Here is a 56,371-nt window from a genome sequence, read left to right on the forward strand (position 1 = left end):
TCAACCGTGAAAATAAAACCATCACGCTGGCTGAGCTGCGTGATGATAAAGGCGAGCTGCTGGTTCCTGAGCGCAAGCTGGCCTATGACACGCTGGTGATGGCCCTGGGCAGTACGTCCAATGATTTCAACACCCCAGGCGTAAAAGAGCACTGTATCTTCCTGGATAACCCGCATCAGGCGCGTCGTTTCCATCAGGAGATGCTTAACCTGTTCCTGAAGTACACCAACAACATGGGTGCTAACGGCAAGGTTAACATTGCTATCGTGGGCGGCGGCGCAACGGGCGTTGAATTATCGGCGGAGTTGCACAATGCGGTCAAACAGCTGCACAGCTATGGCTACAAAGGGCTGACTAATGAAGCGCTGAATGTGACGCTGGTGGAAGCAGGTGAACGTATTCTGCCTGCGCTGCCGCCGCGTATTTCCGGCGCGGCGCACAACGAGCTGACCAAACTGGGCGTGCGCGTGCTGACCCAGACCATGGTGACCAGCGCGGATGAGGGTGGACTGCATACCAAAGATGGCGAATACATCCAGGCCGACCTGATGGTCTGGGCTGCGGGGATCAAAGCGCCTGATTTCATGAAAGATATCGGTGGGCTGGAGACAAACCGCATTAACCAACTGGTGACAGAGCCGACGCTGCAAACCACGCGCGATCCGGACATCTTCGCTATCGGCGACTGTGCCTCCTGCGCGCGTCCGGAAGGCGGGTTTGTGCCTCCTCGCGCTCAGGCCGCGCATCAGATGGCAAGCCTCGTGCTGCATAACATCCTGGCGCAGATGAAAGGCAAACCGATGAAAGCCTATGTCTACAAAGACCACGGCTCTCTGGTGTCGCTCTCAAACTTTTCCACCGTGGGCAGCCTGATGGGCAACCTGATGCGCGGCTCCATGATGGTGGAAGGGCGCATCGCCCGCTTCGTGTACATTTCTCTGTACCGTATGCACCAGATTGCGCTGCACGGCTACTTCAAAACCGGCCTGATGATGCTGGTCGGCCGCATCAACCGCGTTATCCGCCCACGCCTGAAGCTGCACTAATTTCTCCCTCCCTCCGGGCTCTCCGGAGGGAATTCTTAGCACATCATGCTGTGCATTTCGCTCCTGACGCTTAAGAGTTCTCTTAAACAGACGCTATCCCAGCTCATCCCCCGGTTTTTTGATCCTTTATCTTATTGGCGAAGCGTTTATTGCGCTGCAAAATTGCTACCAATTGCAACAAAGGAGGAAGTCCCGTGAATAAATCAATGTTGGCGGGTATAGGGATTGGCGTCGCAGCTGCGTTAGGTGTGGCTGCCGTTGCCAGTCTGAACGTACTTGATCGTGGCCCGCAGTATGCGCAGGTGGTTTCCGCTACACCGATCAAAGAGACGGTCAAGACGCCTCGTCAGGAGTGCCGTAATGTTTCTGTCACCCATCGTCGTCCGGTTCAGGATGAAAACCGTATCGCTGGCTCCGTGCTGGGCGCGGTTGCTGGTGGGGTGATTGGTCATCAGTTTGGTGGTGGCCGTGGTAAGGATGTCGCGACGGTAGTTGGTGCGCTGGGTGGCGGTTATGCCGGTAACCAGGTGCAGGGCGCGATGCAGGAAAATGATACCTACACCACAACGCAGCAGCGCTGTAAAACCGTATATGACAAGTCTGAAAAAATGTTGGGCTACGACGTAACCTACAAAATTGGCGATCAGCAGGGCAAAATCCGCATGGATAAAGATCCTGGTACGCAGATCCCTCTCGACAGCAATGGTCAGCTGATACTGAATAACAAAGTGTAAAAAAGATGTTCTCTGAACTTAGCTCCTCATGCGCTCAGGCTGAGGAGCTTTTTTTTGCGTCAGAGTTTAAGAAGTTCAGGCCACAGGCGCAGCGTTATTTGCGTAATCCCCTGCAGTTTTTCCAGCGTCGCGCCTTCACGGGCGCTGATGGACATCCCCTGTAGAATACAGCTCAGATACTGGGCCAGCTCCTGCGGACGGCAATGCGCCGGAATTTCACCGCGCTGCTGGCGTTGAGCCAGAAACGTGCTGAGCGTCTCCTCCTGCATCGCATGGCGCGATTTGACCGTGTTGGCAATCTCTTTCGACGATGCCGCGAGGGTCGCGGAGGTGTTGATCATAAAACAGCCCGCGGGCGTGTCTTTACTGGTAAAGCAGGTTGCGACTGCGCAGAAATAATCCTGCAATGCCTGCTCAACCGTTTTTTCTTCACAGAATAGCTGGGCTTCGTGTTTTGCCGCGAAGCGCGAGATGTATCTGTCCAGAACGGCCCGGAATAAGCCTTCTTTGTTGGTGAACTCTGCGTACAGGGTAGGGGCTTTCGCGCCCGTTGCTTCCACCAGGTCGGAGAGCGACGTGGCTTCATACCCATGCTGCCAGAAGAGCGTCATGGCCTTATCGAGCGCCGCATCCCTGTCGAACACTTTTGGTCGGCCACGGCTTTTCTTTGCGCAACGCGTGACATCGGTTGTCATGTGCCGTTGGTCCTCTGTTGTTTTGTTGAATAGTCATTATAAAAATAAACGTCTGCGACGACCAGCGGTGATTTCTTAAAAATAATTTAATTTTATCTTTATGAAATATAAGGAAAATGAAATTAATTTAACGACCATTATAAAAATGGGTTGACGTGTGACCTGGATCACATCTATCATTTACCTATCGATCGTTAACTAAATAACTAACGACCACTACATCATCTGCCCAAAGGTATAAAATCATGAAAAACGTTAAAACCCTCATCGCTGCCGCCGTTCTGAGTTCACTCTCTTTCGCAAGCTTCGCTGCTGTTGAAGTGCAATCCACTCCAGCAGACCAGCAGAAAGTCGGTACCATCTCTGCCACTGCCGGGACTAACCTCGGCTCTCTGGAAGATCAGCTGGCACAAAAAGCTGACGAAATGGGTGCGAAATCATTCCGCATCACCTCTGTGACCGGTCCTAACACCCTGCACGGTACCGCAGTTATCTACAAATAAGCGTAACGCAACCCTCCGTTATGCCACTGCAAAAAAAAACGCCCTGCTAATGCAGGGCGTTTGTCGTTATTACCGTTTACATTGACTGCTGAGCAACCTCATGATGCCGCGTGACATCGGTTGGCATCCCGGAGCGCGCTTCCATCGCCCGCTCCATCACTGCGCCATCGGTGTTTGCATTCGTTTTAAAGCTCACCATCGAGGCATTCAGATTAATCGGCAGCGTCTGCGGATCGTCATTAATGTTTTTCGATAGCGGCTGGTGGATCTCAACCAGACGGACGCCACCCGGCTCTTCAGACACTTTAATCGGCGTATTGATGATATTCACTTTCGTGCCAGGGGCGATCACGCGGTAGAGCGTTTTGATGTCGTCATCGCGCAGGCGAATGCAGCCGGAGCTGACGCGCATCCCGATCCCAAAATCCGCATTCGTTCCGTGCAGAAGATAAACCCCACCGTAGGCCGCCAGGCGAATGGCATGGTGCCCCATCGGATTATCCGGGCCCGCGGGAACCACGGCAGGGAGATCGATACCCTGTGCCTTATAGCGGGCGCGGATGTTTGCCGTCGGAGTCCAGGTTGGATTAGCGCGCTTGTCGGAGACGGTGGTCACCATGGTCGGCGTGAGCGTATCGCCTCCCAGCTGGCCGATGCCGATAGGGTAGACGGTTACTTCATTTTTCCCCGGCGGGTAATAGTAAAGACGCAGCTCGGCGAGGTTTATCACAATCCCCTGACGCGGCGCGTCCGGCAGGATGGTTTGCAGCGGAATCGTCAGTACGCTGCCCGCCCGGGGCACATAGGGATCTACGCCCGGGTTGGCCTGCAACAGCGCCAGGAACCCGACGTTATATTTTTTAGCAATCGCTTCCAGCGAACCGCCATCGTTTTCAACCACGTGAAAGCGGTTTTCACCTACGACGTTGCTGCCGGCGGGCGGAAGAGGCCAGGTATTGGCGCGAGCAGGGAGCGCGACGGCAACCGTCGCGGCCAGCGCAACCAGAGTTAACCAGCGGGTAAAACGCGAAGAAATCATCATTATCATAATCCATACAAATGATAAGGTTATTGTTTTATAAGGCGTTAATGATAATTATGGCGAATGTATGGTCCGGAAGATCGGGCGAAGTGCAAAGAGTTTGTAAATTGTCCCCCACCAGCCGGGCGCTGGCGGGGGAAACCGTTATGCGATGGCGTTCTCTTCCAATTGACGCATAAAGTTACGCACCCAGTCCATGCGGATTTTACGTTCCGTCAGATCCTGAGTAAATTTCAGACGCGTCGGGCCATCAAGACGGAAATGCTGCGGCTGTTTTTGCAGAAGGCCAATCAGCCACATCGGATCGACGTGGTTCTTCTCGGCAAACTCAATTACGCCGCCTTTCTCGTTGCCTTCAAGCTTACGAATGCCCAGCTTCTGCGCCTGCTGACGCAGGCGGGCAATATCCAGCAGGTTGCGCGCCGCATCGGGCAATATCCCAAAACGGTCAATCAGTTCGACTTTAATCTCTTCCAGCTCGCCTTCGCGTTTCGCGCTGGCAATGCGTTTGTAGAACGACAGACGGGTATTCACGTCAGGAATAAAATCATCCGGCAACAGGGAAGGCATACGCAGTTCCACTTCGGTCTGCTGGCTGGTGAGATCTTCCAGAGACGGTTCACGTCCGGCTTTAAGCGCGTCGACGGCATTTTCCAGCAGCTCCATATACAGAGAGAAACCGATGGTTTCCATGGAGCCGCTCTGGTCTTCACCCAACAACTCACCGGCGCCGCGGATCTCCAGGTCGTGCGTCGCCAGCGCAAAACCAGCACCCAGATCTTCCAGCGAGGCGATAGCTTCCAGACGCTTTTGCGCGTCGGTGGTCATCGCCTTCGGATGCGGCGTCAGCAGCCACGCGTAGGCCTGATGGTGCGAACGCCCGACGCGCCCGCGCAGCTGATGCAGCTGGGCCAGGCCGAAGTGATCCGCGCGTTCGATGATGATGGTGTTCGCCGTCGGAATGTCGATCCCGGTCTCAATGATGGTGGTACATACCAGCACGTTGAAACGCTGATGGTGGAAGTCGTTCATCACCCGCTCCAGCTCGCGCTCGCGCATCTGGCCGTGACCAATGGCGATGCGCGCTTCCGGCACCAGCTCTGCCAGCCTGTCGGCGGCTTTCTGAATGTTTTCAACGTCGTTATACAGGTAATATACCTGGCCGCCGCGCAGCACTTCACGCAGGATCGCCTCGCGAACCACCAGATTGTCGTACTCGCGAACAAAGGTTTTCACCGCCAGACGGCGCGCTGGCGGGGTGGCAATAATCGACAGATCGCGCATGCCGCTCATCGCCATATTCAGGGTGCGCGGGATCGGCGTGGCGGTCAGGGTCAGAATGTCGACGTCGGCGCGCATCGCTTTGATGCGCTCTTTGTGGCGCACCCCAAAGCGGTGCTCTTCATCGACGATCAGCAGCCCCAGATCTTTCCACTTCACGTCGCTTTGCAGCAGCTTGTGGGTGCCGATCAGAATGTCAATTTTGCCTTCGCTTGCCTGTTCCAGGATTTGCGTCTGCTCTTTGGCGCTGCGGAAACGCGACAGCATCTCAATGCGTACCGGCCAGTTGGCGAAGCGGTCGCGGAAGTTGTCGAAGTGCTGCTGGGCGAGGAGGGTAGTCGGCACCAGCACCGCCACCTGCTTGTTGTTTTCCACCGCCAGGAAAGCGGCACGCATTGCTACCTCGGTTTTACCGAAGCCCACGTCGCCGCAGACTAAGCGATCCATCGCCAGCGGCTGGCACATGTCGCTCAGCACGGCATTTATGGCCTGAGCCTGATCCGGCGTAGTTTCAAACGGGAAGCTGTCGCAGAACAGCTGGTACTGCTCTTTATCATGCTTAAACGCATAACCCTCTTTGGCCGCACGCTGGGCGTAAATGTCCAGCAGCTCGGCGGCCACGTCGCGCACTTTTTCCGCCGCCTTCTGCCGCGCGCGTGACCAGGCGTCGCCGCCCAGCTTATGCAGCGGCGCGTTATCTTCCGCGCCACCGGCGTAGCGGCTGATAAGGTGCAGGGACGACACCGGCACGTACAGTTTGGCGTCGTTCGCGTAGGTCAGCATCAGGTATTCACCTTTGATGCCGCCTGCTTCGAGGGTGGTCATTCCCTGATAGCGACCCACACCGTGTTCCAGGTGAACGATCGGCTGACCGGGGTGCAGTTCGGCCAGGTTGCGGATCAGGGTGTCCGGGTTGATGGTGCGACGGCTGTCCTGACGACGGCGCGCCACGCGCTCGCCCAGCAGGTCGCTTTCACAAATCAAGGCCAGGTTATTGAGCGTATCAATAAATCCGTGCTCGGCGGAGCCGATCATCAGGTAACGACCATTTCCGGTCGCTTCGCTCAGGCGATGAATGCGCTTCGGTGCAACTTTGATCCGCCCTAGTAGTTCGCCCAGCGCTTCACGACGACCCTCACTCTCAACGGAGAACACCACTGGCCCGGTGAAGGAATCAAGAAACTTGCGCAGGTTATCGAGCGGGGATTTCTGCTGCGCCTGGACGGCCAGATCGGGCAGCGTCCGGAACGCGAGATTGGTGTTCGCCGCCTTATCGGCAAGCGAATCGGTTTTGAGCTGCATACGCGGCCAGCGTTTTAGCTCGGCGTTGAGCTCGTCGGTACGCAGCCACAGCATTTCCGGCGGCAGCAGCGGACGCATCGGGTCAACGCCCCGGTTTTCAAAGCGGGCGCGCGTTTCGCTTTCAAAGCGGCTGGCGCTGGCGTCGATATCCCCGGTGTTAACAATCAGCGTATTGGCCGGGAAGTAGCTGAACAGCGCCGGCAGCGGTTCGTTAAAGAACAGGGGCTGCCAGTACTCGATCCCCGCCGGAAGGGTGCCTTTGCTGACCTGCTGGTAGATATGTTCGGCATCACGTTTCACGTCGAACCTGTCGCGCCACTGGCTGCGGAACAGTTCGATGGCGGTTTTATCCGTCGGGAACTCATGGGCGGGCAGCAGATTAATGGAGTCCACTTCCTCCAGCGTGCGCTGGGTGTCGGCGTCGAACACGCGCAGGCTGTCGATCTCATCATCGAAGAAATCCAGACGATACGGCTGGTCGCTGCCCATCGGATAGAGATCCAGCAGCGCACCGCGCGTCGCGTATTCGCCGTGTTCCATCACCTGATCGACATGGCGGTAACCGGCTCCGTCAAGCTGCACGCGCAGGGCATCGCGCGACAGGCGCTGGCCTTTTTTCATCACCAGCGCATGGCCGTGCAAATAGCTGTGCGGACAGACGCGCTGCATCAGGGTATTCACCGGCACAATCAGCACGCCGCGCTGCATGGTGGGGAGCTGATACAGCGTCGACAGGCGTGAGGAGATGATCTCCTGGTGCGGAGAGAAACTGTCGTAGGGAAGCGTTTCCCAGTCGGCCAGGCTGAATACCAGACTGTCGGTGAACTGACGAATTTCGTCGTGCAGGCGCAGGGCGTTTTGCATGTCCGGGGCAACCAGCACCACCGGCCCCGGATGGCGCTCGGCAATTTCCGCCACCAGCGTGGCGCAGGCCGCGCCTGTCAGTTCGCCCAGCTGGCGTTGGTCACCTGCTTTTACAGGCAAGGAAAAACGATAGTGTTCAGGCATGGCTATGTCAGGGTCTCTTGGGGATATACCAACAGTATTGGGGCATATCACTGATACGCAATGTCTTTATTATCCTCGATCGTTATGCATAAGCAAATCGTAACCGCACAAGAGGAAAAGTGCCCCCGGATGGGGGCAGGGTAGGTTAGCGGCTGGCGAGCTGTGGCGTAAGCCGTGCGGGAGGGGAGAAGAAAAGGTCGCCAAAGAGGGCGGTCGAGAGCTTACGTGCGCCCAGTCCAACCAGCGTGCAGACGAGCAGGCTGACGAACGGATAGACCAGAATCAGCGTTAACTCCGCCCAGATCGGCCAGTACGCCGCATTCATTTCGCGAATCAGGAGCAGGCTAAACGCCTCAATTAAAATGCGGTGGGTGGTATAAATCGCGATGGTGTTTGAACCGATGACGTTCAGCAGATTATTGGGATGAACGGCATAACGCTGCTCGAAGCTGTAAAAGAGCTTCATGATGACCACGATCGACAGCAGTGAGAGCGGCAGAGGAACATTAGCAAACCACAGCACTACCGACACCGCGCCAGAGGCGATAAGTACCAGCCAGCTGCGGCGTAAATTCATCCCTTTCATCCACGTCATCAACTGCGCGCCGTACCATGCGCCGAGGCTGTAGTAGATCATGTTGCGCACCACGCTGTTCATTCCCCACCACGGTAAAGGCAGGAAGTTAATGGCGATGCTTGCCAGCGCCAGAAGCCCCAGCATCGGCAGTTTCCAGCGGCTCAGCAGTTTACAGAGCGTGAAGTAGACCACTAAGGCGTACAAGTACCACAGGCTGGTGCTGGCCGTGAGCATTCCCAGTACAAACCCTGAAACGGAATCGGCGTAGGCCGCATTGGATGCTGTCGCCAGTTCACGCTCGGGGGCGAGCCAGGCATTCAGATGGGTCAGCGCCTGCCATTGCAGGACGCCCCACAGGGCCAGCACCCAGACAATGCTCCAGATCCGCTTGTCGAGACTGGTGCGCCAGTTCACCTCGTCAATATATCGACGAATCAAATAGCCGGAGATGAAGAAAAACACCGGCATACGGAACGGGGCGAGGTAAAGATTAAAGTAGACCCAGCATTTGGCGAGCAGGCCCGATAACGGATGCTGTAGCCCGTCCAGGTGAGGATAAAAGGTGATCACCGAGTGGTAAATCACCACCAGGCAGATGCACAGACCTTTTATCTGGTTAATCCATAATGCTTTTTGTTTCATTGTGTGTGACGACCTTGTTGCCATAAACGAAAGGTCGATTGTTGTAAAATGAAACCCCGATGTAACGGGTAACAGTCTGTATCAGGACGATTTTCGGAAAAGGTGGAGGCTGTATGGCGGAAGTTCAGTCAGTAGCATGATGATTTATCTGAATTTTTCGGAAAAATGATTACCGAATCTTACGGTTTCAGTCATTTACGCTTAGCGGATTCGCTTATATACTCGTGGGTCTGCTATCAGCAAACAGACGGATTTCATGTATCAACCTGTCGCACTCTTCATAGGCTTACGTTACATGCGTGGGCGCGCCGCGGACCGCTTCGGTCGCTTTGTCTCCTGGCTTTCGACTATTGGCATTACGCTTGGCGTGATGGCTCTGGTGACGGTGCTTTCCGTCATGAACGGCTTCGAGCGCGAGCTGCAAAACAATATCCTGGGGCTGATGCCGCAGGCCGTTCTCTCTTCCACTCAGGGCTCCGTTAACCCGCAACAGCTGCCGGAAAGCGCGGTGAAGTTACAGGGTGTCACGCGCGTTGCGCCCCTCACGACGGGCGATGTGGTGCTGCAAAGCGCCCGCAGCGTGGCGGTCGGGGTGATGCTGGGTATCGATCCGGCGCAAAAAGATCCGCTGACGCCGTTCCTGGTCAACGTAAAACAAACCGACCTGGAAGCGGGTAAATACAACGTCATCCTCGGCGAGCAGCTTGCCGGGCAGCTCGGGGTCAACCGTGGCGATCAACTGCGCGTGATGGTGCCCTCAGCCAGTCAGTTTACGCCGATGGGGCGTCTGCCAAGCCAGCGCCTGTTCAACGTGATTGGCACGTTTGCGGCGAACAGCGAAGTCGATGGTTACCAGATGCTGGTTAACATTCAGGACGCCTCGCGTCTGATGCGCTACCCGGCGGGAAATATCACCGGCTGGCGTCTGTGGCTTGATGCGCCGCTGAAGGTGGATACCCTTAGCCAGCAGACGCTACCGGAAGGAACGAAATGGCAGGACTGGCGCGACCGCAAAGGCGAACTGTTCCAGGCCGTGCGCATGGAGAAAAACATGATGGGGCTGCTGCTGAGCCTGATCGTGGCCGTTGCCGCGTTTAATATCATCACCTCGCTCGGGCTGATGGTGATGGAGAAGCAAGGCGAAGTCGCCATTCTGCAAACCCAGGGGCTGACGCCGCGCCAGATCATGGCTGTATTTATGGTGCAGGGCGCCAGCGCTGGCATCATCGGCGCGCTGCTCGGCGCTGCGCTGGGTGCGCTGCTCGCCAGCCAGCTCAACAATCTCATGCCGATTATCGGCGCGCTGCTTGATGGTGCGGCGCTGCCGGTGGCTATCGAGCCGCTCCAGGTGGTCGGTATTGCGCTGGCCGCGATGGCTATTGCGCTGCTCTCTACGCTTTATCCTTCCTGGCGGGCTGCCGCCACTCAACCCGCTGAGGCTTTACGTTATGAATAAGATCCTGTTGCAGTGCGACAACCTGTCCAAACGCTATCAGGAAGGCACTGTGCAGACCGACGTGTTGCACAATGTGAGTTTTAGCGTGGGCGAAGGCGAGATGATGGCGATTGTCGGCAGCTCCGGCTCCGGCAAAAGTACGCTGCTGCACCTGCTGGGCGGGCTGGACACGCCAACCGAAGGCGATGTGATCTTCTCCGGGCAGCCGCTGAGTAAAATGTCGTCTACGGCGAAAGCCGAGCTGCGTAACCGTGAGCTGGGTTTTATCTATCAGTTCCACCACCTGCTGCCGGACTTTACGGCGCTGGAAAACGTGGCGATGCCGCTGCTGATTGGTAAAAAGAAACCCGCAGAAATCAATGCCCGCGCCAGCGACATGCTAAACGCGGTAGGGCTGGGTCATCGCGGGAATCATCGTCCGTCTGAGCTTTCCGGCGGCGAGCGTCAGCGTGTGGCCATCGCCCGTGCGCTGGTCAACAACCCGCGCCTGGTGCTGGCGGATGAGCCGACAGGTAACCTCGATGCGCGTAACGCAGACAGCATTTTCCAGCTTCTCGGCGAACTGAACGCCGCGCAGGGAACCGCGTTTCTGGTGGTCACGCACGATTTGCAGCTGGCTAAGCGGATGGGCCGTCAGCTGGAAATGCGCGACGGTCGTCTGAATGCAGAACTGACGCTGATGGGAGCGGAGTAATGGCTTCACCGTTATCGTTACTCATTGGGTTACGCTTTAGCCGCGGTCGTCGCCGGAGCGGGATGGTTTCCCTTATCTCCGTGATCTCCACCATCGGTATCGCCCTGGGCGTGGCGGTTCTAATCGTGGGCTTAAGCGCCATGAATGGCTTTGAGCGCGAACTGAATAACCGCATTCTGGCCGTTGTACCCCACGGTGAAATCGAGCCGGTTAACCAGCCGTGGTCCAACTGGCGTGATGCCCTGAACAAAGTGGAAAAGGTACCCGGCATTGCGGCGGCTGCACCTTACATCAACTTTACCGGGCTGGTAGAGAGCGGGGTAAACCTGCGCGCCATTCAGGTGAAAGGGGTGAATCCACGTCAGGAGGAGCGTCTGAGCGCGCTGCCTCGCTATGTGCAAAATGGTGCATGGGCAAACTTTAAGGCTGGCGAACAGCAGATCATCATGGGCAAAGGCGTTGCCGATGCACTGAAGGTGAAGCAGGGCGACTGGGTCTCGATCATGATCCCGAACGCCAGCGCTGATCACAAATTGCAGCAGCCTAAGCGCGTGCGTCTGCACGTCACCGGTATTTTGCAGCTGAGCGGCCAGCTCGATCACAGCTTCGCGATGGTGCCGCTGGAAGATGCGCGCCAGTATCTGGATATGAGCGACAGCGTGACGGGCATTGCCATTAAGGTTAACGACGTTTTCAACGCCAATACACTGGTGCGTGACGCTGGCAGTGTGACCAATAACTATGTCTACATCAAAAGCTGGATCGGCACTTACGGGTATATGTACCGTGATATCCAGATGATCCGCGCGATTATGTATCTGGCGATGGTGCTGGTGATTGGCGTGGCGTGCTTTAATATCGTCTCTACGCTGGTCATGGCCGTTAAGGACAAGAGCGGCGACATTGCCGTGCTGCGTACCTTAGGGGCGAAAGACGGTCTTATTCGCGCCATCTTCGTCTGGTACGGTTTGCTGGCGGGGCTGTTTGGTAGCCTCTGCGGCGTGGTCATCGGCGTGGTGGTGTCTCTTCAGCTGACGCCGATTATCAACGGGATTGAGGCGCTTATCGGCCATCAATTCCTGTCAGGCGATATCTATTTTATTGACTTCCTGCCGTCTGAACTGCACTGGCTGGACGTCATTTATGTGCTGGTTACAGCACTTTTACTGAGTCTGCTGGCAAGCTGGTATCCGGCGCGTCGCGCAAGCCGAATTGATCCGGCGAGGGTATTAAGTGGCCAGTAATTTCGTCATGGTTTAGCGGTCTTTTGGCCGCTGAATCAAACAGAGGAATGCATCATGTATTACGGATTTGATATTGGCGGCACCAAGATTGCGCTCGGCGTGTTCGATAAAGACCTTAAGCTACAATGGGAAACCCGCGTGCCTACGCCGCGCGATAGCTACGATGAATTTTTAACCGCCATTGCCGCGCTGGTGGCGCAGGCGGATGAACGCTTTGGCGTCAAAGGCAGCGTCGGCATTGGTATACCGGGTATGCCCGAAACCGACGACGGCACGCTGTATGCCGCCAACGTTCCTGCTGCAAGCGGCAAACCCCTGCGTGCCGATCTTTCTGCTCTCCTTGAGCGCGACGTGCGCTTAGACAACGATGCCAACTGTTTTGCTCTCTCAGAGGCCTGGGACGACGAGTTTCGTCGCTATCCGTTGGTGATGGGGCTGATCCTCGGAACGGGCGTCGGTGGCGGGATTGTCATTAACGGCAAGCCCATTACAGGGCGCAGCTACATTACCGGAGAATTTGGTCATATCCGTCTGCCGGTGGATGCGCTGGACGTCGTTGGTCGTGATTTCCCGCTTACCCGCTGCGGCTGTGGTCAGCACGGCTGCATAGAGAGTTACCTTTCAGGGCGCGGGTTTGCATGGCTTTATGAACACTTCTATCATCAGAAACTTGAGGCCCCTCAAATCATTACGCTGTGGGAGCAGGGAGACGCGCAGGCGCGTGAGCACGTTGAGCGCTATCTTGATTTGCTGGCGGTGTGTCTGGGGAATATCCTGACCATCGTCGACCCGGATCTGCTGGTGATCGGGGGAGGGCTGTCAAATTTCACTGCGATTACGGAACAGCTGTCCGGGCGTTTGCCCCGACATTTATTGCCGGTCGCCCGCGTGCCGCGCATTGAGCGTGCGCGACACGGGGACGCAGGAGGCATGCGCGGAGCCGCATTCCTTCATCTCACCGATTAGTTTACGAGGTTACTATGCTGTCGCGTCGCCAGGGTCGACTCAGCCGTTTTCGCAAAAATAAACGCCGCTTACGTGAACGCCTGCGTCAGCGGATCTTTTTCAGAGACAGGATGATGCCAGAAGCGATGGATAAACCCAGAGTGGTGGTGTTGACCGGGGCGGGGATCTCCGCCGAATCCGGTATTCAGACCTTCCGCGCGGCGGACGGGCTGTGGGAAGAACACCGAGTAGAAGATGTGGCGACGCCGGAAGGTTTCGCCCGCGATCCGGCGCTGGTTCAGGCGTTTTACAACGCCCGTCGTCGCCAGCTTCAGCAGCCGGAGATTGCGCCAAACGCGGCGCACCTGGCGCTGGCAAAGCTGGAGGAGGCGCTGGGGGATCGTTTTCTGCTGGTGACGCAAAACATCGACAATCTTCACGAAAGAGCCGGAAACCACAACATCATTCACATGCACGGCGAACTGCTCAAGGTGCGGTGCGCATGGAGTGGGCAGGTGCTGGAGTGGAAAGAGGACGTGCTGGACGAAGACCGCTGCCACTGCTGTCAGTTCCCTTCGCGTCTGCGTCCCCATGTGGTCTGGTTTGGCGAAATGCCGCTGGGAATGGATGTGATCTACAGCGCCCTGGCCATGGCGGACGTCTTTATCGCCATTGGTACCTCAGGACATGTCTATCCGGCAGCGGGGTTTGTTCACGAAGCACGACTGCAAGGTGCCCATACGGTGGAGCTTAATCTTGAGCCAAGCCAGGTCGGGAGTGAGTTTGAAGAGAAGCATTACGGTCTGGCCAGCGAGGTGGTGCCTGCCTTTGTGGATAAACTCCTGAAGGGGCTGTAAGGGTAACGGGCGACCTTGCGTCGCCCGTTGTGCATTAACGGCCTGCTTTTAGCTTCTGATAATACTCTTCATACAGGCGGCTCGCGTCACCGACGTCGTTCTGCCATTCCCCTTTGCTGATGGTTTCAGCGTCCGGATAAAGCGATTTATCATTCGCCACTTCAGGACTTAACAGCTTCCGCGCGGCCAGGTTTGGTGTCGGGTAACCAATAGTTTCCGCCACCTGTTTTGCCACATCCGGGCGCAGCAGGAAGTTAATCAGCTTCAGGGCGCCATCGACGTTTTTCGCATTAGCCGGGATCGCGAGGCTGTCCATCCAGAAGATGCCGCCCTCTTTCGGCCAGACCACCTCCAGCGGCGTACCGGCCTGACGCGCCACAAACGCAGAGCCGTTCCAGACCATCCCCAGATTCACTTCACCTTCCATATACGGGTTAGCCGGGTTATCCGAGTTGAACGCCGCCACGTTTGGCATCAGCTTTTTCAGTTCGTTATACGCCGCTTCGATCTCTTTCGGATCGGTGGTGTTGCCGGAGTAGCCGAGTTTACGCAGCGCAATCTGGAACACTTCGCGCGCATCATCGGTTAACAGCAGGCTGCTTTTGTATTCCGGCTTCCACAGGTCAGCCCAGGATGAAACCGTTTTTGGATCAACGGCATCCCTGTTGACGCCAATTGCCGTCGCGCCCCAGATGTACGGAATGGAATAATCGTTGTTCGGGTCGAATGGCTTGTTTAGCATCTCAGGATCGAGGTTTGAAAAATTGGTTAGCTTCGTTTTATCGATCTTCTGGATCATGCCTTCTTTGCGCATCTTGTCGACGAAATAGGTCGACGGCACCACCAGGTCATACGCGCCATCTTTATAGGTTTTGAGCTTGGCGTACATGGTTTCATTCGACTCGTAGGTCGAATAGATCACCTTGATGCCCGTCTCTTTGGTGAACTGCTCCAGCAGGCCCGGCGGCACATACTCGGTCCAGTTGTAGAAATAGAGCGTTTTGCTGTCATCAGCATGCGCGGCACCCATTCCGAGCACCAGTGCCGCAGCGGCAAGCATTTTTTTCATTTCTGTGTCCCCTGAGATTTTGTTTTATCACGAGCAATAACCTGGCTGGCAATCACCAGAACCAGCGATAACACCAACAGAATAGTCGCCAGCGCGTTCACTTCGGGTGAAACACCGACTTTCACCATTGAGTAGATCTTCAACGGCAGAATTTCGTAGCTCGGCCCGGTGACGAAGGAGGACACGACCACGTCGTCCATCGACAGGGTAAAGCTGAGCAGCCATCCGGCTGCCACGGCAGGCATCGCCAGCGGCAGGATGATTTTGCGAAGAATGGTCATCTCGCTGGCTCCCAGATCCTTCGCCGCTTCCAGCATGCGTACGTCGAACCCTTTCAGTCGCGCGTAGACGGTTACCACCACAAACGGCAGGCAGAAGGTGATATGCGAAAACAGCAGCGACCAGAAACCGAGCTGGACGCCCAGCAGCATAAACAGCACCAGCAGTGAAATGGCCATCACGATGTCCGGGGACATCATCACCACAAACAGCATACCGCTGACGAACGGCTTACCGCGAAAACGGTAGCGGTACAGCGCCACGGCGGTCAGCGAGCCAATCAGCGTCGCGAAGGTGGCAGAGAATACCGCCATCGTCAGCGAGTGCTGAGCGGCCTGTAGCAGGCTGTCATTGTTCATCAGCAGGCCATACCATTTGGTGGTAAACCCTTGCCAGTTGATCCCGAAGCGTGAACTGTTAAAGGAGTTCACGATCAAAATGATTATCGGAATATAAAGATACGCATAAATGGCGGTCATAAAACCGCCGCGAAGCAGTCGACCGATCATTCCAGCTCCACCTTCTTATTCAGCAGGCGTGAGGCACGCCAGTAAACCAGCAGCATCAGCCCCATTACCACCGTCAGCGTAATGCTGGTGGCCGAGCCGAACGGCCAGTCGCGGATGTTCAGGAACTGGCTCTTGATCACGTTGCCGATCAGCAGGTTTTTCGCCCCGCCCATCAGGTCCGACACGTAGAACAGGCCCATCGCAGGCAGCATGACCAGCAGACATCCGGCAATAATGCCCGGCATGGTCAGCGGGATAATGATGCGGATAAAGGTTTGCAGCTTGCTGGCCCCTAGGTCTCTCGCGGCTTCCAGAAGTGGTTTATCAAGCTTTTCAATACTTGAGTAAAGCGGCATCACCATAAACGGCAGCAGGATATAGACCAGGCCGACGATCACCGCGCTCGGGGTGAACATAATGCGGATCGGCGTATCAATAACCCCAAGCCACAGCAGAAACTCGTTCAGATAACCTTTGGTGCTGAGGAAGATTTTCAGCCCGTAGATGCGGATTAACGAGTTGGTCCAGAATGGCACAATCAGTAAAAACAGCAGCAGCGGACGCACTTTTTGCGGCAGGCGAGCCAGGAACCACGCGAACGGATACCCCAGCACCAGACAGGCAACGGTGGCAATCAGCGCCATATTGAGCGAGTGCAGCAGCACGTCAAAGTAGAGCGGATCGAGCAGGCGTGCGTAGTTGTCCAGCGTAAAGACCATCGCGACGAAGTTCGCGTCGTCGCGGGTCAGGAAGCTGGTTACGATGATCATCAGGTTGGGAAGAAAGACAAACAACACAAGCCAACCGACGATCGTGGCAATCACCACATTCTGGAACTTACTTGTGTTCTTCATCAGCCAGTACAACCTCCCAGCTTTCTACCCAGTTGATGACCATCTTCTGATCCAGCGAGTGGTCGAAGTCCGGATCGTCCTCGTTGAAGAACTCACTAACCATCACCATTTTGCCGTTTTCCAGTTCCACAACGGATTCGAGGGTCATCCCTTTGTAGTTGCGTTCGCGAACGTAACCGATCAGACCTTCGGCGTCAGCCGTGTCGTGGATCTCATCGACGCGAAGATCTTCCGGGCGCAGCAGAACGTTGAGCCTTTGTCCCTTTTCCACGGCAAAGTTCACCGTGATGTTGCATTCGCGGCCTTCCACGTTGGCGAGCACGCGCTGCTCGTCCAGACGCTCAATCACCGTGGCGTTGAAAATATTGATTTCGCCAATGAAGCTGGCGACGAACAGGTTTTTCGGCTCCTCGTAAATTTCACGCGGCGTGCCGTCCTGCTCAATCTTGCCCTCACGCATCACCACGATACGGTCTGACATAGTCAGGGCTTCTTCCTGATCGTGAGTGACAAACACGAACGTGATGCCGAGCTTACGCTGAAGCGCTTTCAGCTCGTTCTGCATCTGCTTGCGCAGCTTGTAGTCCAGCGCGGAGAGGGATTCATCCAGCAGGAGCAGGCGTGGTTTGTTGACCACGGCGCGGGCAATAGCCACACGCTGCTGCTGACCACCAGAAAGTTGATGCGGCTTGCGCTGGGCGAATGCCTCCAGCTGCACCATGCGCAGGGCTTCGGTAACGCGCGGCGGGATCTCGCTGGCGGGTGTTTTTTGCATCCGCAGGCCAAACGCCACGTTCTCAAACACGGTCATGTGCGGGAACAGGGCATAGCTCTGAAAGACGGTATTGACGTGGCGATCTTCGGCAGGGACCTGGGTAATGTCCTGGTTCTCAAGATGGATATGGCCGTTATCGACGCTTTCCAGCCCGGCAATAAGGCGCAGGACGGTGGTTTTGCCGCAGCCGGAGGGGCCAAGCAGCGTGAGAAACTCACCGTCATTGATGGTCAGATTAAGATCGGAAATGACATCTTTGCCATCGAAACTTTTACGAATTCGTTCCAGTTGCACCAGCGGTGAAAGGGAACGGGGTTGTGTATTCAATTTTCGCGCTGTCCCATATAGACGCCTCAGGCAGCAGACTGAAGCGGGGTTTGTGTGTAACCACCTTGGTGACTCGTAATGAGGGCGGACATTCTACGGCAAACCCATTGAATCGCCAATCCTTCTCACTTATTCATAAGCTACATTTATTAACGCAGAACGATATAAACGTAAAAAGTTCTCGTTTGCGGGATAAAAGTGACCTGACGCAATATTTGCGTTTTGCTGCTTAATGATAATGTTGTCACAAAAAGTGAGGGTGACTGCATGGATAAACTACTTGAGCGTTTCTTACATTACGTTTCGCTGGATACCCAATCTAAGCCGGGGGTCCGACAGGTGCCAAGCACCGAAGGCCAGTGGAAGCTGCTAAATCTGCTGAAAGAGCAGCTGGAGGCCATGGGGCTGGTTGATGTCACGCTCAGTGAAAAAGGGACCGTGATGGGAACGCTGCCGGCCAACGTTGAGGGAGATATCCCGGCGATTGGCTTTATTTCTCATGTCGATACCTCACCTGATTTTAGCGGTAAACACGTTAATCCGCAGATTGTTGAAAACTACCGCGGCGGAGATATTGCGCTGGGCATTGGCGACGAAGTGCTGTCGCCGGTGATGTTCCCGGTACTGCATCAGCTGCTGGGGCAGACGTTAATCACCACCGACGGCAAAACCTTGCTGGGGGCCGATGACAAAGCGGGTATCGCCGAGATCATGACGGCGCTGGCGGTGCTGAAGGGCAAAAATATCCCACATGGCGATATCCGCGTGGCCTTCACGCCGGATGAAGAGGTAGGAAAAGGCGCGAAACATTTTGACGTTGAGGCGTTTAACGCTCAGTGGGCCTACACCGTCGACGGTGGCGGCGTGGGTGAACTTGAGTATGAAAACTTTAACGCGGCATCGGTGACGATCAAAATCGTCGGGAATAACGTGCACCCGGGCTCTGCGAAAGGGGTGATGGTGAATGCGCTGTCGCTGGCTGCGCGTATTCATGCGGAAGTTCCTGCCGAAGAGAGCCCGGAGATGACGGAAGGGTATGAGGGTTTTTATCATCTGACCAGCATCAAGGGGAACGTGGACAGCGCGCAGATGCACTATATCGTCCGCGATTTTGACCGCAAAGCCTTTGAAGCGCGCAAGCGTAAGATGATGGAGATCGCGAAAAAGGTCGGCAAGGGGCTGCACCCGGATTGCTATATTGAGCTCATCATCGAAGACAGCTATTACAATATGCGCGAGAAGGTGATGGAGCATCCGCACATTCTTGATATCGCCCAGCAGGCGATGCGCGATTGTGATATCGAGCCGGTGATGAAACCGATCCGTGGTGGAACCGATGGTTCGCAGCTGTCATTTATGGGCCTGCCGTGCCCGAACCTGTTTACCGGTGGATATAACTACCACGGCAAGCATGAGTTCGTGACGCTGGAAGGGATGGAAAAAGCGGTGCAGGTGATTGTGCGGATAGCAGAGTTAACCGCGAAGCGGTAAGAAAAAGCCCGGTGGCGCTGCGCTTACCGGGCCTACAGTAAAGGCTTTTGTAGGCCGGGTAAGGCGTAGCCGCCACCCGGCACATGAACAGGGAGTTCAAATGTCAAACTACCGCCGCCACTACATCCCCGGTGGGACCTGGTTTTTCACCGTCAATCTGCAAAACCGCCAGAGCGATTTACTTACCCGCCACATCGACAGCCTGCGTTCCGCTACCGCCACGGTTAAGCATGCGAAGCCCTTCACCATTAACGCCTGGGTTATCCTGCCTGAACATATGCACTGTATCTGGACCTTACCGGAAGGGGACAGTGACTTTTCAGCGCGCTGGCGCGACATCAAAAAAATGTTTAGCCGCAACATTGAGATGCGCCACGTCTGGCAGCCGCGTTTCTGGGAACACACTATTCGCAATGAACAGGATTACCGGCGGCATATGGATTACGTCTACATCAATCCGCTGAAGCATGGCTATGTCGGGAAAGTCGTCGACTGGCCCTATTCAACGTTTCATCGGGACGTGCGGGAGGGGTTATATCCGGCAGACTGGGCGGGTGAGATTGAGGATTTTGCGGCGGGGGAGCGGAAGTAAAAAAAGCCCGGTGGCGCATCGCTTACCGGGCCTACGGGAACGGCTTTTGTAGGCCGGGTAAGGCGTAGCCGCCACCCGGCAAACATCATGACTCAGTCCTCAAAAAACCAGTACCCGCTGTTCACCAGCGCGGCCAGCATAGCGAGGAAGGAGGGATCGTCCAGCGCGTCACCAAAGGTATCCGCAGACAGCACCATATGGCTGGCAATCGCTTCCAGTGCCGGACGGTGTGGAGAGTCCAGGCGCTCGCCGTTGACGAATACCTCTTCGCCAATGCGCAATACACGTAATCCGCCCAGACGAACCAGCTTATCGCCCTGCTGGAGGGCATCATAAATTTCATCTGCCTGATACGGCGGCTCTGGCGGTGCGACGTCCAGTTCGTGACGCGACTGGCTGATAAACTCGCCAAACCACGGTCTGAAGTGCTCCGGTTCGTTGATCAGATCCAGCATCATACCGCGCAGCTTATCCAGCTCCTCTGGCAGAATATCGGCCGGGTGCTCACGCGCCAGAACATCCGGATCGCTGTAACGATGGCTGCCCAGCTCGCGCTGTAAAACATAGTCAGCGAATCCGCTGATCATCTCGCGGCCGCTTGGCGCGCGGAAACCAACCGAATAGTTTAGCGAGTTTTCCAGGGAATAACCTTCATGCGGGAAGCCTGGCGGGATATACAGAATGTCGCCTGGCTCCAGCTCTTCATCAATGATCCCTTCAAACGGATCAACCTGAAGCAGATCCGGGTGCGGGCAGTGCTGCTTCATTGGCACTTTTTCGCCCACTCGCCAGCGACGGCGACCGGTACCCTGAATGATAAACACGTCGTACTGATCAAGATGCGGACCCACGCCGCCACCGGGAACAGAGAAGGAGATCATCAGATCGTCCATTCGCCAGTCTGGGAGGGCGCGGAAGGGACGCATCAAGGCTGCGGTGGGTTCGTGCCAGTTGTTGACCGCCTGCACCAGTAAAGACCAGTTGCTTTCGCCCAGGTGATCGTAGCTTTCAAAGGGACCGTGGCTTACCTGCCATTTCCCGTCCTGATGGCTCACCAGACGGCTGTCTACCTCGTTTTCCATCGCCAGACCAGCGAGTTCGTCAGGAGAAATAGGGTCGATAAAATTGCTGATCCCGCGTTTAAGAACGACCGGGCGTTTTTGCCAGTAACGTTCAATAAATTCGGGCCAGTTAAGCGTTAATTGATAATCCATATTTTTGTATTCCGCAGGCTCTTACTGAGACGGATTATAACGGAAGCACCGACCCCTGGCTGCGAGATCCGCGTATTTTTCACATTTCGGGTTAACTATCGTTCAATACGGGCTGTTGGCGGCCAAAAATGACTTCCATACGGGCACCGCCCAGCAGACTTTCGCCGGTTTCAATCTTGCCCTCGTACTGATCGACAATTTCCCGGGCGACGGATAATCCGACACCCTGGCCCGGGCGCAGCGTATCGGCGCGCTGACCGCGATCGAATACCACTTCGCGTTTATTATGGGGAATGCCAGGACCATCATCCTCAACGATAATATGCAGTTCGTTATCCGTTACGCGCGCGGACACCTCGACAAACTCCAGACAATATTTGCAGGCGTTATCGAGCAGATTTCCCATCACTTCCATAAAGTCATTCTTCTCGCCAACAAAGCTTATTTCCGGTGAGATATCCAGACTGATGTTTACCCCTTTACGCTGGTAAACCTTGTTCAGCGCAGAGGTGAGGTTATCCAGCAGCGGGGCTACCGGGTGCAGTTCACGGCTCAATAAGGCGCTTCCGGAACGCATGCTCGCGCGGTGCAGGTAATAACCAATCTGCTGTGAAATACGGCTGATTTGCTCCAGCATTACCGGCTCGGCGTCATCCACGCTCATTTTCGAACTGCGCATTGAACGCAGTGTACTTTGCATCACTGCCAGCGGGGTTTTCAGGCTGTGCGTAAGATCGGTGAGCGTCGTGCGATACTTGTCGTAACGTTCACGTTCGCTTTTCAGCAGGCGGTTGAGGTTGCGCACCAGGCTGGTCAGTTCGCGTGTAGTTTCAGGGTTAAGCTTCTCGCGGTGATGTTCCTCCAGCTCGCGCACCTCTTTGGCAAGGGATTCAATCGGGCGGAGGCTCCACCACGCAGCAACCCACAGGAGAGGGATCACCAGCAGCAGGTTGGCAGCCAGAACGTACACGAACCAGTTCCAGACCATATACGAACGTTTTAGCTCAACCGGTATCGTATCGATCACTACAATGGTCAGCTGCGGCATGTTCAGAGTGGCGGGATACAGGTTGATGGCCACCGAGTGGGTCATCTCCGTGTCGTCATCTTCAGCGCGGATCTCATTGAGCTTGTTCTGTAACGCCCGATCGTCACGCAGCAGGATGCTGGTAGAGTTGAGGTCGGCTTCTATTTCGTGAAAACCATTGGTTTTAAGCCATTCCGGACGGATGCGCTTTTTCAGCCAGGGGACGTCGCGCTGCGCCCACAGCAATTTTCCTTTTTCATCGTAAATGAGTGCCAGCGTTGGGCTCTGCTGGTTCAGGTTTTCCGGCATCTCGACGGTGATTTGGTTGTTCTCCCATTTCGCGAGGGTATAGAACAGATTACTTTCGCCGCGAAGCAGGCGGAAGGTGGTTTTATCGAAGCTTACGCTGTACCCGACCAACGCCACCATTCCGTAAGAGAGGGACAGCACGAGCACGACGGCGGCGGTTGCCAGCAGAAAGCGAACCCGCAGTGAAAGGGGTAAAATGTGGCGCAAAATCCCTTTCATTTAGCGTAATTCGAACAGGTAGCCCTGACCACGCACGGTGGTAATCACGTCGTGCGGGTACTGTGCCTGAATTTTTTTGCGCAGGCGGCCCATCAGCACGTCAATGGTGTGGCTTTCGCGCAGTTCGGCATCCGGATAAAGCTGAAGCATCAGGGAATCTTTGCTCACCACTTTACCGTTGTTACGGATCAGCGTTTCCATGATGGTGTATTCGAATGCGGTCAGCTTGATTACTTCATCATTTATTGAAAATTCGCGGCGGGAGAGATCCACCTGGAACGGCGGCAGAGAGATCACCTGTGACGCCAGCCCGCTGTTGCGGCGCAGCAGCGCCTGCATACGCGCGGCGACTTCTTCAATATGGAAGGGTTTGGTCACGTAGTCATCTGCGCCTGCGCTCAACACTTCAACCTTGTCCTGCCAGCCTTCGCGAGCAGTCAGCACCAGTACCGGCAGGGAAACGTCATGGCTACGCCAGCGGCGGATAAGAGATAATCCGTCTTCATCCGGCAGCCCTAAATCGACAATGGCGATGTCCGGCAGGTGTTCATTGAGATAATAATCGGCCTCTTTTGCGTCTTCAGCATCGTCCACCTGATGACCCATCTCCTGAAGTTGAACTTTCAGGTGATGACGTAGCAATGCGTTATCCTCAACAACCAGTACGCGCATCATCATTTCTCCCTTTATAAATGGTATGAATAGTTTAACGCTGATTATCCAGGTTGACACCAGCGTTATGAAATTAAATGATTTTTTTCATGCTTCCGAAGACAGGTGGCATTACGCCAGGCATCTGATTATTAAGTATGTTGACCTGATCCTGTTTCATATCGCCCACCCACCTCACATAAGCCTTATACGCCCCCAGAAGGCGCGGGTAATATAAACTGACTTGTTTTCGCACGCTTTCGCAATCCGGATAAAACATCCATCCGTTTATGAACGGTTGAAGGCGAGTCGCTTTTTTGACAGAACGGGCACGCCAGTTTTGTAAAGATTGCCCTTTTTTTTGTAAGGATGTTCTCACTATGGCTGTCTTTGTCTACGCTTATTTTATGGTGCGAAATTAGATTTGCATAAGATGTGCCAGAAAATCAGCATTTTTACACAACAAAACAGCAATATAGCGAGTAAAGAGGATTCTATGGAATGGAAGGTTGTTGAGACTATTGCGAGCCCGGAAAGTGGAACCATCTTTTGCAAAGTTGAAACACAATATGGCCTGAATTATATCCTTTGGCTAAAAGGGGATTATTACGTTCGTGCCGGTGAAATCATCACCACCTCAAACCAGGGTATCCTGATTAACGATCGGCGGCGTAGGGTATGGATAGCGCAGGCAATGCCCTATACATCAATAGGCTGGATGGGGTTCAAACAGAAAAACGCGTGTCCAGGTAACCGGCAGGAGATGGATCGGCCATGCACGGTTGAGACCCCGTGCCAGTTCAGGCTGTGCCCGTTCGGCTTAAAACGATATATTCCGGAAAGTTATTCCACGGCGAAAAATAACAACCAGCCTGACAACAGGTTGTAATCCCGGCAGAGCCTGTAACGGGGTGTGAACGTCGACACGATGATGAAAAGCAGCCCCCTTTCCGGGTGGAAAGGGGGAGGGTGATTACTTCAGCTCGTCAACCATGGTAATGGCGCGGCCAATATAGTTTGCCGGGGTCATCTCTTTCAGGCGCGCTTTTTCTTCTTCGGGCAGCGCCAGACCATCGATAAACTGTTTCATACCCTCAGCATCAACGCGTTTACCGCGGGTCAGCTCTTTGAGTTTCTCGTACGGTTTTTCGATGCCATAACGACGCATCACGGTCTGAATCGGCTCCGCCAGCACTTCCCAGTTGTGATCCAGCTCGTCCAGCAGACGGTCGCGGTTCACCTCCAGCTTGCTCACACCCTTCAGGGTGGACTGGTAGGCGATCAGCGCGTAGCCAATACCCACGCCCAGGTTACGCAGCACCGTGGAGTCAGTCAGGTCGCGCTGCCAGCGGGAGACCGGCAGCTTACTCGCCATATGCTGCAACACGGCATTCGCCAGGCCCAGGTTACCTTCGGAGTTTTCGAAGTCGATTGGGTTCACTTTGTGCGGCATGGTGGACGAACCGATTTCCCCGGCGATGGTTTTCTGCTTGAAGTGGTTCAGGGCGATGTAGCCCCAGACATCACGATCGAAGTCGATCAGGATGGTGTTGAAACGCGCAATGCAGTCAAACAGCTCGGCGATGTAGTCGTGCGGCTCAATCTGGGTGGTGTACGGGTTCCACTGGATCCCCAGAGACGTCACGAACTCTTCACTGAACTGGTGCCAGTCCACTTCCGGGTACGCCGCGATGTGGGCGTTGTAGTTACCCACCGCGCCGTTGATTTTGCCGAGGATCTCAACCTGCTCCAGCTGACGATACTGGCGTTCCATGCGGTACGCCACGTTTGCCATCTCTTTACCCATGGTGGATGGGGTTGCTGGCTGGCCATGAGTACGGGACAACAGCGGAATATCGCGGTACTCCACGGACAGCGCTTTCACCGCATCGATGATTTTACGCCAGTAAGGGAGTACCACCTCTTTGCGTGCGGTAGAGAGCATCAGCGCGTGAGACAGGTTGTTAATATCTTCAGAGGTACAGGCGAAGTGAATAAATTCAGATACCGCGTGCAGGGCAGGGACGCTTGCCACTTTCTCTTTCAGGAAGTATTCAACCGCTTTCACGTCGTGGTTGGTGGTGCGTTCGATGGTTTTAATACGCGCGGCATCTTCTTCGCTGAACTCAGCAACGATTTTATCAAGGTAATCGTTTGCCTTTGCGTCAAAAGCAGGAACTTCCTTGATTGCTGTCTGGGCGGCCAGCTTTTGCAGCCAGCGCACTTCAACCTGAACACGGAACTTCAGCAGGCCATATTCGCTGAAGATCCCGCGCAGCGCGCTGACTTTATCGCCGTAGCGTCCATCGACAGGGGATACGGCGGTCAGTGAGGATAATTCCATAATTCGCAACTCCGGGAGGTTAACAATGAGCAAGAATTTGTTTTGCCTGAGTCGTCAGGCGATGACGAGAAAACATGAGCTGTAGGCGGCCACCGCCGACCTGTTGCCACAGCACGGCGGCACGGATGCCTGCCAGCAGCGAAGCGCGTACCTTCGCCTGTACCTGTGGGCTTTGCAATACGGCAGGCGAACCGGTGACCTGAATACGCGGGCCGAGCGGGCTAATTACGTCGACGTAGATACCGGCCATCGCGCTCAGCAGGGTCTCAGACTGGAGATCAAAGTGGTCGAGCTGGCGCTGTAGCCCGGCGATGCGATCGCCCAGGGTATTCATTGCGCCTTTCGCCGCGTTCAGCTTACGTTCCAGCACCATCAGGCTTAAGGTGTAGCGTGTCAGTTCCGCGTTCAACCCCTGACGGTTGCTGGCGTTGAGCACGCCGAGCAGGGTTTCAAGACCGAGACGAAGATTGGTTTCACTGCCGCCAAAGACGCCCAGCGTGGAGCCTGGGTTAAGATCGATAACGCTGTTGAGTGAAACGTGCAGGGCATCAGCGTCGCAATGACCCTGATGCGCCAGCTGTTGCACCAGACGGGCTGACTGGCAAATTCCCGCCAGCGCCAGGGTGATGTCGTAATAGTTCTTCGCCACACGGTCTCCTTTATGTGTGCAAACGGTTTAAACAGCAGGCAGCGGCAGGCGCTGTTCAATGATCCCACCGCCGAGGCAAATTTCGCCGCTGTAGAAAACAGCAGACTGGCCAGGGGTAACGGCGGAAACCGGCTCGTCGAAACGCACGTCAATGCGATCGTCATCCAGTGGGGTGACGGTGCAAGGGATGTCGGTCTGGCGGTAGCGCGTTTTCACGGTGCAGCGCAGCGTGCCTTTCAGCGGCTCGCGATCGACCCAGTGCAGCTGTTGCGCGATAAGTCCAACGGACATCAGGCGCGGATGGTCGTGACCCTGAGCCACCACCAGAATATTGTTTTCGACATCTTTGTCGACCACGTACCACGGATCTTCGCTGCCCTCTTTGGTGCCGCCGATACCCAGACCTTTACGCTGGCCGAGAGTGTGGTACATCAGCCCCTGGTGCTGACCAATCTCATCACCGTCAACGGTGACGATTTTGCCCGGCTGTGCAGGCAGGTAGCGCCCCAGGAACTCGCGGAATTTACGCTCGCCGATAAAACAGATACCGGTGGAGTCTTTTTTCTTCGCCGTGATCAGATCCAAATCTTCAGCAATCTTACGCACTTCCGGCTTTTCAAGCTCGCCGACCGGGAACAGACTTTGGGCAATCTGTTCATGGCTCAGCGTGTAGAGGAAGTAGCTCTGATCTTTATTGCCATCCAGACCGCGCAGCAGCTGGCTTTTACCATTCACATCCGCGCGACGCACGTAGTGGCCGGTTGCAATGTAGTCTGCGCCCAGGTCTTCCGCGGCGAATTCCAGGAAGGCTTTGAATTTGATCTCTTTGTTACACAGGATATCCGGGTTTGGCGTGCGGCCCGCTTTGTACTCTTCGAGGAAGAGTTCAAAAACGTTGTCCCAGTATTCTGCGGCAAAGTTAACGGTGTGCAGTTCGATGCCGAGCTTATCGCACACGGCCTGCGCATCGGCGAGATCCGCAGCGGCAGTGCAGTATTCCTCGCCATCGTCTTCCTCCCAGTTCTTCATGAACAGGCCCTCCACCTTATAGCCCTGTTGCTGCAACAGGTAGGCGGAAACGGAGGAATCGACACCGCCGGACATGCCGACGATCACTTTTTTCTGGCTGTTATCTGACATGGAATACTCACGACATTGAACTTCAAGGCGGCGTATTCTATCACGCCCCCCCACCATTGACACCCTCTGTAAACGGCCAGTTAAATTCTGCAATGACATCCAGCGGCAGGCGCGCCGCAGACTGCCAGCAGCGGATGCTTTCCGCAACCAGCGGCGAGCGCAGGTTTGGCGCGCTCAGGATCTCGTCTGCGTTCACCCACAGGCAGCGATCGATATCGTCGTCGTGCGGTTCAGTGGCGCACGTTTCGTTAAGCTCAACGGCGAATAAAAAGCGCAGGAAAGGTGTCTGGTCAGGCGCTATCCACTGATGCATACGGATAAAGTGCTGCGGTTCGGCGCGGATACCCGTCTCTTCCCAGAGCTCGCGTTTCGCTGCCTGCAATAAGGTTTCGTTGGCTTCAAGATGCCCGGCTGGCTGATTCCAAAGCGCTTTGCCGTTGATGGTCTCTTCCACCACCAGGAATTTCCCCTGCGCGTGGACCACGCAGGCGACCGTAACATGGGGTTTAAACATCAGTTCTCCTTAGGGGTAACATCCCGCCATTCCCCGTTAGCCAGCGAGTCCAGCGTGTAGCTGCCCATGGCGTAGCGAATGAGTCGCAGGGTAGGGAAGCCCACATGCGCAGTCATGCGCCTGACCTGTCGGTTGCGGCCTTCATAAAGGGTGATTTTAAGCCAGCTGGTGGGAATCGATTTGCGCTCACGAATCGGCGGGTTGCGCGGCCACAGCCACTCGGGTTCATTCACGCGCTCAATACCAGCTGGCAGGGTAGGACCATCGTTCAGCGTTACGCCGTTGCGCAGCTTTGCCAGCGACGCGTCGTCCGGCTCGCCTTCAACCTGCACATAGTAAATTTTTCCGGTACGTTTGCCCGGCTGAGTAAGCCTGGCCTGGAGCACGCCGTCATTGGTAAGCACCAGCAGCCCCTCGCTGTCGCGATCCAGACGCCCGGCCGCGTAGACCCCCTGAACGGGGATAAAATCCTTCAGCGTGCTGCGCCCGGCCTCGTCGGTAAACTGCGGCAATACATCGTAGGGTTTATTGAACAGTATGACCCGCGTTGGCTGGGGTTCTGGCGTTCTTCTGGTGGCTTGTCGTGAGCTGAATCGCTCAACCCGGTGTTTTCTAAAAGAAGTTTTCTTCATGGTATTTTCAGGCGTTATCAATTGCCGCATTATAGCCTAATAACGAAGACCTTTCATGGCGTCGGACAATCAGGTACTATCGGAAGGCTCATTACAATTTATTAACATAAGATCAGTAACAACCAGAAGCGCTCGAAGGAGAGGTTAATGGAAAGCAAAGTAGTTGTTCCGGCGGAAGGTAAAAAGATCACCCTGCAAAACGGCAAGATTAACGTTCCTCACAACCCGATTATCCCGTTCATCGAAGGTGACGGTATCGGTGTAGACGTTACCCCGGCAATGCTGAAAGTGGTTGATGCCGCTGTTGAGAAAGCCTACAAAGGCGAGCGTAAAATTTCCTGGATGGAAATTTACACCGGTGAAAAATCGACTCAAGTTTATGGCCAGGACGTCTGGCTGCCAGCCGAAACGCTGGACCTGATCCGCGACTATCGCGTTGCTATCAAAGGCCCTCTGACCACGCCAGTTGGCGGCGGCATTCGCTCCCTGAACGTGGCGCTGCGTCAGGAACTGGATCTGTATGTGTGTCTGCGTCCGGTGCGTTACTACCAGGGCACTCCAAGCCCGGTTAAGCACCCGGAACTGACCGACATGGTCATCTTCCGTGAAAACTCTGAAGACATCTACGCCGGTATCGAATGGAAAGCGGATTCTGCTGATGCAGAAAAAGTGATTAAATTCCTGCGCGAAGAGATGGGCGTGAAGAAAATTCGCTTCCCTGAGCATTGCGGCATCGGCATCAAGCCGTGCTCCGAAGAAGGGACTAAGCGTCTGGTGCGTGCCGCCATCGAATACGCTATCACCAACGATCGTGACTCTGTGACCCTGGTTCACAAAGGCAATATCATGAAGTTCACCGAAGGCGCGTTCAAAGACTGGGGCTACCAGCTGGCGACCGAAGAGTTCGGCGGTGAACTGATCGACGGCGGCCCATGGCAGAAAATTAAAAACCCGAACACCGGTAAAGAGATCATCATTAAAGATGTGATCGCCGATGCGTTCCTGCAACAGATCCTGCTGCGTCCTGCTGAATATGACGTGATCGCCTGTATGAACCTGAACGGCGACTACATCTCTGATGCGCTGGCAGCGCAGGTCGGTGGTATCGGTATCGCCCCGGGCGCGAACATCGGTGACGAGTGCGCCCTGTTTGAAGCAACTCACGGTACTGCACCGAAATATGCAGGCCAGGACAAAGTTAACCCAGGCTCAATCATTCTGTCCGCAGAGATGATGCTGCGTCATATGGAATGGTTCGAAGCCGCAGACCTGATTGTTAAGGGTATGGAAGGCGCGATTAACGCGAAAACCGTCACCTATGACTTTGAACGTCTGATGGAAGGCGCTAAACTGCTGAAATGCTCAGAGTTTGGCGACGCGATTATCGCGAACATGTAATCCACTCGCTGGGTTAAATGACAACGGGAGCCTGAGGGTTCCCGTTTTTTATGCACACAAGACGGAAAACAACGCTATGACCCATGATATCCCGCTCAAGTATTATGACATCGTCGACGAGTATGCGACTGAAACGGCAAAACCGCCAGAAGAGGCGGAGCGTACGCCACTGGCACACTATTTTCAGCTGCTGCTCACTCGCTTATACAACAATGAGGAAATCAGTGAAGAGGCGCAGCGGGAGATGGCTGTCCAGGCGGAGATAGATGAAGCGCGCATTGACGATATTGCGAACTTCCTGAATCAATGGGGCAATGAATAACGCTTCATCGCGCTGAGTAAGCCAGCAGGCTGGCGAGGTCGTGCCGGGTTAGTGATTTTGAAAAGTACCAGCCTTGCACGAGGGCATCGGGGTATCTCTGCGCGATGAACTGATATTGCGTTTCGCTTTCGACTCCCTCAAACACCAGGGTTTTGTGCAGTTTAGCGAGCGCGTCGCTAAAGATCACCAGGATATCCTGTTTATAATGCTCGTTGATGCCATCCACTAACGACTTATCCACTTTGATTTCGTCATATTTGAGATTGGACAGCCTTGCCAGATTAGAGTTTTGCACGCCAAAATCGTCTATTGAAATTTTGACGCCTGCCGATTTAAGATCCTCACAAAACTCTTCAAGGATGGCCGAGGTGGAAACGCCATTCTCGGATAACTCAACTTTGATTAACGATAAGGGAATAGCGTTCTCTAAGCATGCATGACGTAATACCGCCAGAAATTTGCCGTCTTCAATTTCCGTCCGGCCAACGTTCAGTGAAATCATTAACTGATGTTCGGCCGCCAGCCCGGCAATTTCCGCCAGGGATTTCTTTATCATGTTCTGATAATAAACGTTATACAGACCAATTTTTTTAATTAACGGGATAAACAGCTCAGGAGAAACCTCTTTGTGATTGTTATCCTGCCATCTTGATAACACTTCAACCCCGACGATTTTCTTATCAGCAACCCGAATTATGGGCTGAAAATGAACGCTGATAGTATTCGCTATCACCGCCTTGACCAGCGTTCGCTCAAGAGAAAGTCGATCTTCATAAAGTCGAAGAGAAAACAGCGTCAGGGATACCCAGATAAAGTATAAAAACAGGCACAGGAGCACCATCACTACGCGGGAGAGCGATGCCAGTCCGGCATTGTGGTGGGTGACGGTAACGCACAAATCCCAGCGCGTGCTGCACTGCGTCACGGTCTGTGTGAATAACAGTGACGACAAGCGGCTAAGGTTTTCTGTAGGTGACGTAACGGTAAAAAAGGTTCGGTCGAAATCTTTCGTGGTAGAACGAAGTGAATAGTTGGCGGTGACCGGAGAGAATTTATCGTAGGCTGAACGTGATGTGAAGATAATAAGATGGTTATAAATTGTCGCATTGCCTACAAAAAAATCTTTCTGTGAAAATTGCGCCAGACTGAATCCGTTCAGGGTGTTGTGAAGCTCAGAGGGAAGGGCGATGGGATTTGCCAGCTTGCCCCAAAATGCGGTGCAGGTAATTTTCCCATTTTCAATAAACCCCACATCGGCGAAATAGAGACTCTGCATCTTTAAATTACGGTAGACGTTCAGGCTGGCGTTATCGCATCCCTTCGCGGAGGTATTTTTAAGCGTACTGGCGATATTTTGCGTCAAGTCTTCGGAATAGCGTAAGAGCGTGTGGGAGATCTCCCTCTGCCGGTCCTTTTGCTGCTCAACGATAATGGCGTTAACCGCATACAGCGACAGGACGACCATAAAGGTTGAGATGATAGCAACGGCAATGGCCTTGTTCATTTTCCTGCTGTCCCGCCACGTCCTGAGGTGCAGGGATCTTAACACAGGTCATTAAAGCTACAAGTATGCGCGTTGAGCCCGCACGTAATTGAAAGGAAAGCCACCATGCCGACTCATTACATCTCAGAACCACTCAAACCGTGTTGAGAGCAGTAACAGTAGCGTACTGGCAGAAACAAGATTAAGGCAGATGACGAACTTGCTCGATACGTTCATGTTATCAGATTCACTTTGCTGTTCAGTAGCCACAGAGAATAGCGGTTCACCTCCTGGGAAAAAACGCCAGATTTTGGTGGGGTGAGGCAAAAAAAAGCCCACTAGAAAGTGGGCAAGAAATACTGGAAGCAATGTGAGCAATGTCGTACTGAATACCTGAGTGATTTGCTCAACTATTCAGTAATGAGAAAGATAATCTTTCTCAGTAAAAGATGCAACCCCACGATGAGTGTGGAACGGCAATTTTTATTGCTCAGATTTTACTCAAACGAACCGTGTGATTCTTATCACAAATTTCCTTTCTCAGATCCTGTGCTATCCTTTTCTGTGTCGTTGATTTAATGACAAAAACCATACAGAGAGGAAAGCTATGGGAATTTTATCCTGGATTATCTTTGGGCTGATTGCGGGGATCCTGGCGAAGTGGATTATGCCGGGCAAAGATGGCGGCGGTTTCATCGTCACGATCGTTCTGGGGATTGTAGGTGCAGTCGTCGGTGGCTGGATCAGTACCCTGTTCGGCTTTGGCAGAGTTGATGGCTTCAACTTCGGCAGCTTTGTCGTCGCGGTGATTGGCGCGCTGGTTGTTCTGTTTATCTACAGAAAAATCAAAAGCTAAATCTGACCTGTGTTAAAAAAGGCTGCCTGAGGGCGGCCTTTTTACTTTGGGCGTTACCACCAGCCTAACTGCGTACCGGCGACGGCCACGATGGCGACAATCAGCATGATGAGGGTCGTTTTTCTCATTTATGCCCCCGGCGCGGCGTAACCGCCAAGGAAAAACCAGCCTAAAAACACTACTGCCGTGATAAAAATAACCACCGGAAAGAGGATCCCTATTCTCATGCCATCACCTGTTTGAGTTTGTATAAGGCCGTAGAGTGTACGGTTTTAATCTAACGCGACAAAGCCTGTTTTGTTTTTTCCTTTTTTATCCTGATACATCGCGAGGTCTGCGGTGCGCAGGGCACTATCTTCATCTGTGCAGTGAGGATCAACAATAACGACGCCATAGCTTGCACCGGGATAGAGAATAGTGACATTACCTAACCCATATTCACCCGCGATACGGCCGTTGAGGCGGGTTTTGATAGCGTTGACCTCTGTGCTGGCGTCGCCATCATTGCTGTGACTCAGGCTGGCAACCAGAAATTCATCGCCGCCGAGCCGGCCGATAATTTCGTCCTGCGTTTGCTGGTGAGTCAGTCGATTGCCGACCTGAACGAGGAACCGATCGCCCGCTTCATGACCGTAGTGATCATTGATTCGCTTGAAATCATCGAGATCAATAAAGGCAATCATGACGTTGCGGTTAAGATGGCGCGCCAGTGAGAACAGGGTGGTAAGGTTTTCAAAAATGGCGCGACGGTTCGGCAGGCCGGTAAGGGCGTCGGTGTAAGAGTGGGCAATGAGCGCCGCATTTGCTTCACGAAGCTGAAGCACAAGCGACTCTTTCTGAATGTACTGACCAATTAACCCGGCAAAGAGCCTGATCACCTGCTCGCCACGCTCGCTGAACTGTTTCTGTGCGGTGCTGGCAGCGCAAAGCGTGCCGTACAGAGAACCGTCAGCCAGGTGAACCGGCACGCTCATATAGGTTGTAATACCCAGTGCTTTTGCCGCTTCACACTCCGGCCAGCGGTCGGGCACCTCGTTACTGAACAAGGTGTCGCTATCCATGGCGCGCTTACAGAGCGTTTCGTCCCAGGGCACGCTGAACCCTTCCGGGATCTGCATTTGCTTGCTGTTACGGGCATATAAAATGTGCTGCAAACGCGCGTTGATATCGATTTTGGTCAGGTAGGTTGATTCCATATCCGTCACAATTTCCAGCATTTCCAGTAGCTGACGCACCAGACTGTCGAGAGATTGCTCGGTGGAGAGGGTTTCTGAAACACGGGCAAGAATGATATCTGACATGAGGCAGGTTGACTCCCATGCAGAAGACCTCTGTATCTGCATGTTATGCTGAAAATATAGACTCCGGTCATAGTAAAACATGAACAGGATTAATTTTATAGATTCTTCTGAAAGCGGATGAAGGAGAGGCTAAAAAAAAGCCCCGATGTTGAGATCGGGGCAAAACATCTTGATTACGGAATGATGTTCTCTGGTCAGAGTGAGAACAGACACCACTATAGGGATGAATCGTGCAGGTTTAATGGAGAAATCATGGAGAAAACGGCGATGACCCGTTACTCTGACGTTTTCAACACCCTGAAGGATCATGATAATGAAATATCTTCTCCTGGCGCTGGTTTTACCGCTGGCCGCATGCTCAACAAAGACACCTCCTCCCGATGCGCCTCAACCGCCGCACGCTATTGGTATGGCAAATCCGGCGTCAGTGTACTGTCTGGAGAAAGGGGGAGAGCAAATCCCTGTACAAAGCCCGCAGGGCGTACGTACCGAGTGCAAATTGCCAGGCGGGGAAGTGATCGATGAATGGGATCTCTATCGCCGCGATCACCCGCAACCGACCAGATGACAACGGCAATAAAACTGCGATACACTTCTCTTTAGGATTATTCTTAGCCAGTTTCTGGCGGTACGTTTGCGAGAAGAAGTATGTTTCAGTTAAAACCGGGCAGCATGGCGATAATTGTGGGTGCGCGTACGACGGCGGGCCGTCGAAATATCGGTAAATCCGTGGAGCTGTTTGGCCTTTGTCAGCCGGGCCAGCGTTTTGTGAACCCGGTTAACGGCGTCATGACGCAATTACCTGATACATCAGCGCGTGCGCTGTGGCTGGTCACCGGTGATGTTTACGCCTTTGATAATCAGCACGGTTTTGCGTTTGTTCGCCCGGAACATTTGATGCCGCTTACTCCCGACGAGATGCCACACAACGTGGATGAGCTGGCAATCGGTTAATCACAGTTTACGCAGCCAGTCCGCCAGTACCCGCGCGTGATTCTGCTCCGTATTTTTCGCCCCATAGAGTAGCGTCACGGTCTGCTGTCGGGCGAGGGCCGCCAGGCGTTTGCCTTCATCCTGATGCTGCGCCAGCTCTTTACGATAGGCTTCACTGAACGCGGTGAAATCTATCGTTTCACTGTGAAAGGCTTTCCGCAGTTCGCTGGACGGCGTTAGCGCTTTACACCACTCATCACAGGCGAGGTCGGTCTTTTTTATCCCTCGCGGCCAGAGTCTGTCTACCAGCACCCGGTAACCATCGTCTGACGTTGCCTGTTCATAGACGCGCTTACATTGAATCATCCGTTTTCCTCCTACCGTGCGACGTTCGGCAAGAACACTATAGCACCCGGCGTTTAAGCACCCAATTTAAGGTATTGTGATAATTGCAAAAGATCGGTAGTCTGAGGTTCCTTATGTTATCTGAAAATCCTCCGGCATAAGGAATCTCTCATGGAACTCTCCCCGGTTAAAACGACGCTGCGCATTGCGCTGGTTGGTGATTACAATCCCGATGTTATTGCGCACCAGGCGATCCCGCTGGCGATTGACGACGCCGCTGCGGTTCTGGATCTCACCGCTGATTATGACTGGCTCGCCACGCCTGAGCTGACCAACCCCGAAGACCTGGTCGGGTACGATGCCATCTGGCTGGTACCGGCAAGCCCGTATAAAAACACCGAGGCGGCGTTTATTGCCGCGCGTTACGCGCGTGAAAACAGCATCCCTTTTCTCGGCACCTGCGGCGGGTTCCAGCATGCGCTGATTGAGTATGCCCGTAATGTGCTGGGCTGGCACGATGCAGGCCATGCCGAAACCGATACCGAGGGGAGGATGGTGATTGCGCCGCTGGCCTGCTCGCTGGTGGAAAAAACCGACGCGATTGAGCTGCGGAACAACACGCTGATTGCCAAAGCGTACGGCAAGCCGGAAATTCATGAAGGTTATCACTGCAATTACGGCGTCTCGTCTGAGTTTGCCAGCCAGCTTGAGCGGGGCGACATGCGCGTAACGGGCTGGGACGAGCAGGGCGAGATCCGCGCGGCAGAGCTGCTGACCCATCCTTTCTTTGTCATCACCCTGTTCCAGCATGAGCGGGCTGCGCTTCAAGGGCGCCCGGTGGTGCTGGTACAGGCCATGCTGCGGGCGGCGCAGGGATAAAAAAAGCAGACCGTCAGGTCTGCCTTGAATGTCAGCGGGGTGTGATCTCCCGGTCACGCCCGGCCAGCATGCCGCACAGGGCCATCACTACCGCAGCCAGCGCGCAGGCCAGCAGCGGAATGCGCCAGTCTCCGGCGGTATCGTGAATTTTCCCCATCAGCGGTGGGCCACAGGCCGCCAGCATATAGCCAATCGACTGTGCCATGCCGGAGAGCGCGGCGGCCTGATGGGCCGAGCTGGCGCGCAGTCCGATAAACGTCAGGCCGAGGATCATGGTGGCGCCGGATCCAAAGCCAAACACCAGCGTCCAGACGACGGCCAGCCCCGGCGCGAACCAGAACCCGGCCGCACTGACGGCGCACATCAGAGCGACAAGCCCGGCTATGCCACGCTGATCGTTAAGACGGTGCAGGATCAGCGGAATGGCGAGACCGGGAACAGCGGTTGCCAGCTGGAGAAGTCCGTGCATGGAGCCAGCCTGCGTTTCGCTGTAGCCGTGGCTAAGTAAAATCGCGGGTAACCAGCCGATAATGACGTAGTAAATCAGCGAGTTAATGCCCAGAAAAAGCGTCACCTGCCAGGCGAGTGCGGAGCGCCAGATTGCCCGATTGTGCAACGCGCCCGCACCGGTCAGGGTGGCGGCCGGCCTCTGGCGCCATTGCGGTAACCACAGCAGCAGCGCCACCAGCGGGAAGAACATCAGCATCAACAGCGCCCCGTGCCAGCCACCACTCCCCAGCGACAGCGGGACGATCAGCGCCGACCCTGCGGCAGCGGCGGCTCCCATCGTCAGCGAATAAGCCCCCGTCAGTTTTGCGACCTGGCCCGGAAAATCACGTTTGATTAATCCGGGTAACAGTACATTGCCCAGCGCAATCCCACAGCCCACGATCGCCGTACCGATAAACAGCAGCGAGGCCGACGGCAGCGAACGTACGCCAATCCCGATGCAAATCAGCAGCAGAGCGATAAACAGGCTGCGCTCCATGCCCAGGCGCCGGGCGACGCCTGCGGCAAGGGGAGAGATAAAGGCGAAGGCCAGCAGAGGCAGCGTTGTGAGCAGGCCGGTTTGCGCCGTGCTTAAGCCATAGTCCTGTCGGATGGTGTCGAGCAGGGGGGCGACACCGGTAAAGGTGACGCGCAGCGTCGTGGCGATCATCAGGATGCCTGCAACCAGCAGCGCGCCCTGTTTCCCGGAAGGTTGAATAGCAGTAGTCATTATTGTCTCTTACGTTCAGGCGAGCGCATACCATACCGATTTAAGTCGTGGTTGAAATCAGGCTAAAATGACAGTTTATCGCTAATATCGGACAACTTTATGTATGGACTGGGACTCGACGGCTACGATCCCGATAGCCACCACGACGCGGCGGTGGCCTTTCGCATCCGCGTGGTGGCACAAGAACAGTACATTCCGCTGCATCTGCACCGCAAAGGGCAGTTGATTATGGCGCTGGGAGGAGCGATCACCTGTGAAGTAGAGAACGCGATGCTGATGGTGCCGCCCCAGTATGCGGTGTGGATCCCGGGTCAAACGCCGCACAGCAACAAGGCGACGCCCGGCGCGCAGCTCTGCCTGCTGTTTATTGAACCCGGTGCGCTCGAATTGCCGACCCGTACCTGTACGTTGAAAATATCACCCCTGGTGCGGGAGCTGGTGCTGGCGCTCGCGGACAGGTCACAGGAGGAACTGCCTCTTCCCGCTACCGGAAGGCTGGTTGACGTCCTGTTTGATGAACTGCCCCTGCAACCGCAGGAGCATCTCCAGCTGCCGGTATCTCCGCATCCGAAAATTCGTCTGATGAGTGAGACCATGGCAAACGAACCTGCCGCCTGGCAGACGCTGGCGCAGTGGGCCAGCCACTTTGCCATGAGCGAGCGCAATCTGGCGCGGCTGGTGGTGAAAGAGACCGGCTTAAGCTTTCGCCGCTGGCGACACCAGCTCCAGCTGATTGTCGCATTGCAGTTTTTGATCGGCGGAAAGTCGGTCCAGCAGGCGGCGCAGGCGCTGGGGTATGACTCCACCACCGCCTTTATCACCATGTTCAAGAAAGGACTGGGACAGACGCCCGCCCGCTATATCGCCAGCCTGACTACGACTTCCCGATAAACAGCGAAACCAGTCCGGCAGCAATCAGCGGGCCAACCGGCACGCCACGAAATAGCGCCACGCCTAACACGGTGCCCACCAGCAGCCCGGCCACCAGAGAAGGCTGGCTGCTCATCAGCGTCACGCCGCGCCCGCCAAGCCATGAGACAAAAACGCCCACTGCAATCGCCACCAGCGATTTCCAGTTCACAAAGGAGTGCAGCAGCGTTGAGGCCGGTAGCGTTCCGCTGGCAATCGGGGCCATCACACCGATGGTCAAAATAATGATCCCGATGGTAAGCCCCTGTTTTTCTATCCACGGGAAGAAGGTGTTCAACGGTGTGACGCGAACGATGATCAGGACCAAAATGGAAATCGCGACGGTGGTATTGTGGCTGACAAAACCCAGAGCAGCCAGGGCCAGAAGTATGAGTAGTGTAGGGTCGAACATGACGGGATCCTTGCCAAAAATAGTAAGCCTGCTTACTTTACGCGCAAACGCGACGGCAGGCAGGCTTTACTAAAAAAATTGTCTATTTTTGGGCACTTGCCTGACGTCAGTCCACCAGTTGCTGGATAAGCGGACTCCCTTCGCGGATAAACACCGGGATGGTTTCCAGCGCCGCAGGCACCCGGATATGCTCCCCACCGGCGTAGCGCTCACCGTTGAGGGCGATCCAGCTATTGCCCGTCGGCAGCCAGACATCGCGCTCACGCTGACCGGCCTGCATAACCGGCGCCACCAGAAGATCTTCACCAAACAGATACTGATCTTCACACGCCCAGCTCTGCTTATCCTTCGGATAGTGCCAGAACAGCGGACGCATGAGCGGGTCTCCGTGCAGATGAGCCTGCCGGTACAACGCGTCAATATACGGGCGCAGGGTTTCGCGCACGGTAAGCCAGTGCTGCATGATGGCGTAATTCTCTTCTCCGTAACTCCACAGCTCATTAGGCGAACCGCTGTTACACTGAGGAATACCGTCACGGTAGCCCTCCGGAGGTTGGATCTGCGGTTCGCGATAGCCGTGCATGCGCAGTACCGGTGTAAACACCGCCCACTGGAACCAACGGATCAGCAATTCATGGAACGCCGGGTCGTTAACGTTCCCTCCCTGGAAGCCGCCGATATCGGTCGTCCACCATGGGATCCCCGCCAGCCCCATATTCAGTCCTGCGGCGAGTTGATTGCGAAAAGCATGGAACGAGGAGTGGACATCACCCGACCACGCCAGCACGCCGAAGCGTTGGCTGCCTGCCCAGGCGCAGCGTACCAGGTTAACAATGTCGGTTTCGCCGTTTGCCTGGAGCCCATCGTAAAAGCCCTGCGCAAAGTCACGCGGGTAGCGATTGCCCACTTCCAGTACCGGACCGGCGTGGTAGCGATAGTTGTCAAAATCATAGGCGCGGTATTCCGGCTCCGCTTCGTCCAGCCAGAACAGCTTAATGCCCATGTCGTAGTAATTTTTCTTCACCGTATCCCAGACGAATTTCCGCGCCTCAGGATGGGTCGCATCAAAGAAGGTGGTATTGCCCATAAAATCGAGGTTGACCTGCACGCCGCGCTCACTGCTGACAAGCCAGCCTTTGGCTTTCATCAGCGGGTAGAGGGGGCTGCGCGCCTCTACCGTTGGCCACACCGACACCATCAGCGCAATACCCATTTCGCGCAGCTCGTCGACCATGCCTTCAGGATCGGGCCAGTCTACGGGGTCGAAGCACCAGGTGCCCTGATTCGGCCAGTGGAAAAAGTCGATGACCATCACCGACAGCGGCAGATTACGGCGGCGATACTCCCGCGCAACCTCCAGCACCTCCTGCTGGGTGCGGTATCGCAATTTGCACTGCCACAGCCCGCTGATAAACGCCGGGGCGGGGGGCGGAGTACCGGTGGCTTTCACATACTGGCGGGTGATATCCGCCACCGTGTCAGCGGCGGTGATCCAGTAGTCCATCTCTCCTGTGACGCGGGCGCGCCATTCCGTCTGATTTTTTGCAAAGCTGGCTTCACCAATCGCCGGGTTGTTCCACAGCAGGCCATAGCCAAGGCTGGACTGCATAAAGGGCACGCTGGCCTGGGAGTTGCGCTGAGCCAGCTCCAGCGTGCAGCCTTTCAGATCCAGCCACGGCTGTTGATACTGACCCATGCCATAGATGCGTTCATCCGGACGCGATTCAAACCGGACGGTGAGCTGATATTTGCCCCCCATCAGCGGTTTAAATTCGCGGCCATCCAGCTTCAGAGCGCTGACATATTTATCCTGACTCTTCTCGCTGGCACCGATACCCACCGTTGAACGCTGGCGCCACATCTCCTCCAGCAGCAGTTCGCCGCGCTGATTGTAGAAGGCCAACTGACCTTTAAGGTTCAGGGTCGCGGTAATATTGCCGTTGCGCAGCGTCAGGCTTTCCGCTTCGGCGACAATCTCGGCCTGGCAAGGGGCGGCGGGTAACAGTGCCTGTAAGGCGTCATCAAATGCCGGGGAGCAGGTGGCCCTGACGCGAAGACTGTTTTCTCCCCAGGGTTCGATGCGCAGGATCTGGCGTTCAAAACGCCATTCGATACAGTTGGAATGTTGAATCAGCTCACTCATGGATAATGCGTCCTTCTAAACAGGGTGTTTGGCGAGATGGATGGATTGCATTGTGCTGTCGTCGAGCTTGTACCAGCGCAGCGTGGCAAACGCGCAGAGCGACAAGATGCCAGGTACGACGGTGAAGAGGGCGATGATGCAGTACATGGCCGTGGTAGTTTGTTCCGGGGCATTGGCAACATAGCCGCTTAAGCCCAGCGTCCAGCCAACAATCGCGCCGCTGATCGCCATCCCCAGCTTGAGTACGGCGAGGAAGGTGGAGAAGATCACGCCGTCCATGCGTTTGCCCTGTTTCCATTCGCCGTAATCGGCGACATCCGCCATCATCACCCACATTAGCGTGGTGGTGGCCTGGTAAAGAGTGGAGACGATAAACGTCATGGGCACCAGAATAAGCACCGACTTAGGCGCAAAGAACAGGGCGATGCTGAGTACCCCCGCCAGTACGGAACAATATCCAAACATCTGCACTTTGCTGACGTTCTGCGTCAGACGTTTGGCCAGCGCGCTGCCTGCGGCTTTCCCGAGAATATGCGCCCCGAGCATCCACATAAAATAGCTTGCGCTACCGAGATAATAAGTGACGAAATACATCATTGCGCCAAGGCGAATAACGCCAAAACCAATATTGGTTAATACCAGGACGGCGACAACTCGCCATTGGTCGTTTCGTAATAAATCCCGTAGTTCCGCAAGATAATTATTGTGGGTGGCGGGAGCCTTAATACGTTCACGCGTATTGGCGAAGCAGATCCAGAACATGATCACCGCGACGGTCGCCATAATGGCCATCGCCCAGCGGTAGCCCAGTAATTTATCGTCGCCGCCTAAAAACTCTGCCAGCGGCATCATAAAGAATGTCGACAACGCGCCACCCAGCGTGGCAAGGAAAAAGCGATAAGACTGAAGGGAAATTCGCGCATCGTTGTCGGGCGTAATTACCGCGCCCATGGAGCAATAGGGAATATTGATTGCGGTATACATCAGCATCATCAGGGTATAGCTGACGGTGGCGAAAATCATTTTACCGTGCAGGTCGAGCGACGCCGGCACGGCGTAGGTCAGCAGACAGCTTGCGCCAAAGGGCAGCGCCAGCCACAGCATCCAGGGGCGGAATTTTCCCCAGCGGGTACGCGTCCTGTCTGCGATATAGCCCATCGCCGGATCAATTATGGCATCGGCGGTTCTCGCCAGAAGAAACATAGTGCCCACGAATGCGGCAGGTAACCCCACCACGTCCGTATAGTAAAACGTCAGAAAAATAATGACGTTATCCAGCCCAATATGGCTCGCCATATCGCCTAACCCATAACTGATTTTTTCTTTACGGGTAATTATCTCGGTCATTGTATTCACCTTGCCAGTGTAAGGTTTATTTATGAGGTGCTCCGTAAACAAGGTTAACCATCATGAAAAGGTTAACAATTGCGAGATCTGGCATCGGGGTTACGTAAATTTCTTTTCGTGATACCGGTAACAAATAAAGTATTTAAACAGTGACTTTATACGGGGGAGGGGAGTTAACAGCGAATCGTTTCAGCGAAAAATTGTCATTTCGCGGACGCGTCATTGTCATTTAACTGTCATTTTGCGGGAGTAAAAAAAAGGGAAATGGGCAAGGCAGAGGGCATCATGAACGATCCTATGTTTGTCGAAACGCTGATTATCTCCTCATCGTTTTTTATCATCGCGATTATTTTGATTGCTTCCGTGCTGCTGCTGGAAAACGGCTGACCGTTAGCCAGCCTCTGTATTTATTGTTTACGGAACGACACCAGTTCAGGACGGGCGATACGCAGATAGTCCTGGGTATCCATAATCACCGATTTTTCCAGCAGACCGGCGTTAAAGGCGATCTCGTCAAAGCGCTCAAACAGCAGCGGATCGGCGACCAGCGTCAGATCCGGGTGAAAGCTGAAGGGGGGAATGGCGCCGAAAACGCAGCCGGTAAGCGCATCCACTTCGGCCGGACTGGCGAGAGATGCCTTAAGCCCTCCGAAATGGCTGGCCAGCAGGCTCAGATCGGCCTGCCGATCGGCGGCGAGGATTGCCAGAATATGTTTCTTAACGCCGTTGCCTTTTACCTTACAGACCAGCGCTTTTGCTCCCTGGCGGAGATCGGTCCCGCGAATTTCACTGACCGCTTCGCATTTCCCTACGGCCTCATGCGCCACCACACGAAAGTGCGCCTCCTGCTCGGTTAATAAGCTGATTAGCTGCTGATGGGTTGTCGTCCCGATCACGTCATCAGACATAACGATTTCACCTGTGATTAGCCAATACGTAGCTTGCTACATTAGCACGGGAGGGAGAGGGCTGAAAGAAAACAGCCAGCGGGAGCGCTGGCTGTTGATTCATGCGTTGCTGGTGGAAGACTGTTTCTGGAACAGTTCCCGGAAGACCGGATAGATGTCATCCTGGTCACGAATGTGCTGCATCGCAAAGTTATCGAACATCGCTTGCAGATGCTCATACTCGCGCCACAGCGTCTGGTGGGCGCGACGGGTAATTTCAATGTAACTGTAGTAGCGCACCACCGGCAGGATCTTCTTCGCCAGAATTTCATGACACAGGGGCGAGTCATCCGCCCAGTTATCGCCATCCGATGCCTGGGCGGCGTAGATGTTCCACTGCGCCGGGTCGTAGCGCTCCTTCACCACCTCATCCATCAGCTTAAGGGCGCTCGACACGATGGTGCCACCGGTCTCCTGCGAGTAGAAAAACTCATGCTCATCCACCTCTTTCGCCTGAGTGTGATGGCGGATGTAGACCACCTCCACGTTCTTATACGTTCTGCTCAGGAACAGATAGAGCAGAATATAAAAACGCTTAGCCATATCCTTAGTGGCCTGATCCATTGAACCTGACACGTCCATCAGGCAGAACATCACCGCCTGGCTGGAAGGCTCCGGACGTTTTTCGTAGTTCTTGTAGCGCAGGTCGAACGTGTCGATAAACGGCACCCGGTCGATCTTCGCCCGCAGTTCGGCAATCTCTTTTCGCAGGCGCTCCTCTTCCAGTAGTTGCGCCGGTTCGGTGTTTTCCACCACTTTCAAGCTGGTTTCCAGCTCGCGCAGTTCGCGCCGTTTGCCTGCCGTCATCGCCGTGCGTCGCGCCAGCGAGTTTTGCAGTGAACGCACCACGCTGATGTTGGCGGGCACCCCGTTTGCGGTATAACCCGCGCGATGGGTTTTGTATTCGTTGAGCTGACGGTGCTGATTCTTTCTCAGATTCGGCAGGGCCAGATCCTCAAACAGCAGGTCGAGATATTCGTCTTTTGAAATCTGAAAGACGAACTCATCCTGGCCTTCACCGTCCTGGCTGGCCTGTCCCTGACCGCTGCCAGAACCGCCGCCTCCGCCTTGTGGCCGCTCGATTCTGTCATTCTGGACGAAGTGGTCATTACCTGGGTGCACGCGATGGCGAAGGCCGCCACGCCCCTGATGAAACATCGGTTCGCTGATGTCATCGTTGGGGATGGAGACGGATTCGCCGCTGTCGACGTCGGTCACCGAGCGTTTGTTGATGGCCTCGGAGATCGACTGTTTAATTTGCGCTTTATAACGGCGCAAGAAGCGCTGGCGATTCACCGTGCTCTTGTTTTTGCCGTTAAGACGCCGGTCAATAAACCAGGTCATATATCCCCCGTACTGCATTTGCCAACTTGCAGCGTCCGTAAGTGCCGGACATTTTGTTGGCCCGGTAAGCGCGTTACCGGGCACTTGTTTTAAGACGATTTACGCACGCGCAGATACCATTCACAAAGCAGGCGGACCTGTTTGCGCGTATAGCCTTTTTCCATCATACGGTCGACAAAATCGTCGTGCTTTTTCTGCTCGTCGGTTGAGGTTTTGGCGTTGAACGAGATAACCGGCAACAGCTCTTCCGTGTTAGAGAACATTTTCTTCTCTATAACCGTGCGCAGTTTTTCGTAGCTGGTCCAGTTTGGATTACGGCCGTTGTTATGCGCTCTGGCGCGCAGCACGAAGTTCACAATCTCGTTTCGGAAGTCTTTCGGGTTGCTGATCCCGGCCGGTTTCTCAATTTTTTCCAGCTCTGCGTTCAGGGATTCACGGTCAAACAGCTGGCCGGTATCCGGGTCGCGGTACTCCTGATCCTGGATCCAGAAGTCAGCGTAGGTGACGTACCGATCGAAAATGTTCTGGCCGTATTCGGAATAGGATTCCAGGTAGGCGGTCTGGATCTCTTTGCCGATAAACTCGGCGTATTTCGGGATCAGGTAGCCTTTCAGGAACTCCAGGTAGCGTTCAGCCTGCTCCTGTGGGAACTGTTCACGTTCAATTTGCTGTTCCAGCACATAGAACAGATGAACCGGGTTGGCGGCCACCTCCGCGTGGTCGAAGTTAAAGACGCGGGAGAGGATCTTAAACGCGAAACGTGTCGACAGGCCGTTCATCCCTTCGTCGACCCCGGCGTAATCGCGGTATTCCTGGTACGATTTGGCTTTCGGGTCGGTATCCTTCAGGCTTTCGCCGTCATACACGCGCATTTTGGAGTAAATGCTGGAGTTTTCCGGCTCTTTCAGGCGCGACAGAATCGAGAAGCGCGACAGCGTTTCCAGCGTTCCCGGTGCGCAAGGGGCATGGACCAGCTCACTGTGGTTGAGCAGTTTTTCGTAAATCTTGATCTCCTCGGAGATCCGCAGGCAATAAGGCACTTTGACGATGTACACACGGTCAAGGAACGCCTCATTGTTTTTGTTGTTACGGAAGGTCACCCATTCAGATTCGTTCGAGTGGGCGAGGATAATCCCGTTAAACGGCAGGGCGGAAATACCTTCCGTCCCGTTGTAGTTCCCCTCCTGTGTGGCGGTCAGCAGCGGATGCAGCACTTTGATCGGTGCTTTAAACATCTCGACAAATTCCATAATCCCCTGGTTGGCGCGGCATAGCGCACCGGAATAGCCGTAGGCATCCGGGTCGTTTTGCGCGTGATGTTCCAGCTTACGGATATCGACTTTACCCACCAGCGCCGAGATGTCCTGGTTGTTCTCGTCACCGGGTTCAGTTTTAGCAATGGCGATCTGCTCGAGGATAGACGGCCACACTTTCACGACGCGGAATTTGGTGATGTCCCCACCAAACTCGTGCAGGCGTTTTGCCGCCCACGGCGACATGATCGTACCGAGATAGCGATGCGGAATGCCAAACTCTTTTTCCAGAATTTGCGCATCCTCTTGCGGGTTAAACAGGCACAGCGGATGGTCATTGACCGGGCTGCGCTCGCCGTTGGCGCTCAGCACATAGATCGGCACGCGCTGCATCAGCGCTTTCAGGCGTTCAGCCAGGGAGGATTTACCCCCGCCGACGGGACCCAGCAGGTAAAGGATCTGTTTCTTCTCTTCCAGCCCCTGAGCGGCATGCTTCAGGTAGGAGACGATCTGCTCAATGGCATCTTCCATACCATAGAACTCTTCAAACGCCGGGTATCGGGCGACTACCCGATTCGAAAAAAGACGGGAAAGCCGTGGCTCCAGGGCAGTATCAACCATGTTTGGCTCACCGATAGCCATCAATAGCCGTTCTGCCGCATTGGCATAGGCACTGCGATCTTGCCGACAAATGGTAAGAAACTCCTGCAGTGTGAACTCTTCGTCCTTGGCAGCTTCGTAGCGCTGGCGATAGTGATCGAATATATTCATGGCATGCCGTCCTTTCGTTTTTTAGCACAGGATAAGAGCCGTTCGTATGAGTAGTGGAGGCTCCCGGAAGAGAATCTTTCGCACCTCACTGCCAGAGCAGCAACCTGTGTGCCAGGTCGAAGGCTATGAACCGCAGGGTGTTCAGCAAAACCTCTTCTTAAATTAAAGCGTAGATGGCAATTGCAAAACTTGCATACGGATAAAATCTACTTTCAATGACATATCAATAACTCATCCAAAAATTTCCACTGCGGTTATAAGCGAAAAGGGGGTTTTTCATTTATCGGTCACATAAATGAAAGCGGGATGTCATCTGAAAAATGAAAAATAACGGGTTAATCAAATGGATTCGCGCGCAAAAAATTTTGGGATGTACGGGAATGGCGGTTACACTTCACCCGCTGATTATTTGACTACAGGAAAGAATGGATTGTGACCAAACTCAAACTTCTGGCATTGGGCATCCTTGCCGCTACCGCAGCGAGCACCGTACAGGCTGAGAGCCAGTGGACTGTTGGCGCGGGTGCTGGCGTGATCAACAGCCCGTACAAGCAGTATGACCGCGACGTTTATCCTGTCCCCGTTGTCACCTATGAAGGCGATAACTTCTGGTTCCGTGGATTGGGCGGCGGCTACTATCTGTGGAACGATACGGCCGATAAGCTCTCCATCATGGCCTATTACGACCCAACGTACTTTAAACCAGGCGACAGCGACAGCAATGCGCTTCGTCAGTTGGACAAGCGCAGAAGCTCACTGATGGCCGGGCTTTCTTACGTCCATAATACCGAGTATGGCTTCCTGCGCACGGCGCTGGCGGGCGATACCCTGGACAACAGCAATGGCTTCATCTGGGATCTGGCGTGGCTTTATCGCTATACCAACGGCGCGGTGACCCTGACGCCGGGTATCGGTGTGCAGTACAGCAGCGAGAATTACAATGACTACTACTATGGCGTGTCTAAGGCTGAGTCTCGCCGCAGTGGTCTGAAGAGCTACAGCGCTGATGATGGCTGGGATCCGTACCTGGAACTCACCGCCTCGTATAACTTCCTCGGTGACTGGAACGTGTACGGTACTGGCCGTTATACCCGTCTGAGCGACGAAGTGAAGGACAGCCCGATGGTCGACAAGTCCTGGTCCGGCATCTTCTCCGTGGGTGTGACCTACAAGTTCTGACCAGAACGTGATGTATTAAAACGGGGCGCTTGCGCCCCGTTTGTTTTTTATGGTGCCTGATAAATATTAGCGCTTCACAATCTTGATCGTCTGGCCTAAGCGGGACGGTTTTTCTTCGCTGGTTTTCTGCGGGGCGGTCACGCACGCGGTTTCCACACACACGAAGGTCTTGTAACCGTCATCCGGGATATCTGCCATGCTGACGGAAAGGGCAGGGCCCGGGTTCCAGCCCACCACGTTGCTATGGTGGTGGTGAACCACGTCAATGCCGCGGTTCAACGCGCTGTCGTGGATGACGCTACAGGCTTCCGGGTGCAGATACACGCGATCGGTACGGTCCGGGAAGCTCTGAACGCCGTCGTCCAGCCTGCCTTCTTTCGCGTTGTCCACTTTGTCGATAAAGGTATCGCCAAGTCCGCTCACCTTAACGGCCTGAATGTCGCCTACGTTGAAATAGGTGTGCAGGGCGGACGTTGTTTCGAATTCGCCGTGCGCTTCCAGTTCAATCTCGCAGGTTTTACCCAGCTTGAAGCGGGCATAGAGGGTGAATTCATGTGGCCACAGGGCGCGCGTTTCATCATTTGCCTGAAGTTCAAAGGTCAACACCGCGCCGTTATCATCTTCGTTGTGGGCTTTCAGCGTCCACTGCTGGTTACGGGCGAAACCGTGAGACGGCAATCCCTGCTGCGCTGACGGACCAAACCATGGCCAGCAGATCGGTACGCCGCCACGGATCGCCGCCCCTTTTTTGAACGAGGTGGCCTCGCTCAGCCACAGGCCTTCTTCTTCGCCTTCTGGTTTCCAGGAGAGCAGGTGGGCGCCATTGAGCGCTACGGAGGCTTTAACGCGCGGATGATCGACGACGATGATATCGGCGCCGTCAATCTGACGGCGGGAGAGCACAGGGGTAAGTTGTTCGACTACCGGAAGTGCAAAAATTTTATTAATCATTAAGCAATCCTCTGTCTAAAAACAATAAAAAAGGCGACCGAAGTCGCCTTTTAGGATCAAGCACTCATCTCAACTTATTTGGAGATGTGAGCGATCAGGTCCAGTACTTTGTTAGAGTAGCCAGTTTCGTTGTCGTACCAGGAAACCAGTTTCACGAAGTTGTCGTTCAGTGCGATACCTGCTTTAGCATCGAACACGGAAGTGCACACTTCGCCGTTGAAATCGGTAGAAACAACGTCGTCTTCGGTGTAACCCAGAACGCCTTTCATTGGGCCTTCGGAAGCAGCTTTGATTGCTTTCTTAATTTCTTCGTAAGAAGCAGCTTTTTCCAGACGAACGGTCAGGTCAACAACGGATACGTTAGGAGTTGGAACGCGGAACGCCATACCAGTCAGTTTGCCATTCAGTTCTGGCAGTACTTTACCTACTGCTTTAGCAGCACCGGTAGAAGATGGGATGATGTTCTGAGCCGCGCCACGGCCGCCGCGCCAGTCTTTGTGAGACGGGCCATCAACGGTTTTCTGAGTAGCGGTGGTAGCGTGAACGGTAGTCATCAGACCTTCGATGATGCCGAAGTTGTCGTTGATAACTTTAGCCAGCGGTGCCAGGCAGTTGGTGGTGCAGGATGCGTTGGAAACGATGTCCTGGCCAGCGTAAGTTTCGAAGTTTGCACCGCGAACGAACATTGGGGTGTTGTCTTTGGAAGGACCAGTCAGAACAACTTTCTTCGCACCCGCAGTGATGTGTTTACGTGCAGTTTCGTCGGTCAGGAAGATACCGGTAGCTTCAGCTACAACGTCAACACCGATTTCGTTCCATTTCAGGTTAGCTGGGTCTTTCTCAGCAGTAACGCGGATGGTTTTGCCGTTAACAACCAGGTGGCCGTCTTTCACTTCAACGGTGCCGTCGAAACGACCGTGAGTTGAGTCGTACTTCAGCATGTACGCCATGTATTCAGCGTCCAGGAGATCGTTGATACCAACGATTTCGATGTCAGAACGTTTCTGAGCAGCACGGAAAACAATACGGCCGATACGGCCAAAACCGTTGATACCTACTTTGATAGTCATATATTCCACCAGCTATTTGTTAGTGAATAAAAGGTTGCCTGTAAAATTACAAAAACCTTACGCAGCGTCAAGCGGAATCGTGTCAATCATTGCGACAAATCAATCCTGTGACTAACGTTTGTGCGACTGACTCGCCTCACTTTCCCTTTGAGCTAGCAACCACATGGGGGCTGCGCCCGGAATTTTAAAGGCCTCGCAGGATTAAAATGTGAAATTGATCACAATTGCCTGACCGCCTTTTCGCGACACATAAGTTTAGATCAAAAGTGCACGCGCGGGTGTTAATGTTTTGTTAGAATCTGGGTTAAAAGATGTCTGTTTCAACAGCGAGATGTAAGCATATGTCGAACCAACATAACCCCGACGATTTGAAAAAAAACCTTACAGAGATGCAGTTTTACGTAACGCAAAATCACGGCACGGAACCGCCGTTTACCGGGCGTTTGCTGCACAATAAACGGGAAGGCGTCTACCACTGCCTGGTGTGTGATGCACCGCTGTTTAACTCCCAGACTAAGTACGATTCTGGCTGCGGCTGGCCAAGCTTTTACGAGCCTGTCAGCGATGATGCGATCCGCTATCTGACGGACTCCTCGCACGGCATGGTGCGCACCGAAATTCGTTGTGGGAACTGCGACGCCCATCTCGGGCATGTCTTCCCGGATGGCCCGCAGCCGACGGGGGAGCGTTTCTGCGTAAATTCGGCTTCGATGAGCTTTACCGATGACGAAAACGGCGACCAGACCAAGGGTTGAAAAAACGATTCAGCAAATTATTCCTTTGAAAGGGAGAGATCGTGAATATTGATGACATGATTGCAGGCATGACCCCGGAGGTTTATCAGCGCCTGGTGACGGCCGTTGAGCTGGGAAAATGGCCGGACGGTGTGGCGCTCACACCTGAGCAAAAAGAGAACAGCTTGCAGCTGGTGATGCTGTGGCAGGCGCGTCACAATACCAACGCCCAGCACATGACCATCGACACTAACGGTCAGATGGTGATGAAAAGTAAGCGCGAACTGAAAGAAGACTTCGGCATCACGCCGAAGCCGATTGCAACCTTCAAATAAATCTCCCATGTAGGCCGGGTAAGGCGAAGCCGCCACCCGGCACACTACACCTTAGTGCGGGATCCCAAGCGACTCCGCCAGCTGCTTCGCTAACTGGTTGTTGTCATCCGCGCCATACTCCCAGAACATCGCCCCGGCGAGACCTTTCTCCTTGATGTAATCTGCTTTAATCGCCACGGAACGCGGGTTCTCATAGGAGATCGCAAACAGCGCCTTCCCGTCGGCGGATTTTACCGACAGCCACGGCACCTTCGCCTGTTCGTCCCAGTGCTCGGTAAAGCGTTTCTGCGGATCGTTTAGCAGTTTGCGGACGATATCGTTGTATTTCACGTAGGTATCTTTGGTCAGGTCATAGCCAAGCGATTTGAACAGGCCCAGTTCCTGCGGCCCGAAGTAGGGCTGGGTGACCGGATTGTTTTGCGCGTCCGGTTTACTCCAGTCGATACCCGGTTCAACGGCGCGCTTCGGTACACGACCGTAAAAACCGATTCCGAGGTTCATTTGCTGCGGCTTTAGGCCGGCGGCCAGATAGTTATTCACCACAAAATCAACGCTGTATTTGTCTGCGGCAGCCACCGTTGGCCAGGCGCTGGAGTCATACAGATTCGCGTTAAAATACTGCGTCCCGTACGCCATGTCGTAGGTCATCAGGTTGATGTAATCGAGCAGGGGGGCAATGGCCTTCACATCCACCCAGCTTTTCGGACTTTCTGCATTTGCGCCCACCGCAATCGTGACCAGTTTTTTCTTACCAAACGCGTCACGCATCTCTTTTAACAGCGCGGTGAAATTATCCCTGTCGGCTGGGGTGCTCTCGACCAGTCCCCACGCGCCGTTGACCGGGAACTCCCAGTCGAGATCGATCCCGTCCAGGCCGTATTGACTGACGATCTGCTGCGCGGAGCGAATAAACACCGCGCGGCTCTCTTTGGTAGCCGCTGCGCCAGAAAAACCACGTGCGCCCCAGCCGCCAACGGAAAGCAGCACTTTTAAATTCGGGTTTTGTTTACGAAGCTGAGGAAGTAACGCCAGGTCGGATGCCACCTTGGGTGATAACCAGATTTGATGCAGTTTTGCCGGATCTTTCAGTGCAGGGTTGGTTTCGTCTTTCTCGTTGTTATAGACCAGACCAAACGAGTAGTTGAGGTGTGTGATCTGGCGGACATCGAGTTTATTGATATCGCCACCCGGTCCGGCGGTAACATCGCCACCGCCATTGAAGTAGCCCACGGACATCAGGGGCGCGGCGGAAGCCAGTGACGCACAAAGCAAGGGTAATGCTGCCAGCAAGGGCAAACGTTTCATATAAGTTCCTCTTTGACTGAATAAAAATAACCACGCCACAGAAAAGGCGTGGCGAAAAAACAGCCTGAAGAGAATACCATCGCCGCCTCGCTTGTGATGCGAGGGAGTTCACTTTATGGGAGATCGGGGAGGGGTTTTGCCGGGTGGCGCTGATGCTTACCCGGCCTACAAAACCAGAGAAAGTAGGCCGGGTAAGGCGAAGCCGCCTCCCGGCTAAAAAAGCTTACGCCTGCGTCTCCATCCAGTCAGCCAGCGTATACAGCGTTGCGCCTTCTGCGGCCATATCCATAAACGCCTGGGCGCTGTCATGCGGCTGAATATTCACCCCGCGACAGCCGTCGGTAATGACATTCACGGTATAGCCCAGCTGGAGCGCATCCAGCACGGTGAACTTCACGCAGTAATCCGTCGCCAGGCCCAGCACAATCAGCTCGGTGATCTCATGATGGCGTAACCATGCGTCCAGCGCCGTCTTCTGGCGGTGACCGTTATCGAAGAATGCGCTGTAGCTGTCGATGGTTGGGTTTTCACCTTTGTGGAACACCGCGTCGATGGCTTTCTGGTTCAGCAGCGGATGCAGCTCAGCGCCTTCCGTCTGCTGCACGCAGTGATCGGGCCAGAAGGTTTGCGCCAGTCCGTCCAGTTCGCCCTGGCTGTAAGGCTCAACGTTGTGCTGGCTGGCAAAGCTGCCGTGGTTTGCCGGATGCCAGTCCTGACTCGCCACCACCGCTTCATCACGAGCCTTACACCACTCAATCAGCGAATTCGCGACGTCGACGGTGCTGTCGCCTTCCGCGACGGCCAGCGCACCGCCCGCACAGAAATCATTTTGCAAATCGACCAGTAACAGGGCGCGTTGCTTCATGGGAACTCCTTATTCGTCCGGCGTCAGTTCACCGCGCAGGTTTTGCATCATGGCGCGGCGAATGGAATCAATATCCAGATCCTGACTCAGTAAATAGTGAAGTTTAGTCAGCGTTGCCTCAACGGTCATATCGAAACCACTGATCACGCCAGCGTGCGCCAGGGCGTTGCCGGTGGCGTAGCCGCCCATATTGACCTTTCCGGACATACACTGGGTGAGGTTGACCACCACAATCCCGCGCTCGCTCGCCTCCTGAAGCTCTTTCAGGAACTCACCGTTCTGCGGGGCGTTACCCACGCCATAGGAGCGCAGGATCAGCGCCTTCACCGGCTGGCGCAGGAAGTTGCGCACCACGTCGGCGGAAATACCCGGATAAATCGTCACCACGCCAATCGGCTGCGGGGTGATCGGGTGAACGATCAGCTCGCCTGCAGTATTTGGCGCGGGCGGCGTGCCCAGACGACGGATATGGATCCCCGCTTCCAGCAGCGGTTGCAGGTTAGGTGAGGCAAACGCGTCAAAGCCGTCAGCGTGCGCTTTAGTGGTACGGTTCCCGCGGTACAGTCGGTTGTTGAAGAACAGCGTTACCTCGTTGATCGGGTAATTAGCGGCCACGTACAGGGAGTTAAGCAGGTTGATCTGCCCGTCTGAACGCAGTTCCGCCAGCGGGATCTGCGAACCGGTCACGATGACGGGCTTGCCCAGGTTCTCCAGCATGAAGGAGAGCGCCGAGGCGGTGAACGCCATGGTGTCGGTGCCGTGCAGGATCACGAAGCCGTCGTAATGGTCGTAATGGGCTTTAATATCGTCCGCAATATGCTGCCAGTCTTCCGGCGTCATGTCGGAGGAGTCCATCAGCGGCTCATATTCGTGGATGGTAAAGTCCGGCATTTCCGGACGGTGGAATTCAGGCATCAGCGCCAGCTGGCGCTGCAAGTGGCCAGAAACCGGGATATAGCCATTTTCTGAGCGCTGCATACCGATGGTACCGCCGGTATAGGCGACATATATTGATTTCTTCTGCATGGTAATGAGTTCTTGTTCTTCAAAAGAAAAAATCCCCTCTTAACGGGAAGAGGGGACGGTTTTTAACGCACGTTCGCACAGGTCAGGCAAAACGCGTAACGGCTTTGCGGATCGTTGAAAGTCGCGAGCTTATCGCTCTCCGCTTTCATGGCTTTAGCCGCCGTCGCCACCGGCGCCGGCAGATACGCCTGAAGCGCTTCCGGTAGCATGGCGCGGACGGAGCCGGACATGCTGTCCATGACCATATCGAAGAACGTCGGTTCGTCCTGATAATAGTCAACGTGCCACTGCTTGAGCTTCGCCAGTTCCGCCGCTTTCTTCACGGCATCGTCGAAGTCACCCAGGCTGTCTACCAGACCGTTGCTCTTCGCATCCTGGCCGGTCCAGACGTGGCCCTGCGCGATCTGGTCAATCTGGTCTGGCGTTTTTTTACGGGAATCCGCCACCAGCGTGATGAAGCGCTTATAGCCACTCTCAATGCTGAGCTGCATCATCTCGGACACCTCAGGCGGCAGAGATTTAGTCACGGACACATCCGCCAGCGGCGAGGTGGAAACGCCGTCGGTATGAACGCCGAGATAATCCAGGCTGTTCTCTACGGTGTTGATCACGCCGAAGATGCCAATCGAGCCGGTCAGCGTGCTTGGGTTAGCCACAATGTAGTTGGCTGGCGTCGAGATCCAGTACCCCCCTGAAGCCGCCATGCCCCCCATCGAGACCACGACCGGCTTGCCCGCGGCACGCGCGGCGGCCAGCTCAGCACGGATCACCTCGGAGGCGCTGACGCTGCCGCCAGGGCTGTTCACCCGCAGGACAATCGCCTTCACTTTCGGATCCAGGCGCGCATCGCGGATCTGCGACGCGGTGGTGTCCCCGCCGACGTTCCCCGGCGTTTCTTCACCGTCCATAATGGCCCCGTTAGCAAACACCACGGCGATGCTGTCACCGCTGTCATCCGGCTTTTTCGCGGCGTAGTCATACATGCTGATGGCGCTGTAGTTCTTGTCCTCTTTACTCCAGCCGAACTGTTTGGTCAGCGCTTTTTCGATTTCAGCGCTGGAACCCAGCCGATCGACCAGTTTGTTATCAAGCGCGTATTTCGCTGTATCGCCGTCCACTTTGCGCAGGCCCTCCAGCACACCGCGCGCGCCCGGGAAGACCTGCTCAGCGGTCATTTGACGGTTAGCGGCAATGGTGCCGAGATAGTTCTGCCACAGCTCGCCAATCCAGCGGCTGTCCGCTTCACGGGCGGCAGGGGACATATCATCACGGATAAACGGCTCCACGGCAGATTTATAGGTCCCGACGCGGAAGACGTGGGTAGTGACCTTCAGCTTGTCGAGCAGCGATTTGTAGTACAGACCATTTGTGGCGAAGCCATGCAGATCGACCGTGCCCTGCGGAGAGAGCCAGATTTTGTTAGCAAAGCTCGCCAGATAATATTGCCCCTGGGTGTAGCTGTCGCCGACGGCAATGACCGGTTTACCGCTGTCGCGGAATTCCCGCAGCGCTTTCCCGATGTACTGCATCGAAGGCTGATCGGCTCCGGCAAAATCTTTCAGATCCAGCACGATACCGGTAATGTTGCGATCGTCTTTGGCCTGACGGATCGTGTCGACGATATCAAACAGGGAGTTTTCCTGCAGGCGGTCTGAAGTCGCGCCGAACAGCTGGCGGCCAATCACGCCCAGACGGTTGCTGGTCGATGGCTTATCAACAATCACACCGGTGATATCGAGGAGCAGTGCGCCGCGCGTCGAATTCTGCGCCTGGCTGGCGCTGCTGAGATGCATCCAGATACCTGCGCATACCAGGACCAGGAAGATGAAGAAGATATTCATCACCAGGTTGCGGACGAAGTTGAGCAGTCGCCACGTCCATTTAAAGAAACCGGCAAAGATTCGCCAAAGGGTTCGCATGTATTCTCCCTAACCAGAAAAGGACTGTTTCCGTCGCCACAGGACGGTAATGTGCGGTTATCGTAATGACCCAACCGCCACTTGTCAGCAGGAATCGCCTGCCACGCTGTAACAAATTCTGCTGTCGTGTTAATTTTGTGAGTAAATTTCACGAAAGGAGTTAACCAATGGACGCACTTGAACTGCTTGTTAACCGTCGTAGCGCTTCCCGCCTGGCCGACCCGGCCCCCGTCGGCGAGCAGCTGGAAAACATTCTGCGTGCCGGAATGCGTGCGCCGGACCATGGCACATTGCAGCCGTGGCACTTCTTTATTATTGAAGGCGAAGGGCGCGACCGCTTCAGCCAGCTGCTGGAGCAGGGGGCGGTTGCCGCAGGCCAGGATGAGAAGGGGATTGATAAAGCCCGCAACGCGCCGTTCCGTGCGCCGATGATCATCGCGGTAGTCGCAAAATGCCAGGCCGACCATAAAGTGCCGGTCTGGGAGCAGGAGATGTCTGCCGGTT

The 56,371-nt window shown here is 54.8% G+C and carries 58 protein-coding genes (2 of these 58 only partly in view); 23 read left to right on the forward strand and 35 right to left on the reverse strand.

Features of this window, described 5'->3' with window-relative positions; translation table 11 throughout:
• Both BFV65_RS08075 and BFV65_RS08080 read left to right on the forward strand, forming a co-directional pair.
• On the forward strand, nt 1–1,046 hold the 3' portion of the coding sequence (locus BFV65_RS08075) for an NAD(P)/FAD-dependent oxidoreductase (RefSeq protein ID WP_017693633.1). 259 nt of this gene lie to the left of the window's left edge; only the last 1,046 of its 1,305 coding nucleotides appear in the window; the start codon falls outside the window, past its left edge; it ends in the stop codon at nt 1,044–1,046.
• 194 nt (nt 1,047–1,240) lie between these two features.
• Nucleotides 1,241–1,780, forward strand: coding sequence for a glycine zipper 2TM domain-containing protein (locus BFV65_RS08080; protein WP_017384715.1), 540 nt, complete (start codon nt 1,241–1,243; stop codon nt 1,778–1,780).
• A 59-nt stretch (nt 1,781–1,839) separates the two neighbouring features.
• Here the strand turns inward: BFV65_RS08080 and BFV65_RS08085 are convergent, their stop codons facing one another.
• Nucleotides 1,840–2,475: a TetR/AcrR family transcriptional regulator gene (locus BFV65_RS08085; RefSeq protein ID WP_023305873.1), complete on the reverse strand. Its 636-nt coding sequence runs from the start codon at nt 2,473–2,475 to the stop codon at nt 1,840–1,842.
• A 245-nt stretch (nt 2,476–2,720) separates the two neighbouring features.
• On the opposite strand from BFV65_RS08085, the gene bhsA reads away from it, so the two are divergent.
• Entirely contained in the window at nt 2,721–2,978 is a 258-nt protein-coding gene (gene bhsA, locus BFV65_RS08090; protein WP_006809234.1) for a multiple stress resistance protein BhsA, read from the forward strand.
• A gap of 76 nt (nt 2,979–3,054) precedes the next feature.
• On the opposite strand, the gene ldtC is transcribed toward bhsA, so the two are convergent.
• The 3 genes from ldtC to BFV65_RS08105 all read right to left on the reverse strand — a co-directional run bounded on the left by ldtC (nt 3,055) and on the right by BFV65_RS08105 (nt 8,830).
• A complete protein-coding gene (gene ldtC, locus BFV65_RS08095) occupies nt 3,055–4,020 on the reverse strand; it encodes a L,D-transpeptidase LdtC (protein ID WP_022650791.1) in 966 nt (321 codons plus the stop codon).
• Between the two features lie 144 nt (nt 4,021–4,164).
• Nucleotides 4,165–7,611 (reverse strand): transcription-repair coupling factor, encoded by a 3,447-nt coding sequence (gene mfd, locus BFV65_RS08100; RefSeq protein ID WP_023305875.1) that lies wholly within the window; start codon nt 7,609–7,611, stop codon nt 4,165–4,167.
• A 145-nt stretch (nt 7,612–7,756) separates the two neighbouring features.
• Nucleotides 7,757–8,830 (reverse strand): acyltransferase family protein, encoded by a 1,074-nt coding sequence (locus BFV65_RS08105; protein WP_022647756.1) that lies wholly within the window; start codon nt 8,828–8,830, stop codon nt 7,757–7,759.
• A 256-nt stretch (nt 8,831–9,086) separates the two neighbouring features.
• On the opposite strand from BFV65_RS08105, the gene lolC reads away from it, so the two are divergent.
• Genes lolC through cobB form a run of 5 tightly spaced genes read left to right on the forward strand, consistent with a single transcriptional unit; the run spans nt 9,087 to nt 14,026 of the window.
• Nucleotides 9,087–10,286 carry a lipoprotein-releasing ABC transporter permease subunit LolC gene (gene lolC / locus BFV65_RS08110; protein WP_017384712.1) on the forward strand — a complete coding sequence of 400 codons (1,200 nt, stop codon included), beginning with the start codon at nt 9,087–9,089 and terminating at the stop codon, nt 10,284–10,286.
• Entirely contained in the window at nt 10,279–10,980 is a 702-nt protein-coding gene (gene lolD, locus BFV65_RS08115; protein WP_022647757.1) for a lipoprotein-releasing ABC transporter ATP-binding protein LolD, read from the forward strand. Before lolC ends, lolD begins: the two co-directional genes overlap by 8 nt.
• A complete protein-coding gene (gene lolE, locus BFV65_RS08120; RefSeq protein ID WP_038415848.1) occupies nt 10,980–12,224 on the forward strand; it encodes a lipoprotein-releasing ABC transporter permease subunit LolE in 1,245 nt (414 codons plus the stop codon). The genes lolD and lolE overlap by 1 nt, the downstream gene beginning before the upstream one ends.
• A 54-nt stretch (nt 12,225–12,278) precedes the next feature.
• The gene (gene nagK, locus BFV65_RS08125; RefSeq protein WP_023299807.1) at nt 12,279–13,190 is read left to right on the forward strand and encodes an N-acetylglucosamine kinase; all 912 of its coding nucleotides are present in this window, start codon (nt 12,279–12,281) and stop codon (nt 13,188–13,190) included.
• Between the two features lie 14 nt (nt 13,191–13,204).
• Nucleotides 13,205–14,026, forward strand: coding sequence for a Sir2 family NAD+-dependent deacetylase (cobB, locus tag BFV65_RS08130; protein WP_069596447.1), 822 nt, complete (start codon nt 13,205–13,207; stop codon nt 14,024–14,026).
• Between the two features lie 34 nt (nt 14,027–14,060).
• Here cobB and potD read toward each other — a convergent pair whose 3' ends face one another.
• Genes potD through potA form a run of 4 tightly spaced genes read right to left on the reverse strand, consistent with a single transcriptional unit; the run spans nt 14,061 to nt 17,869 of the window.
• Complete coding sequence (potD, locus tag BFV65_RS08135) at nt 14,061–15,095, reverse strand: spermidine/putrescine ABC transporter substrate-binding protein PotD (RefSeq protein ID WP_063147622.1); 1,035 nt, start codon at nt 15,093–15,095, stop codon at nt 14,061–14,063.
• Nucleotides 15,092–15,883: a spermidine/putrescine ABC transporter permease PotC gene (gene potC / locus BFV65_RS08140; protein ID WP_015570805.1), complete on the reverse strand. Its 792-nt coding sequence runs from the start codon at nt 15,881–15,883 to the stop codon at nt 15,092–15,094. Before potC ends, potD begins: the two co-directional genes overlap by 4 nt.
• A complete protein-coding gene (gene potB, locus BFV65_RS08145; RefSeq protein WP_022647763.1) occupies nt 15,880–16,737 on the reverse strand; it encodes a spermidine/putrescine ABC transporter permease PotB in 858 nt (285 codons plus the stop codon). The genes potC and potB overlap by 4 nt, the downstream gene beginning before the upstream one ends.
• On the reverse strand, nt 16,721–17,869 hold the full coding sequence (potA, locus tag BFV65_RS08150) for a spermidine/putrescine ABC transporter ATP-binding protein PotA (protein ID WP_164715803.1): 1,149 nt from the start codon (nt 17,867–17,869) through the stop codon (nt 16,721–16,723). Before potA ends, potB begins: the two co-directional genes overlap by 17 nt.
• Nucleotides 17,870–18,106: 237 nt before the next feature.
• Here potA and pepT point away from each other — a divergent pair, with 237 nt between their 5' ends.
• A complete protein-coding gene (gene pepT / locus BFV65_RS08160) occupies nt 18,107–19,330 on the forward strand; it encodes a peptidase T (protein WP_032624465.1) in 1,224 nt (407 codons plus the stop codon).
• A 100-nt stretch (nt 19,331–19,430) separates the two neighbouring features.
• A complete protein-coding gene (locus tag BFV65_RS08165) occupies nt 19,431–19,922 on the forward strand; it encodes an REP-associated tyrosine transposase (RefSeq protein WP_022647766.1) in 492 nt (163 codons plus the stop codon).
• A 92-nt stretch (nt 19,923–20,014) separates the two neighbouring features.
• On the opposite strand, the gene BFV65_RS08170 is transcribed toward BFV65_RS08165, so the two are convergent.
• The 3 genes from BFV65_RS08170 to phoP all read right to left on the reverse strand — a co-directional run bounded on the left by BFV65_RS08170 (nt 20,015) and on the right by phoP (nt 23,363).
• Nucleotides 20,015–21,136, reverse strand: coding sequence for a ribosomal protein uL16 3-hydroxylase (locus tag BFV65_RS08170; RefSeq protein ID WP_069596448.1), 1,122 nt, complete (start codon nt 21,134–21,136; stop codon nt 20,015–20,017).
• 91 nt (nt 21,137–21,227) lie between these two features.
• Nucleotides 21,228–22,691 carry a two-component system sensor histidine kinase PhoQ gene (gene phoQ / locus BFV65_RS08175; protein ID WP_022647768.1) on the reverse strand — a complete coding sequence of 488 codons (1,464 nt, stop codon included), beginning with the start codon at nt 22,689–22,691 and terminating at the stop codon, nt 21,228–21,230.
• On the reverse strand, nt 22,692–23,363 hold the full coding sequence (gene phoP, locus BFV65_RS08180) for a two-component system response regulator PhoP (protein ID WP_026094318.1): 672 nt from the start codon (nt 23,361–23,363) through the stop codon (nt 22,692–22,694). It lies immediately after the preceding gene.
• Between the two features lie 475 nt (nt 23,364–23,838).
• Here phoP and BFV65_RS08190 point away from each other — a divergent pair, with 475 nt between their 5' ends.
• Complete coding sequence (locus BFV65_RS08190; RefSeq protein ID WP_022647769.1) at nt 23,839–24,231, forward strand: hypothetical protein; 393 nt, start codon at nt 23,839–23,841, stop codon at nt 24,229–24,231.
• A gap of 84 nt (nt 24,232–24,315) precedes the next feature.
• Here BFV65_RS08190 and purB read toward each other — a convergent pair whose 3' ends face one another.
• Genes purB through rluE form a run of 5 tightly spaced genes read right to left on the reverse strand, consistent with a single transcriptional unit; the run spans nt 24,316 to nt 28,651 of the window.
• Complete coding sequence (gene purB, locus BFV65_RS08195) at nt 24,316–25,686, reverse strand: adenylosuccinate lyase (protein ID WP_023305884.1); 1,371 nt, start codon at nt 25,684–25,686, stop codon at nt 24,316–24,318.
• A gap of 19 nt (nt 25,687–25,705) precedes the next feature.
• Nucleotides 25,706–26,335, reverse strand: coding sequence for a high frequency lysogenization protein HflD (gene hflD, locus BFV65_RS08200; RefSeq protein WP_006809213.1), 630 nt, complete (start codon nt 26,333–26,335; stop codon nt 25,706–25,708).
• A gap of 27 nt (nt 26,336–26,362) precedes the next feature.
• Nucleotides 26,363–27,475: a tRNA 2-thiouridine(34) synthase MnmA gene (gene mnmA / locus BFV65_RS08205; RefSeq protein WP_058647124.1), complete on the reverse strand. Its 1,113-nt coding sequence runs from the start codon at nt 27,473–27,475 to the stop codon at nt 26,363–26,365.
• A gap of 40 nt (nt 27,476–27,515) precedes the next feature.
• Nucleotides 27,516–27,989 (reverse strand): NUDIX hydrolase, encoded by a 474-nt coding sequence (locus tag BFV65_RS08210; protein WP_063149002.1) that lies wholly within the window; start codon nt 27,987–27,989, stop codon nt 27,516–27,518.
• Entirely contained in the window at nt 27,989–28,651 is a 663-nt protein-coding gene (gene rluE / locus BFV65_RS08215; protein ID WP_062932503.1) for a 23S rRNA pseudouridine(2457) synthase RluE, read from the reverse strand. The genes BFV65_RS08210 and rluE overlap by 1 nt, the downstream gene beginning before the upstream one ends.
• 117 nt (nt 28,652–28,768) lie before the next feature.
• Between rluE and icd the strand changes: the two genes are divergently transcribed.
• A complete protein-coding gene (gene icd / locus BFV65_RS08220) occupies nt 28,769–30,019 on the forward strand; it encodes an NADP-dependent isocitrate dehydrogenase (protein ID WP_003857898.1) in 1,251 nt (416 codons plus the stop codon).
• A 76-nt stretch (nt 30,020–30,095) separates the two neighbouring features.
• Nucleotides 30,096–30,341, forward strand: a complete 246-nt coding sequence (locus BFV65_RS08225) for a DUF2543 family protein (RefSeq protein WP_022647773.1) — start codon at nt 30,096–30,098, stop codon at nt 30,339–30,341.
• 4 nt (nt 30,342–30,345) lie between these two features.
• On the opposite strand, the gene BFV65_RS08230 is transcribed toward BFV65_RS08225, so the two are convergent.
• Together BFV65_RS08230 and yncL are read right to left on the reverse strand one after the other, a co-directional pair.
• Nucleotides 30,346–31,845, reverse strand: a complete 1,500-nt coding sequence (locus BFV65_RS08230) for an EAL domain-containing protein (RefSeq protein WP_023305887.1) — start codon at nt 31,843–31,845, stop codon at nt 30,346–30,348.
• Nucleotides 31,846–31,968: 123 nt separating this feature from the next.
• A complete protein-coding gene (yncL, locus tag BFV65_RS22360) occupies nt 31,969–32,061 on the reverse strand; it encodes a stress response membrane protein YncL (RefSeq protein WP_071524166.1) in 93 nt (30 codons plus the stop codon).
• Nucleotides 32,062–32,431: 370 nt separating this feature from the next.
• Between yncL and BFV65_RS08235 the strand changes: the two genes are divergently transcribed.
• Nucleotides 32,432–32,680, forward strand: coding sequence for a GlsB/YeaQ/YmgE family stress response membrane protein (locus BFV65_RS08235; RefSeq protein ID WP_022647775.1), 249 nt, complete (start codon nt 32,432–32,434; stop codon nt 32,678–32,680).
• A 53-nt stretch (nt 32,681–32,733) separates the two neighbouring features.
• On the opposite strand, the gene yoaJ is transcribed toward BFV65_RS08235, so the two are convergent.
• Genes yoaJ through BFV65_RS08240 form a run of 3 tightly spaced genes read right to left on the reverse strand, consistent with a single transcriptional unit; the run spans nt 32,734 to nt 33,981 of the window.
• Complete coding sequence (gene yoaJ / locus BFV65_RS23540; protein ID WP_071785224.1) at nt 32,734–32,808, reverse strand: protein YoaJ; 75 nt, start codon at nt 32,806–32,808, stop codon at nt 32,734–32,736.
• Complete coding sequence (locus tag BFV65_RS23070) at nt 32,809–32,907, reverse strand: YoaK family small membrane protein (RefSeq protein ID WP_015570793.1); 99 nt, start codon at nt 32,905–32,907, stop codon at nt 32,809–32,811.
• Between the two features lie 45 nt (nt 32,908–32,952).
• Nucleotides 32,953–33,981, reverse strand: coding sequence for a sensor domain-containing diguanylate cyclase (locus tag BFV65_RS08240; protein ID WP_045307956.1), 1,029 nt, complete (start codon nt 33,979–33,981; stop codon nt 32,953–32,955).
• A gap of 313 nt (nt 33,982–34,294) precedes the next feature.
• Between BFV65_RS08240 and BFV65_RS22375 the strand changes: the two genes are divergently transcribed.
• Entirely contained in the window at nt 34,295–34,549 is a 255-nt protein-coding gene (locus BFV65_RS22375; protein ID WP_022647777.1) for a putative hemolysin, read from the forward strand.
• 80 nt (nt 34,550–34,629) lie between these two features.
• Nucleotides 34,630–34,935 carry a hypothetical protein gene (locus tag BFV65_RS08250; protein WP_022647778.1) on the forward strand — a complete coding sequence of 102 codons (306 nt, stop codon included), beginning with the start codon at nt 34,630–34,632 and terminating at the stop codon, nt 34,933–34,935.
• Here the strand turns inward: BFV65_RS08250 and BFV65_RS08255 are convergent, their stop codons facing one another.
• Complete coding sequence (locus tag BFV65_RS08255; protein WP_045621401.1) at nt 34,936–35,280, reverse strand: DUF488 domain-containing protein; 345 nt, start codon at nt 35,278–35,280, stop codon at nt 34,936–34,938.
• A 150-nt stretch (nt 35,281–35,430) separates the two neighbouring features.
• Here BFV65_RS08255 and BFV65_RS08260 point away from each other — a divergent pair, with 150 nt between their 5' ends.
• Nucleotides 35,431–36,138 (forward strand): CTP synthase C-terminal region-related (seleno)protein, encoded by a 708-nt coding sequence (locus BFV65_RS08260; protein WP_032624456.1) that lies wholly within the window; start codon nt 35,431–35,433, stop codon nt 36,136–36,138.
• Nucleotides 36,139–36,169: 31 nt separating this feature from the next.
• On the opposite strand, the gene BFV65_RS08265 is transcribed toward BFV65_RS08260, so the two are convergent.
• The gene (locus BFV65_RS08265; RefSeq protein ID WP_069596450.1) at nt 36,170–37,357 is read right to left on the reverse strand and encodes a CynX/NimT family MFS transporter; all 1,188 of its coding nucleotides are present in this window, start codon (nt 37,355–37,357) and stop codon (nt 36,170–36,172) included.
• 99 nt (nt 37,358–37,456) lie between these two features.
• Here BFV65_RS08265 and BFV65_RS08270 point away from each other — a divergent pair, with 99 nt between their 5' ends.
• Complete coding sequence (locus BFV65_RS08270; RefSeq protein ID WP_069596451.1) at nt 37,457–38,248, forward strand: AraC family transcriptional regulator; 792 nt, start codon at nt 37,457–37,459, stop codon at nt 38,246–38,248.
• Here BFV65_RS08270 and BFV65_RS08275 read toward each other — a convergent pair.
• From BFV65_RS08275 to BFV65_RS08285, 3 genes are all read right to left on the reverse strand, one after another.
• Nucleotides 38,232–38,678, reverse strand: coding sequence for a DUF441 domain-containing protein (locus tag BFV65_RS08275; protein WP_003857881.1), 447 nt, complete (start codon nt 38,676–38,678; stop codon nt 38,232–38,234). The two genes, BFV65_RS08270 and BFV65_RS08275, sit on opposite strands and share 17 nt — an antisense overlap.
• A 106-nt stretch (nt 38,679–38,784) precedes the next feature.
• Nucleotides 38,785–40,821, reverse strand: coding sequence for a glycoside hydrolase family 31 protein (locus BFV65_RS08280; protein WP_069596452.1), 2,037 nt, complete (start codon nt 40,819–40,821; stop codon nt 38,785–38,787).
• 15 nt (nt 40,822–40,836) lie between these two features.
• Nucleotides 40,837–42,168: a glycoside-pentoside-hexuronide (GPH):cation symporter gene (locus tag BFV65_RS08285; protein ID WP_023305891.1), complete on the reverse strand. Its 1,332-nt coding sequence runs from the start codon at nt 42,166–42,168 to the stop codon at nt 40,837–40,839.
• Nucleotides 42,169–42,453: 285 nt separating this feature from the next.
• On the opposite strand from BFV65_RS08285, the gene yoaI reads away from it, so the two are divergent.
• Nucleotides 42,454–42,555: a small membrane protein YoaI gene (gene yoaI, locus BFV65_RS23355; RefSeq protein WP_017384693.1), complete on the forward strand. Its 102-nt coding sequence runs from the start codon at nt 42,454–42,456 to the stop codon at nt 42,553–42,555.
• 20 nt (nt 42,556–42,575) lie between these two features.
• Here yoaI and BFV65_RS08290 read toward each other — a convergent pair whose 3' ends face one another.
• The 3 genes from BFV65_RS08290 to yeaG all read right to left on the reverse strand — a co-directional run bounded on the left by BFV65_RS08290 (nt 42,576) and on the right by yeaG (nt 46,483).
• Complete coding sequence (locus tag BFV65_RS08290) at nt 42,576–43,076, reverse strand: YbaK/prolyl-tRNA synthetase associated domain-containing protein (protein ID WP_022647787.1); 501 nt, start codon at nt 43,074–43,076, stop codon at nt 42,576–42,578.
• Nucleotides 43,077–43,175: 99 nt separating this feature from the next.
• A complete protein-coding gene (locus BFV65_RS08295; RefSeq protein ID WP_017384692.1) occupies nt 43,176–44,459 on the reverse strand; it encodes a YeaH/YhbH family protein in 1,284 nt (427 codons plus the stop codon).
• 89 nt (nt 44,460–44,548) lie between these two features.
• Nucleotides 44,549–46,483 carry a protein kinase YeaG gene (gene yeaG / locus BFV65_RS08300; protein ID WP_006809140.1) on the reverse strand — a complete coding sequence of 645 codons (1,935 nt, stop codon included), beginning with the start codon at nt 46,481–46,483 and terminating at the stop codon, nt 44,549–44,551.
• A 432-nt stretch (nt 46,484–46,915) separates the two neighbouring features.
• Between yeaG and BFV65_RS08305 the strand changes: the two genes are divergently transcribed.
• Nucleotides 46,916–47,662 carry a MipA/OmpV family protein gene (locus BFV65_RS08305; RefSeq protein WP_032676322.1) on the forward strand — a complete coding sequence of 249 codons (747 nt, stop codon included), beginning with the start codon at nt 46,916–46,918 and terminating at the stop codon, nt 47,660–47,662.
• Nucleotides 47,663–47,728: 66 nt separating this feature from the next.
• On the opposite strand, the gene BFV65_RS08310 is transcribed toward BFV65_RS08305, so the two are convergent.
• On the reverse strand, nt 47,729–48,613 hold the full coding sequence (locus tag BFV65_RS08310) for a D-hexose-6-phosphate mutarotase (protein ID WP_022647789.1): 885 nt from the start codon (nt 48,611–48,613) through the stop codon (nt 47,729–47,731).
• 74 nt (nt 48,614–48,687) lie between these two features.
• Nucleotides 48,688–49,683 carry a glyceraldehyde-3-phosphate dehydrogenase gene (gene gapA / locus BFV65_RS08315; RefSeq protein ID WP_006809136.1) on the reverse strand — a complete coding sequence of 332 codons (996 nt, stop codon included), beginning with the start codon at nt 49,681–49,683 and terminating at the stop codon, nt 48,688–48,690.
• A gap of 341 nt (nt 49,684–50,024) precedes the next feature.
• Between gapA and msrB the strand changes: the two genes are divergently transcribed.
• Together msrB and BFV65_RS08325 are read left to right on the forward strand one after the other, a co-directional pair.
• Nucleotides 50,025–50,438: a peptide-methionine (R)-S-oxide reductase MsrB gene (gene msrB, locus BFV65_RS08320; RefSeq protein WP_022647790.1), complete on the forward strand. Its 414-nt coding sequence runs from the start codon at nt 50,025–50,027 to the stop codon at nt 50,436–50,438.
• 41 nt (nt 50,439–50,479) lie between these two features.
• A complete protein-coding gene (locus BFV65_RS08325; protein ID WP_022647791.1) occupies nt 50,480–50,752 on the forward strand; it encodes a YeaC family protein in 273 nt (90 codons plus the stop codon).
• Nucleotides 50,753–50,803: 51 nt separating this feature from the next.
• Here the strand turns inward: BFV65_RS08325 and chiD are convergent, their stop codons facing one another.
• From chiD to sppA, 4 genes are all read right to left on the reverse strand, one after another.
• Nucleotides 50,804–52,057, reverse strand: coding sequence for a chitinase ChiD (gene chiD, locus BFV65_RS08330; protein ID WP_022647792.1), 1,254 nt, complete (start codon nt 52,055–52,057; stop codon nt 50,804–50,806).
• A 223-nt stretch (nt 52,058–52,280) separates the two neighbouring features.
• On the reverse strand, nt 52,281–52,922 hold the full coding sequence (pncA, locus tag BFV65_RS08335; protein ID WP_023305944.1) for a bifunctional nicotinamidase/pyrazinamidase: 642 nt from the start codon (nt 52,920–52,922) through the stop codon (nt 52,281–52,283).
• Between the two features lie 9 nt (nt 52,923–52,931).
• Entirely contained in the window at nt 52,932–53,948 is a 1,017-nt protein-coding gene (gene ansA / locus BFV65_RS08340; RefSeq protein WP_069596453.1) for an asparaginase, read from the reverse strand.
• Nucleotides 53,949–54,010: 62 nt separating this feature from the next.
• Nucleotides 54,011–55,867: a signal peptide peptidase SppA gene (gene sppA / locus BFV65_RS08345; protein WP_023299888.1), complete on the reverse strand. Its 1,857-nt coding sequence runs from the start codon at nt 55,865–55,867 to the stop codon at nt 54,011–54,013.
• Between the two features lie 167 nt (nt 55,868–56,034).
• Here sppA and BFV65_RS08350 point away from each other — a divergent pair, with 167 nt between their 5' ends.
• A protein-coding gene (locus BFV65_RS08350) for an NAD(P)H nitroreductase (protein ID WP_022647795.1) crosses the window boundary here: on the forward strand, nt 56,035–56,371 show its 5' portion. 215 nt of this gene lie beyond the right edge of the window; 337 of the gene's 552 nt are visible here — the first part of the coding sequence; it begins with the start codon at nt 56,035–56,037; its stop codon lies beyond the right edge, outside the window.

It is taken from the genome of Enterobacter hormaechei subsp. hoffmannii, assembly GCF_001729745.1.
In the GTDB taxonomy this organism is placed as follows: domain Bacteria; phylum Pseudomonadota; class Gammaproteobacteria; order Enterobacterales; family Enterobacteriaceae; genus Enterobacter; species Enterobacter intestinihominis.

Coding starts and splice junctions, on each gene's coding strand:
- BFV65_RS08085 (WP_023305873.1), bottom strand. CDS start 2,475: ATGACAACCGATGTCACGCGTTGCGCAAAGAAAAGCCGTGGCCGACCA.
- bhsA (WP_006809234.1), top strand. CDS start 2,721: ATGAAAAACGTTAAAACCCTCATCGCTGCCGCCGTTCTGAGTTCACTC.
- ldtC (WP_022650791.1), bottom strand. CDS start 4,020: ATGATGATTTCTTCGCGTTTTACCCGCTGGTTAACTCTGGTTGCGCTG.
- mfd (WP_023305875.1), bottom strand. CDS start 7,611: ATGCCTGAACACTATCGTTTTTCCTTGCCTGTAAAAGCAGGTGACCAA.
- BFV65_RS08105 (WP_022647756.1), bottom strand. CDS start 8,830: ATGAAACAAAAAGCATTATGGATTAACCAGATAAAAGGTCTGTGCATC.
- lolC (WP_017384712.1), top strand. CDS start 9,087: ATGTATCAACCTGTCGCACTCTTCATAGGCTTACGTTACATGCGTGGG.
- lolD (WP_022647757.1), top strand. CDS start 10,279: ATGAATAAGATCCTGTTGCAGTGCGACAACCTGTCCAAACGCTATCAG.
- lolE (WP_038415848.1), top strand. CDS start 10,980: ATGGCTTCACCGTTATCGTTACTCATTGGGTTACGCTTTAGCCGCGGT.
- nagK (WP_023299807.1), top strand. CDS start 12,279: ATGTATTACGGATTTGATATTGGCGGCACCAAGATTGCGCTCGGCGTG.
- cobB (WP_069596447.1), top strand. CDS start 13,205: ATGCTGTCGCGTCGCCAGGGTCGACTCAGCCGTTTTCGCAAAAATAAA.
- potD (WP_063147622.1), bottom strand. CDS start 15,095: ATGAAAAAAATGCTTGCCGCTGCGGCACTGGTGCTCGGAATGGGTGCC.
- potC (WP_015570805.1), bottom strand. CDS start 15,883: ATGATCGGTCGACTGCTTCGCGGCGGTTTTATGACCGCCATTTATGCG.
- potB (WP_022647763.1), bottom strand. CDS start 16,737: ATGAAGAACACAAGTAAGTTCCAGAATGTGGTGATTGCCACGATCGTC.
- pepT (WP_032624465.1), top strand. CDS start 18,107: ATGGATAAACTACTTGAGCGTTTCTTACATTACGTTTCGCTGGATACC.
- BFV65_RS08165 (WP_022647766.1), top strand. CDS start 19,431: ATGTCAAACTACCGCCGCCACTACATCCCCGGTGGGACCTGGTTTTTC.
- BFV65_RS08170 (WP_069596448.1), bottom strand. CDS start 21,136: ATGGATTATCAATTAACGCTTAACTGGCCCGAATTTATTGAACGTTAC.
- phoQ (WP_022647768.1), bottom strand. CDS start 22,691: ATGAAAGGGATTTTGCGCCACATTTTACCCCTTTCACTGCGGGTTCGC.
- phoP (WP_026094318.1), bottom strand. CDS start 23,363: ATGCGCGTACTGGTTGTTGAGGATAACGCATTGCTACGTCATCACCTG.
- BFV65_RS08190 (WP_022647769.1), top strand. CDS start 23,839: ATGGAATGGAAGGTTGTTGAGACTATTGCGAGCCCGGAAAGTGGAACC.
- purB (WP_023305884.1), bottom strand. CDS start 25,686: ATGGAATTATCCTCACTGACCGCCGTATCCCCTGTCGATGGACGCTAC.
- mnmA (WP_058647124.1), bottom strand. CDS start 27,475: ATGTCAGATAACAGCCAGAAAAAAGTGATCGTCGGCATGTCCGGCGGT.
- BFV65_RS08210 (WP_063149002.1), bottom strand. CDS start 27,989: ATGTTTAAACCCCATGTTACGGTCGCCTGCGTGGTCCACGCGCAGGGG.
- rluE (WP_062932503.1), bottom strand. CDS start 28,651: ATGCGGCAATTGATAACGCCTGAAAATACCATGAAGAAAACTTCTTTT.
- icd (WP_003857898.1), top strand. CDS start 28,769: ATGGAAAGCAAAGTAGTTGTTCCGGCGGAAGGTAAAAAGATCACCCTG.
- BFV65_RS08225 (WP_022647773.1), top strand. CDS start 30,096: ATGACCCATGATATCCCGCTCAAGTATTATGACATCGTCGACGAGTAT.
- BFV65_RS08230 (WP_023305887.1), bottom strand. CDS start 31,845: ATGAACAAGGCCATTGCCGTTGCTATCATCTCAACCTTTATGGTCGTC.
- yncL (WP_071524166.1), bottom strand. CDS start 32,061: ATGAACGTATCGAGCAAGTTCGTCATCTGCCTTAATCTTGTTTCTGCC.
- BFV65_RS08235 (WP_022647775.1), top strand. CDS start 32,432: ATGGGAATTTTATCCTGGATTATCTTTGGGCTGATTGCGGGGATCCTG.
- BFV65_RS23070 (WP_015570793.1), bottom strand. CDS start 32,907: ATGAGAATAGGGATCCTCTTTCCGGTGGTTATTTTTATCACGGCAGTA.
- BFV65_RS08240 (WP_045307956.1), bottom strand. CDS start 33,981: ATGTCAGATATCATTCTTGCCCGTGTTTCAGAAACCCTCTCCACCGAG.
- BFV65_RS22375 (WP_022647777.1), top strand. CDS start 34,295: ATGAAATATCTTCTCCTGGCGCTGGTTTTACCGCTGGCCGCATGCTCA.
- BFV65_RS08250 (WP_022647778.1), top strand. CDS start 34,630: ATGTTTCAGTTAAAACCGGGCAGCATGGCGATAATTGTGGGTGCGCGT.
- BFV65_RS08255 (WP_045621401.1), bottom strand. CDS start 35,280: ATGATTCAATGTAAGCGCGTCTATGAACAGGCAACGTCAGACGATGGT.
- BFV65_RS08260 (WP_032624456.1), top strand. CDS start 35,431: ATGGAACTCTCCCCGGTTAAAACGACGCTGCGCATTGCGCTGGTTGGT.
- BFV65_RS08265 (WP_069596450.1), bottom strand. CDS start 37,357: ATGACTACTGCTATTCAACCTTCCGGGAAACAGGGCGCGCTGCTGGTT.
- BFV65_RS08270 (WP_069596451.1), top strand. CDS start 37,457: ATGTATGGACTGGGACTCGACGGCTACGATCCCGATAGCCACCACGAC.
- BFV65_RS08275 (WP_003857881.1), bottom strand. CDS start 38,678: ATGTTCGACCCTACACTACTCATACTTCTGGCCCTGGCTGCTCTGGGT.
- BFV65_RS08280 (WP_069596452.1), bottom strand. CDS start 40,821: ATGAGTGAGCTGATTCAACATTCCAACTGTATCGAATGGCGTTTTGAA.
- BFV65_RS08285 (WP_023305891.1), bottom strand. CDS start 42,168: ATGACCGAGATAATTACCCGTAAAGAAAAAATCAGTTATGGGTTAGGC.
- yoaI (WP_017384693.1), top strand. CDS start 42,454: ATGAACGATCCTATGTTTGTCGAAACGCTGATTATCTCCTCATCGTTT.
- BFV65_RS08290 (WP_022647787.1), bottom strand. CDS start 43,076: ATGTCTGATGACGTGATCGGGACGACAACCCATCAGCAGCTAATCAGC.
- BFV65_RS08295 (WP_017384692.1), bottom strand. CDS start 44,459: ATGACCTGGTTTATTGACCGGCGTCTTAACGGCAAAAACAAGAGCACG.
- yeaG (WP_006809140.1), bottom strand. CDS start 46,483: ATGAATATATTCGATCACTATCGCCAGCGCTACGAAGCTGCCAAGGAC.
- BFV65_RS08310 (WP_022647789.1), bottom strand. CDS start 48,613: ATGATTAATAAAATTTTTGCACTTCCGGTAGTCGAACAACTTACCCCT.
- gapA (WP_006809136.1), bottom strand. CDS start 49,683: ATGACTATCAAAGTAGGTATCAACGGTTTTGGCCGTATCGGCCGTATT.
- msrB (WP_022647790.1), top strand. CDS start 50,025: ATGTCGAACCAACATAACCCCGACGATTTGAAAAAAAACCTTACAGAG.
- chiD (WP_022647792.1), bottom strand. CDS start 52,057: ATGAAACGTTTGCCCTTGCTGGCAGCATTACCCTTGCTTTGTGCGTCA.
- pncA (WP_023305944.1), bottom strand. CDS start 52,922: ATGAAGCAACGCGCCCTGTTACTGGTCGATTTGCAAAATGATTTCTGT.
- ansA (WP_069596453.1), bottom strand. CDS start 53,948: ATGCAGAAGAAATCAATATATGTCGCCTATACCGGCGGTACCATCGGT.
- sppA (WP_023299888.1), bottom strand. CDS start 55,867: ATGCGAACCCTTTGGCGAATCTTTGCCGGTTTCTTTAAATGGACGTGG.